Here is a 49,576-nt window from a genome sequence, read left to right on the forward strand (position 1 = left end):
GAGAAGTTTAGCTTCATTTTTTTCAATGCTGCTTTCACTTCTTGTAGTGCTTTAGAGGCTGGGCCACGGTTTAATTTATCTGATTTGGTCAGGAGTACATGTACGAACAATTTACGTGAATGTGCCCATTCCAACATCATGACGTCAAAGTGTTGTAGTGGATGACGGATATCCATCAACAGCACAAGACCTTGTAAACTTTCACGGTGTATCAGATAGTTTTCTAACTCTTTTTGCCACACGATTTTCATCGCTTCAGGTACAGCGGCATAGCCATAACCAGGCAAGTCGACCAAACGCTGATCAGGATTTCCTAGACTGAAAAAGTTGATCATTTGGGTACGACCCGGTTTTTTCGACGCACGAGCCAATTGTTTTTGATTAGTGAGCGCATTAATGGCACTCGACTTACCTGCATTAGAACGACCTGCAAAGGCAATTTCATAGCCGGTATCTTCAACGCAGAGGTTGAGTTTAGGCGCACTCATTAAGAACTCAGCTTTGCGTAGCCAGTTGAGCGAGCGCACAGCATATTCAGTAATCGCAGAGTCTACTTTTTTCTCATAAGTAATCTTTTGCTTCGGCGCATTGGCCGCTTTACTGTTTCGTGATTTTCCTCTGTGCTGATGCATAACCCAACTTCAATAACTGATTTAACGACATGCATTATAAAGGAAGTCGGGCAGGCAAGCGAATTTTGTCGCAGGCAAAGTGAAATTAGAGATTGATCATTTGAATTGGAGATTGTGTTGTAAATTTAGATGCGCTGCTTGGTTGCAAGACGTCAGCAAGTTTGTACTGATCGAGACTTTGATAAAACTGTTCTAAAGCTTGGTCTAAAATGCTTTTTAAACCACACTGACTGCGCAGTACGCAGGGTGGGTCATTGCATTCAACAATCTGGTGATTACCTTGCAAAATCCGTACGATTTGACCGAGCTGAGCGTCAAGTGCTTCAGGGTTTAGACGAATACCGCCACCTTTGCCGCGGCTGGTGATTAACCAGTTTTGTTTTGCCATAAAATGCACAATTTTCACCAAGTGATTACGCGAAACATGCAGGTCTTCTGCAATTTCAGCAATGTTATAAGGCACATCACGAGGGCGTGCGATATAGAGCAAAATGCGTAATGCATAATCGGTGAATTTATTGAGTTGCATGATAATACTGTGAGTCTGAGAGAAATAAATAAGGGCTAGTCTAGCATAACTAAACTAACCCTTTGTATTTCAGGTGAATAGCTTAGTTAGTGTTTTACACCACCAGTGCCGAAAGCTTCGCTGTGAATATTGCTAGCAGGAATACCACGAGCAATTAAAGCTTTCTGTTGTTCAGCCATAAATGGCATTGGACCGCAAAGGTAATAATCCGCATTGATCGGTAACAGTGCAGTATCCATGCTGCCTAAGTCTAGACGACCAGCAGCATCATAATCTTCACCTAACTTATCATTAGCATGAGGGAACTCATACGCTGTAAAGGTGCTAAGACGTGGGTATTTTGCTTCCAAATCCTGAATGTGTTTATGCATTGCATGCACTTGTTTGCTACGGCAGGCATGGATAAATGTTACAGGTTGTGGCATGTCTAAAGTCACCAACTGATTTAGCATCGCAATCATTGGTGTTAGACCTACACCACCACTGATAAAGACATTGCGTTTTTGTGAATCAATCAGGAAGAAATTACCTGTTGGTGCAGACACTTCGATTTCTGAACCGATCTCCAAGCCATGCAGTGTATTTGATACCCAACCTGGAACCAAGTCACCTTTCTGATCTTCACGTTTTACAGAGATACGTAAGTAGTTGTCTTGTGGGCTGGTCGACAGTGTATATTGACGTGGTTGTTTTAGACCCAGCTCATCGACCAATACACGTACAGAGATGTACTGACCTGCTTCATATTTTGGTAAATCACCACCATCAGAAGGCTCAAGGTAGAATGAGGTGATTTCATCACTTTCAGCCACTTTTTTCGCGATTTTGAAATTACGCCAACCTAACCAACTGCCTTTAGTTTGCTGATGTTGCTCATAAATCGCTTTTTCAGTGCTGATAAACAAGTCTGCCAATTGTCCATATGCTGCTGCCCAAGCTGCAATCAGTGGATCTTCCATTGAAATGCTTAATACTTCACTGATCGAGTGCAGCAAATTTTCGCCGACAATATTATAGTCTGGCGCTTGAATGTTAAGACTCACATGTTTATGCGCAATTAATTCTACAACTGGTAAAAGTACAGATGGGTCCTCAATATTTTCAGCATAAGCCAATACAGCACCCGCCAAGGCTTGTGCCTGAGCACCGCTGCGCTGATGTCCCATGTTAAAGGTTTCTTTGAGGTCAGGGTTATTGCCCAACATACGATTATAGAAGTAACCAGTCAGCGCGACACCATTTTCACGTAGAACAGGAACAGTAGCTTTTACTAGGTCAATTTGCTGCGGAGTCATAGCTGATCTCTCATGGCTGTTATTTATAAGATGTATTTAAAATACATTTTTAAATACATCCGCGCAATACATGTTTTAGTAAAAACCATAAAAAAATTATGGAATATAAAAAGATTCCATAAATTTGTACTTTTTAATTGGGCTTTTAGATTATTTCTTGCCGAAGATAGAACCTAAGAGGCCACGGATAATTTTCTGACCTGTCGACCCACCCAAGCTGCGTGCTGCACTTTTTGCAAAAGTTCCTACCGTGTCTTGAATCAGTTTTTCACGTTGTTTGGCTGAGCGCTCAGCTTCTTTTTGTTGTTCGCGTGTAAGGCGTTCTTGTTCACGCGCTTGCTGTTTAGCGAGTGCATCTGCTTCCTTGGCTTGTTGTTTGGCCAACGCTTCTTGTTCTTTGGCTTCTATTTTATCTTGTTCCGCTTGGACGGCTTGTTGTTGGCGCTCCGCCACTTTATTTTGTAAAAGTTCATAGGCACTTTCACGATCTGCTTCGGTGTCATACACACCTGCGACAACGCTATTTGCCATCAGAGCTTTGCGTTCTTCTACAGCAATTGGGCTAAATGAAGAGTAGGGTGGCATCACCCAAGCACGTTCAACAATTTGAGGTGTGCCTTGTTCATCTAGACAGCTAATCAGTGCTTCACCTACAGCCAGTTCCGTAATCACTTGATCGACTTTAAACGCAGGATTGGCTCGAAAAGTATCTGCTGCCGTCTTAACAGCTTTCTGATCTTTCGGGGTAAATGCACGTAGCGCATGCTGAACGCGGTTACCCAGTTGTCCTAAAACACTCTCAGGTAGGTCAAGTGGATTTTGCGTTACAAAGTAAATCCCGACGCCTTTAGAGCGAATTAGACGAACCACTTGTTCAATCTTTTCTTGTAAAGCAGGGCTGGCATTATCAAACAATAAATGCGCTTCATCAAAGAAGAACACCAGTTTGGGTTTATCCATATCTCCAACTTCGGGTAATTGTTCAAACAGTTCTGACAGCATCCAAAGTAAGAAAGTCGCATAGAGCTTAGGGGTATTCATTAACTTGTCGGCGGCGAGCAGGTTGATGTTGCCGCGACCTTGCGCATCCGTTTGAATGAAATCCATGATATTGAGTGCAGGCTCACCAAAGAACTTGTCACCGCCCTGATCTGCTAATGCGAGCAAATTACGTTGTATCGCACCTAAACTTGCAGGTGATAAATTGCCATATTCATTTTTAAATTCAGCTGCATGTTCACTGACGTAGCTAATCATGGCTTTTAAGTCTTTAAAGTCGATGAGCAATAAGCCCTGATCATCGGCAATACGAAAGACCGCAGATAACACGCCTTCTTGCGTGTCGTTTAAATTCAGAATTCGGGCAAGGAGAAGTGGACCAATTTCAGAAATGGTGGTGCGAATGGAATGTCCTTGTTCACCAAACAAATCCCAAAACACCACAGGGGAGGCAGCAAAAGGAATGCTCTCGATATTTAAACTTTTAATTCGTTCGTCAAACTTAGGATTGCTTTCACCTGCTTTGGCAAGGCTAGAAACATCCCCTTTGGCATCGGCTAAAAATACAGGTACACCCAGCCGAGAAAAACTTTCTGCCAACACCTTCAACGTCACCGTCTTACCAGTACCTGTGGCCCCAGCAATCAAACCATGGCGGTTTGCAAATTGTGAATGAAGCACCACATCTTGTGTGGTGTCTTGTGTTTTTTTGCCAATAATAATTGGTGTACCCATAGATGTTCCTGTATTTATTCGAGTTGCTGTTTATTTAAATGTTGTAGTGCGTTTTCTATATCTTGTATTAAATCTGCAGGATGTTCTAGTCCTATACAAAAGCGAACCAGTAAGCCGGCTTGAATATGTGAATGTTCGAGTACACGCATATCTTTTAAGTTATATAGCATGACTAAACTGACTGGGCCACCCCAGCTAAAACCAAGCTTAAAGAGTTTCAGCGCATCGCAAAAGCGGCGTACATCTTGCAAGCTATATTTTTCATTAAATACCACGCTGACCAAGCCGGCACTGTGTTGTTCTGTACAAATTTCTTTCCAATGCTGATGTCCTGCGGAAGCTTCATCAGCAGGATGTAAAACCTGTACAAAGGCTGGCTGCTGTTTTAGCCAATTTAATAAAGTTAAAGCACTTTGGGACTGGTGTTCATAGCGCAGGCGCATAGAAGCCAGACTGCGTTGTACTTGCGCGGCGTCATCACCAGAGATACAAATGCCTTGAATGGCATGCGCACGAAACAGTTTGTGATGAAGCTTTTTATCTCGTGTAATTACCGAGCCCATTAAAATATCGCCACCGCCACTTGGGTATTTGGTCAAGGCATGCACACTGATATCGACACCCAGATGCTCAGCACTAAAATCAAAAGCATTAAAGGCAAGTCCTGCGCCCCATGTATTGTCCAGTGCAGTGAGGATGTTTTGCGCTTGGGCTTTTTTGACCAAGCCGACTAAATTTGGAAACTCTAAAGTGACAGAACCTGCCGCTTCTAACCAGATAAGCTTGGCTTGCGCTGAAGGTGTGAATGAGTTGACATCAATCGGGTTATAAACCTTGACCACGATGCCATAGCGGGTTTCTAGATTGCGTAAATGTTCCATATTTGGGCCATAGATATTATCTGCGACCCAAACTTCATCCCCCTGACTTAAGAAACATGAATTGACCAAATTAATCGCAGATAAACCGCTTGGTGCGAGTAAGTGATACAAACCACCTTCAATCTGAGCAAGCTGATCCCCTAGAGTAAAGGTGGTAGGTGTGCCATGTGTGCCATAGCTATAGTCATAATCATCAGTCCAATGGCGATTAAATAGCGCATCTGTATTTTCGAAAATTATAGTGGATGCACGAAACAGGGGAGGTTGAACACTATTGATGTATTGCGGTGCCTTTCTTGGTGCATGAATGAGTTCAGTTTGAGGATTCTTTTTCACGTGGCGCTCTGAAATGATCAAAATAATAATGAATGTTCAAAAGAATACGACTAAAACGCATGGATTTACGATGCTTTTGTATAGAAAATTAAGTGAAAAGCAAAGTTGGCTTCATTCTTGCAAAACCGATATCAGAGCAACAACAATAGGTTTAGCGCATGAAGTCGCATTTAAAAGTACATTATTTTCAGCATATTGCTGGCGAAGGGTTCGGCAGTTGTTATGAATTTTTAAAACAGCATCAGGCCAAAATTACGGCCACAGAATTCTTTGCATTACCTGTCGATCAAACCTTGGATCTCGAGGCTTTGCCGCATGTTGAAGATGTCGATTTACTTATCATTATGGGTGGAACCATGAGCGTAAATGATGAGGCAAATTTCCCATGGTTAAAAATAGAAAAGCGTTGGCTGCGACGCTATTTAGCCCTCGGTAAACCCGCAATCGGGCTTTGCTTAGGTGGGCAATTGATTGCTAATGCTTTGGGTGGTGCGGTGAGTCGAAATGCACAACAAGAATTGGGTTGGACGACCATCCGTAAGGTCGCTAACGTACCGCATGACTGTTTCAAACTACCTGAAGAGTTTAAAGTCATGCAGTGGCATAGTGAAACATTTGAAATTCCCAAAGGAGCAGTATTACTGGCGGAAAATGATGCATGTCGTAATCAAATGTATCAAATCGGACAAAATGTTTTGGGCTTTCAATTTCATCCTGAAATTACTCCTGAAGTACTCGATTTATTTTTGGAAAATGATGAAGAAGTGGCATTTTTTTCAGGAACACATGTGCAGCCAGTACATGATCTACGGAAAAGCGCAAAAAACAAATTTATTGAGGGAAATCAAATACTAAACCAAGCAATAGAGTATGTATTAAGAAAAAATGCCTATTGATTAAAAGTTAAGCAATTGATCTTGCATAAAAAATGAAAAATATAAGAAAAACAGCAAAAGAGATTTGCTTATGCATTAAACAATAGCTATAATGGGCGACCCTTTGATGAAGGGGGTTAGCTACGAAAAAGTAGTTAACATCGTGACAGTCGCGGCATCGATCGTGACCTTAGTGATATTTCACTGCTCTTGACACTTGCCTCTTTTAAAAGTGGGGTGAGATGCGTCAAGGGTGATTCTTTATATATTTGGCTTGGAGTTAACTGGTATGTCTAACCAGAGAATTCGTATCCGTCTTAAGTCTTTTGATCACCGTCTAATTGATCAATCAGCTCAAGAAATCGTAGAAACAGCAAAACGTACTGGCGCACAAGTTTGTGGTCCAATCCCGATGCCTACACGTATCGAACGTTTTAACGTTTTAACATCACCACACGTTAACAAAGATGCGCGTGACCAATACGAGATCCGCACTTACAAACGTTTGATCGACATCGTTCAGCCTACAGATAAAACTGTTGATGCATTGATGAAGTTAGATCTTGCAGCTGGTGTTGATGTTCAGATCGCTTTGGGTTAAGGCTTTTGGTTAATTAACGCTCTAAGTTAATTAGGCCGCTTTTTTAGAGGTTTATGCACATGGCTATTGGTTTAGTCGGTCGCAAGTGCGGTATGACACGTATCTTTACAGATGCTGGTGTTTCTGTACCTGTAACAGTGATTGAGGTTGATCCTAACCGCATCACACAAATCAAAACGCTTGAAACTGATGGTTATCAAGCGATTCAAATCACTACTGGTGAACGTCGCGAATCTCGCGTAACTAACGCTCAGAAAGGTCACTTTGCGAAAGCTGGTGTAGCTGCTGGTCGTCTAGTTCAAGAATTTCGCGCTACAGAAGCTGATCTTGAAGGTCGTGAAGTTGGCGGAACTATCGGTGTAGATGTGTTTACAGTGGGTCAAATTGTTGACGTTACTGGTACATCTAAAGGTAAAGGTTTCCAAGGTGGTGTTAAGCGTTGGAACTTCCGTACTCAAGACGCTACACATGGTAACTCTGTATCTCACCGTGTTATCGGTTCTACAGGTCAAAACCAGACTCCTGGTCGCGTGTTCAAAGGCAAAAAAATGCCTGGTCATTTAGGTGCTGAACGTGTAACTACACAGGGTCTTGAAATCGTTGCTATCGACGCAGAACGTTCAGTTCTAGTTGTTAAAGGCGCGGTTCCTGGTGCTACTGGTGGCGACGTTACTGTTCGTCCTACTATCAAGGCCTGAGGGGAAATAACGTGAATTTAAATACTGTTTCCGGCTCTGCTGTTGAGTTATCTGAAGTTGCGTTTGGTCGTGATTTTAACGAAGCTCTTGTACACCAAGTTGTTACAGCTTACTTAGCTGGTGGTCGTCAAGGTTCTAAAGCGCAAAAATCACGTGCTGACGTTTCTGGCGGTGGTAAAAAACCTTTCCGTCAAAAAGGTACTGGCCGCGCTCGTGCTGGTTCTATTCGTAGCCCAATCTGGGTTGGCGGTGGTAAAACTTTTGCTGCTCGTCCACAAGACTGGTCTCAAAAAGTAAACCGTAAAATGTATCGCGGTGCTATGCAATGCATCCTGGCTGAGCTTGTTCGTCAAGATCGCCTTGTTTTAGTTGAAGAGATTGCTGTTGCAGCTCCAAAAACTAAAGAATTGCTTGCAAAACTTAACGACTTGAATGCACCTCGTGCATTAATCGTTACAGATGCTGTTGATGAGAACTTGTATCTTGCTGCTCGCAACATTCCACACGTTGATGTGGTTGATGCTGCTGCAATCGATCCTGTTAGCTTGATCGCGTTCGATAAAGTTGTTATGTCTGTTGCTGCTGCTAAGAAAATTGAGGTAGAACTCGGATGAACAACGAACGTATCTATCAAGTCCTACAAGGACCTGTATTCTCAGAAAAAGCACAAGTTTTAGGCGAAACTGCTGGTGTTCAAGTGTTCAAAGTTGCACTAGATGCAAACAAACTTGAGATCAAAAAAGCTGTTGAGCAACTATTTGGTGTTCAAGTTGTTAAAGTTAACACAACGATCACTAAAGGTAAGACTAAACGCTTTGGTAAAACATTAGGACGTCGTTCTGATGTTAAAAAAGCATACGTCACCCTGAAAGCTGGCCAAGATGTTGAAATGGCTGACTTGGGCGATACCGCTGAAAACGCAGCGGAATAAGGACGAAAATTATGCCGATTCAAAAATGTAAGCCAACGTCTCCAGGACGTCGCTTTGTAGAGAAAGTGGTTCATAACCACCTTCACAAAGGCGCGCCATATGCTCCGTTGGTTGAAGCTAAAAAACGTACTGGCGGTCGTAATAACAACGGTCACATTACAACTCGTCACGTTGGTGGTGGTCATAAACAGCACTACCGTATCGTAGACTTCAAACGTAACAAAGACAGCATCCCTGCTGTAGTTGAGCGTATTGAATACGATCCAAACCGTACAGCTCATATTGCTTTATTGAAATATGCTGACGGTGAACGTCGCTATATTATTGCACCTAAAGGCCTTCGCGCTGGTGATCAAGTTCAATCTGGTAACGATGCTCCAATCCGTCCAGGTAACTGCTTGCCACTTCGCAACATGCCTATCGGTTCTACTCTTCACAACATCGAGCTTAAAATCGGTAAAGGCGCACAATTAGTACGTTCTGCTGGTACATCTGCTCAATTGTTGGGTCGTGACGGTTCTTACGCTATCATTCGTCTTCGTTCAGGCGAAATGCGTAAAGTACACGTTGAATGCCGTGCTGTGTTAGGTGAAGTTTCTAACTCAGAAAGCAACCTTCGTTCACTTGGTAAAGCAGGTGCATCACGCTGGCGTGGCGTTCGTCCTACCGTACGTGGTATGGCGATGAACCCAGTAGACCATCCACATGGTGGTGGTGAAGGACGTAACAAAGGTATTCAACCTGTAAGTCCATGGGGTCAAAAAGCTAAAGGGTACAAAACACGTACCAACAAGCGTACGACTAAGATGATCATTCGCGACCGTCGCGTTAAGTAACAAGTAAAGGAATCTGACAATGCCTCGTTCTCTGAAAAAAGGCCCATTCGTCGATGCGCACTTGTTCGCTAAGGTTGAAGCGGCTATCGCGGCTAATAACCGTAAGCCGATCAAAACTTGGTCGCGTCGTTCGATGATCTTACCGGATTTTGTTGGTCTAACAATTTCTGTACACAATGGCCGTAACCATGTTCCAGTGATCGTATCTGAGCATATGGTTGGTCATAAATTAGGTGAATTCGCGCCAACTCGTACCTATCGTGGTCACGGTGTTGACAAGAAGTCTAAACGTTAATAGGTGCTATGATGGAAGTAACTGCTAAATTACGCGGTGCCGCTATCTCGGCACAAAAAGCACGTTTGGTTGCAGACCTAATTCGCGGCAAATCTGTTGCGCATGCTTTAAATATCTTAAACTTCAGCAACAAAAAAGCTGCAGTTTTAGTTAAAAAAGCATTGGAATCTGCGATTGCAAACGCTGAACACAATAACAGTTTAGATGTAGACGACCTTAAAGTTTCTACGATCTACGTTGATGAAGGCATGAGCCTGAAACGTATTTTGCCACGTGCTAAAGGCCGTGCAGATCGTATTACTAAGCGTACTTGTCACATTACCGTTAAGGTAGGGGTTTGATATGGGTCAGAAGGTTCATCCAATCGGTATCCGCCTAGGTGTTGTGAAACGTCATAACGCTAACTGGTATGCGAATCCGAAACAATATGCTGAATATTTGCTAAAAGATCTTCAAGTTCGTGAGTTTTTAACTAAAAAACTTAAGAATGCGATGGTAAGCAATATTCTTATCGAACGCCCTACAGGCGCAGCTAAAGTAACTATTAGCACTGCACGTCCTGGTATCGTGATCGGTAAAAAAGGCGAAGACATTGAGAAATTACAACGCGAATTAACAGCCATTATGGGTGTTCCTGCGCAAGTAAGTATCAACGAAATCGATCGCCCAGATTTAGACGCTCGTTTAGTTGCTGAAGCAATCGCTTCTCAATTAGAAAAACGTGTAATGTTCCGTCGTGCTATGAAGCGTGCGGTTCAAAACTCTATGCGTGCTGGTGCTAAAGGTATCAAAGTAGAAGTTTCAGGCCGTCTAGGTGGTGCTGAGATTGCTCGTACTGAATGGTATCGTGAAGGTCGTGTACCTCTTCATACTCTTCGTGCTGACATCGACTATGCTACTATGCGTGCTGAGACTACTTACGGTACGATCGGCGTTAAAGTGTGGATCTTCCGTGGTGAGATCTTGGGCGGCATGAAACAAGTCATGAACCCAGCTCCAGCTGAAGAACGTCCAGCTAAACGTGGCCGTGGTCGTGGTGAAGGTCAAGAGCGTCGTGGTCGTCGCAATGATCGTTCTGCTGAAAAAGGAGAATAATCCATGTTACAACCTAAACGTACTAAATTCCGTAAAGTGCAAAAAGGCCGTAACACTGGTCTAGCACATCGCGGTAGCTCAGTATCTTTTGGTACTATTGCACTTAAATCAGTTGAACGTGGTCAAATGACCGCACGTCAAATTGAAGCAGCGCGTCGTACAATCAGCCGTCGTATTAAACGTGGTGGTAAGATCTTTATCCGTGTTTTCCCAGACAAACCAATTACTGAAAAACCATTAGAAGTTCGTATGGGTAAAGGTAAAGGTTCTGTGGAATACTGGGTTTGCCAAATCAAACCAGGTAAAGTCTTGTACGAAATTGATGGTGTTAACGAAGAACTTGCTCGCGAAGCGTTTACGCTTGCTGCTGCAAAACTTCCGTTTAAAACCACTATCGTGACTCGGACGGTAATGTAATGAAAACTAATGATCTACGTGAAAAGTCGGTAGAAGAGTTGACAGCTTTGCTTGATGAGCAACAGCTTAACCAATTCCGTCTTCGTATGGCGAAAGCAACTGGTCAATTGGGTAAATCGCACGAAGTTGCGCTTACTCGTAAGACAATTGCTCGTATTAAGACCCTCCTTACCGAAAAACAGGGGAACGGACAATGAGTGAACAAACAGTTCGCACGTTAACCGGTAAAGTAGTTAGCGACAAGATGGACAAGTCTATCGTTGTTCTTATCGAACGCCGCGTTCAACACCCGTTGTATGGCAAATCAATACGCCGTTCAACTAAATTACACGCTCATGATGAAAACAATGTTGCTAAAGTTGGCGACGTAGTAAGCATCAAAGAAAGCCGCCCAATTTCTAAAACTAAGTCTTGGACTTTAGTTGAAGTTGTTGAAGCTGCTGCTGAGTAATTAAACGTTCTTGCATCATCGGTCAATTTCGAGTACTCTTTGAGCCTTTCGAAATTGCGACCGGTGATGCTCGGTTTTGGAGTAGGGCAATGATTCAAACCGAAAGTATGCTCGACGTAGCAGACAACAGTGGTGCTCGCCGCGTACAATGTATTAAAGTACTTGGTGGTTCACATCGTCGTTATGCTTCTGTTGGCGACATTATTAAAGTTACTGTAAAAGAAGCTATTCCACGCGCACGTGTTAAAAAAGGTGACGTGATGAATGCTGTAGTTGTACGTACAAAATTCGGCATCCGTCGTGCAGATGGTTCAGTTATTCGTTTCGACGATAACGCAGCTGTTATTTTGAACAACAACAAAGCGCCGATTGCAACTCGTATTTTCGGACCAGTGACTCGTGAACTTCGTACTGAACAGTTCATGAAAATTATTTCATTGGCTCCTGAAGTTCTATAAGAGGCACTCATGGCTAAGATTAAAAAGGGCGATCAAGTAATTGTGATCGCAGGTAAAGAAAAAGGCAAACAAGGTACTGTTTTGTCTGTTTCAAATGACCGTGTTAAGGTTGAAGGCCTTAACTTGGTAACGAAGCATCAAAAGCCTAACCGAGCTACTGGCGCTGAAGGCGGCATCGTAACTCAAGAAGCTGAGCTTCATATCTCTAACGTGGCAATTTTTAATGCTACAACCCAAAAGGCTGACCGTGTTGGTTACCAAGTGATTGAAGGCGTGAAAACTCGCGTATTCAAATCTAATGGTGAATCAGTGGCGGTAGCGAAGTAATAGGTTGACTAGGCAATGGCCAGACTTAAAACGCGTTACAACGACGAACTTAAGGCTCAATTAAAAGAAACATTGGGCGTTAAGAATGTGATGGATATTCCTCGCATTACAAAAATCACCATCAACATGGGTGTTGGTGCTGCATCAGCTGACAAGAAATTGTTAGATGGCGCTCTTTCTGATATGCAAGCAATTGCTGGTCAAAAACCAGTACTTACTTTAGCTCGTAAATCTATCGCTGGTTTCAAAATCCGTGATGGTTGGCCGATCGGCTGTAAAGTTACTTTACGCGGCGAACGTATGTACGAATTCTTAGACCGTTTGATCTCTATCGCGATCCCTCGTATCCGTGACTTCCGTGGTTTCTCTGCGAAATCATTCGATGGTCGTGGTAACTACTCAATGGGTCTTAAGGAACAAATCATGTTCCCTGAAATCGATTTTGATAAGATTGATCGTATTCGTGGTATGGACATTACCATCACTACGACTGCTCGCACCGATGACGAAGGCCGTGCGCTTATGCGTGCATTCGGCTTCCCGTTCAAATAAGAGGTCGATATGGCTAAGAAAGGTATGATTAATCGCGAATTGAAACGCGAAGCTACTGTTGCTAAATACGCTGCGAAACGTGCTGAATTAAAAGCAATTATCGCAAACGTAAATGCATCAGACGAAGAACGTTTCGAAGCGATGATGAAATTTCAAGCATTACCACGTAATGCGTCTCCAGTACGTCTACGTAACCGTTGTGGTTTAACTGGTCGTCCTCATGGTTACTTCCGTAAGTTCGGTTTAAGCCGTAACAAATTACGTGAAACAGTAATGCAAGGTGATGTACCGGGCGTTGTTAAGGCAAGCTGGTAAGGAGCACTATAAATGAGTATGCAAGATACCGTTGCCGACATGCTAACACGTGTTCGTAACGCACAAATGGCAAAGAAACAAACTGTTTCTATGCCAAACTCAAAGTTGAAAGTTGCGATTGCTAACGTACTTCAACAAGAAGGTTATATCGCTGATGTAGCTGTTGCTGACAATGAAGGCAAAGCAACTTTAACGATTACTTTAAAATATTTCGAAGGCAAACCAGTTATCGATACTGTGAAACGCGTAAGCCGTCCTGGTCTACGTCAATATCGCGGTAAAGATGCACTTCCTAGCGTTAAGCAAGGTTTAGGTATTGCAATTGTTTCTACAAGCAAAGGCATCATGACTGATCGCGCTGCACGTGCTGCAGGTATCGGTGGTGAAGTTATTGCTTTTGTTTCTTAATAGGTGATTCCTCATGTCTCGTGTGGCTAAAGCCCCAGTAACTGTACCTAACGGTGTTACAGTTACTCAGAACGGCCGGCAGGTCGAAGTGAAAGGCAGCAAAGGTACATTGTCTTTCAACCTGCATGCGCTGGTCGAGCTAAAACAGGAAGACGGTACTCTAGTTATTGCTCCTAAAGCTGAATCTAAAGATGCTTGGATGCAAGCTGGTACTGCTCGCGCTGTGCTTAACAACCTTGTAAAAGGTGTTAACGAAGGTTTCGAACGTAAGTTACAGCTTATCGGTGTTGGTTATAAAGCTGCGGTTAAAGGTAACATTGTTAACCTTAACCTTGGTTTCTCTCACCCGATCGACTACAACCTTCCTGAAGGTGTAACTGCAGAAACTCCTACTGCAACTGAAATTGTACTTAAATCAGCTGATAAAGCTAAATTAGGTCAAGTTGCTGCAGAAATCCGTGGTTACCGTCCGCCAGAGCCTTATAAAGGTAAAGGTGTTCGTTATTCTGACGAAGTTGTACTTCGTAAAGAAGCTAAGAAGAAATAAGGCGCGAGGTTCTTATGAACGAAAAGAAACAATCCCGTTTGCGTCGTGCGAAAAGCACACGCTTGCACATCCGTGCATTGGGTGCGACTCGTTTGTGTGTAAACCGCACTCCGCGTCACATCTATGCTCAAGTTATCTCTGCAGATGGTGGCAAAGTATTAGCGCAAGCTTCTACTTTAGACGTTACTCTACGTGCTGGTACTACTGGTAACGTTGAATCGGCTCAGAAAGTTGGTGCTTTAATTGCAGAACGTGCTAAAGCGGCTGGTGTAACTAAAGTTGCATTTGACCGTTCTGGTTTCAAATATCATGGTCGTATCAAAGCCTTGGCTGATGCTGCTCGTGAAAACGGCTTGGAGTTCTAATCATGGCTAAAGTTGAACAAAACGAAGGTCTTGTTGAAAAGCTGGTTGCCGTTGATCGTGTAGCCAAAGTTGTTAAGGGTGGTCGTATCTTCTCTTTCACAGCATTAACTGTTGTGGGTGATGGTAATGGTCGCGTAGGTTTTGGTCGTGGTAAAGCACGTGAAGTTCCAGCTGCTATTTCTAAAGCACTTGAAGCTGCTCGTCGCAACATGATTACTGTTGACCTTGTTGACGGTACTGTTCAGCACCCTATCAATGCTCGTCACGGTGCAAGCCGCGTTTACATGCAACCTGCTTCTGAAGGTACTGGTGTAATTGCTGGTGGCGCTATGCGTGCAGTTTTAGAAGCTGTAGGTGTACGTAACGTATTAACTAAGTGTTATGGTTCTACTAACGCTGCTAACGTAGTAAACGCAACTTTTAACGGTTTGCGTGATATGACTTCTCCTGAGAAAGTTGCTGCGAAACGTGGTTTATCAGTAGCACAAATTCAAGGGTAATCAATCATGAAAACGATTAAAGTTACCCAGACTAAATCTTCATCGCACCGCTTGAAAAATCACAAGCTTAGCCTTAAAGGTTTAGGTCTGCGTCGTATTGGTCATACAGTTGAAGTGCAAGATACGCCTTCTAACCGTGGTATGATCAACCAAGTTTACTATATGGTTAGTGTAGAGGAATAAGCCATGACTCTGCGTTTAAATACAATTGCACCTGCAGAAGGTGCTAAGCGTGACAACCTTCGTTTAGGCCGTGGTATCGGTTCTGGCGTTGGTAAGACTGGTGGCCGTGGTGTCAAAGGTCAAAACTCACGTAAGAGCGGTGGTACACGTCCTGGTTTCGAAGGTGGTCAAACTGCGTTATATCGTCGTTTACCTAAATTCGGTTTCACTAGCCAAATGGCTTTGAAAACTGCTGAAGTACGTTTATCAGAACTTGCTAAAGTTGAAGGCGACATCGTGTCTCTTGAGACTTTAAAAGCTGCTAACGTTGTACGTAAAGATATGTTACGTGCACGTATCGTACTTTCTGGTGAAATTACTCGTGCGTTCACTGTTCAAGGTGTTGCATTGACTAAAGGCGCTAAAGCTGCTGTTGAAGCTGCTGGCGGTAAAGTCGAGGAGTAATCCCCAGTGTCTATGACTCCTAGTTCGACAGGTCATGTTAACATGATGAAAGGCCAACCTTTTCATGTGAAATATCGTGAAATTATTCGCCGTATGATGTTCCTCATCGGGGCGTTGTTGGTTTTTCGACTGGGAGCACATATTCCAGTACCGGGCATTAACAATGCCGCACTAGAGAATCTGTTTAATGCAAACCAAGGTACGATCCTTGGTTTGTTTAACATGTTCTCAGGTGGTGCATTAGAGCGTATGTCAATTCTTGCTCTTGGGATTATGCCGTATATCTCTGCATCGATTATCGTGCAGTTAATGTCTACGGTTGTTCCTTCGCTGGAAGCTTTAAAGAAAGAAGGCGAACAAGGTAAGCGTAAGATCAATCAATATACGCGACAAGGCACATTGTTTCTTGCACTTGTGCAAGCCGTTGGGATGTGTGCAGGTCTGATTAGTCAAAATATTACTTTGACTAGTGGACTTGCTTTTTACGTTCCTGCTGTAACTTCTTTGGTTGCAGGTACAATGTTCCTGATGTGGTTAGGTGAGCAAATTACTGAGCGTGGAGTAGGGAATGGTATTTCCATGATTATCTTCGCAGGTATCGTTGCTGGTTTGCCGAACTTGGTTCTGCAATCTTTAACCTCAGTAGATAATGGCCAATCAAGTTTAATTGGTCTTGCAATCTTTGCATTGCTTTCTGTTGCAGTGTTAGCAGCAATTGTGTTTATTGAGAAGGCGCAGCGTCGTATTCCGGTAAACTATGCTCAAAAACAACAAGGTCGTCGTGTATTTACCGCTCAGCAAACGCATTTGCCATTAAAAATTAATATGGCAGGTGTGATTCCTGCAATTTTTGCGAGTTCATTGCTATTGTTCCCAGCGAGCTTAGGTCAATGGGTTGGCAGTGCAGATCCAAATGCTGGTGTGATTAAACGTGGCCTACAAGATTTGGCACTCGTATTGTCGCCGGGTCAACCGATGTATTTGGTGCTATTTGGTGCATTAATTATCTTCTTCTGTTACTTCTATACTGCGCTAGTATTTAGCCCGAAAGAAGTGTCAGAGAATTTAAAACGTAGTGGTGCTTATGTACCGGGTATTCGTCCTGGTGAGCAAACTGCACGCTATTTAGATCATATTTTGAATCGTTTGACTTTTATTGGCGCGGTTTATATCACAATCATCTGTTTAATGCCGATGATTCTACAAAGCTCATTTGGTATTCCATTTAGCTTAGGTGGTACGTCTTTACTGATCGTAGTGGTGGTGGTGATGGACTTTATGGCTCAGCTCCAAGCTCATCTCACATCGCATCAATATGACAATCAATCGTTAATGCGTAAAACGACTGCTCATCCGAAAGGATAAGCGCACTTAGAGGTTTCATTATGAAAGTTCAAGCTTCTGTAAAGAAAATTTGTGGTAGCTGTAAAGTTATCCGTCGTAATGGGGTTATTCGCGTAATTTGCAGCGCAGAACCTCGTCATAAGCAGCGTCAAGGTTAATCTGATCAAGACCTGTTGATTTCAGTAGGCTAATTAGGTTATTATCCGCCCCTCAAAGATTTTGTCGGGCGGTTGATTATCTTAACTGCCTTTTTGGAGAAAATTGAATGGCTCGTATTGCCGGTGTAAACATTCCGGATAACAAGCATGCTGTTATCTCTCTAACGTACATTTTTGGTATTGGTCGCCACACTGCAAAAGCTATCTTAGCTGCTGCTGGTATTGCACCAACAACTAAAATTCGTGAATTAGATGACGCTCAGCTTGATGCGATTCGTGCAGAAGTTACTAAGGTTCCTACCGAAGGTGATTTACGTCGCGAAATTTCCATGAACATTAAACGTTTAATGGATTTAGGCTGCTACCGCGGTCTTCGTCATCGTCGCAGCTTGCCTGTCCGTGGTCAACGCACCAAAACTAACGCACGTACCCGTAAAGGTCCGCGCAAACCTATTAAGAAATAAGATTTCTGGAAGCTAAAAGATGGCTAAAGATACTCGCACACGCAAGAAGGTCACTCGTACCGTCTCTGAAGGTGTTGCACACATTCACGCTTCTTTTAATAACACCATTGTGACTATTACCGATCGTCAAGGTAATGCACTGGCTTGGGCTACCTCTGGTGGACAAGGCTTCCGTGGATCACGTAAATCAACTCCGTTTGCTGCTCAGGTAGCTGCTGAAGTTGCTGGTAAAGCTGCTTTAGATTACGGTTTGAAAAACTTGGACGTCCTTGTAAAAGGTCCTGGTCCAGGTCGTGAATCTGCGGTTCGTGCTTTAGGTGCAGTGGGTTATAAAATTAACAGCATTACCGATGTGACGCCAATCCCGCACAACGGTTGCCGTCCACCTAAAAAACGTCGCGTGTAAGGAGAAACATTCATGGCTCGTTATATTGGTCCAAAATGCAAACTCTCTCGCCGCGAAGGGACAGACCTGCAATTAAAATCTGGCGTTAAACCATTTGACGTCAAAACAAAAAAAGCTGCTAAAGCACCTGGCCAACATGGTGGCGCTCGTGGCGGCAAACAATCTGAGTACTCACTACAATTACGTGAAAAACAAAAAGTACGTCGTATGTACGGTGTTTTAGAGCGTCAATTTAGTAACTACTACAAAGAAGCTGCTCGTGTTAAAGGCGCAACAGGTGAAAACTTGTTGAAACTTCTTGAAAGCCGTCTAGATAACGTTGTTTATCGCATGGGTTTTGGTTCTACACGTGCAGAAGCTCGTCAGCTTGTATCTCACCGTTCAATCACTTTAAATGGTCGTCGTGTTAACATCGCGTCTATCCAAGTTAAAGCTGGTGACGTTGTTGCAGTTCACGAAGGCGCTAAACAACAATTGCGTATCAAAAACGCAGTTGAGTTAGCGACTCAACGTGGCATTCCATCTTGGATTGAAATTGATCATTCTAAATTGGAAGGTACGTTCAAAGCTGCACCAGATCGCTCTGATTTACCTGCTGAAATCAACGAAAGCTTGATTGTAGAATTGTATTCTAAATAATCCTTGAGGTAGCAATAATGACGCGTACTGCAAATGAGTTTCTAACTCCGCAAGCGATTAAGGTCGAAGCGGCAAGCGGGACCTCGGCAAAAGTTATTCTAGAACCATTAGAGCGTGGCTTTGGTCATACTCTTGGTAATGCTTTACGTCGTATCCTTTTGTCTTCTTTACCTGGCGCAGCCGTGGTTGAAGTAGAGATTGAAGGTGTCGAGCACGAGTACAGTACTTTGGAAGGCTTGCAGCAGGACATCGTCGAGCTCTTGCTGAACCTAAAAGGATTGTCTATTAAGCTGTTCGATCAAAATGAAGCTTATCTGACATTGGAAAAACAAGGTCCTGGCGACGTTACAGCCGCTGACCTTCGTTTACCACACAATGTTGAAGTGGTTAACCCTGAACATTTGATCGGTACTTTAAGTGCTTCTGGCTCATTAAAAATGCGCCTGAAAGTTTCTCAAGGTCGTGGTTATGAGACTTCTGATTCACGCTTCCCTGAGGGTGAAACTCGCCCAGTGGGTCGTTTGCAATTAGATGCTTCTTACAGCCCAATCAAACGTGTGTCTTACACAGTGGAAAACGCTCGTGTAGAACAACGTACTGACCTTGATAAATTGATCATTGATCTTGAAACCAACGGTACTGTTGATCCTGAAGAAGCTATCCGCAAAGCGGCAACAATCTTGCAACAACAAATTGCAATTTTTGTTGATCTTCAGAAAGATCAAGCACCAGTTGCTCAAGAGCCTCGTGAAGAAGTTGATCCGATTTTGCTTCGTCCAGTAGATGATCTAGAGCTTACTGTTCGTTCTGCTAACTGTTTGAAAGCAGAAAATATTTACTACATTGGCGATCTTGTTCAACGTACTGAAGTTGAGTTGCTTAAAACTCCTAACTTAGGTAAAAAATCGTTGACTGAGATTAAAGATGTTCTGGCATCGAAAGGCTTGCAATTGGGCATGCGTTTAGAGAACTGGCCACCGGCTAGCCTCCGCATGGACGATCGCTTTGCTTATCGTAGCCGTTAATTAAGTAGGACTATCACCATGCGTCATCGTAATAGTGGTGTGAAATTAGGCCGTACAAGCAGTCATCGTAAAGCGATGTTCCAAAACATGGCTAATTCTTTGTTCGAACACGAGTTAATTAAAACTACTGTTCCTAAAGCAAAAGAATTGCGTCGTGTTGCTGAGCCTTTAATCACTTTAGCTAAAGTCGATTCTGTAGCAAACCGCCGTTTAGCGTTTGCTCGTACTCGTTCAGCTGCAACTGTTGGTAAATTATTTACCGTTCTTGGCCCTCGTTACAAAGAACGTAACGGCGGTTATCTACGTGTTCTTAAAGCGGGCTTCCGTGCAGGTGATGCTGCACCGATGGCTTACGTTGAGCTAGTAGATCGCGAAGTTAACTAATTTCGTGAAGAGCAGCGTACGTTGTTCTAAAAAAGGTCGGTTTTTAACCGACCTTTTTTAATGCCTGCAGTTTTGTGGTGGCTATATATTGTTAGACAATAATTCAATTTGTCCTTAAAAGATAAAAATAAATCGCCTTTTGCTTAAACTTGACATTGTGCATTGTCAAAAATGTGATTTAATAAATATAAATCTAAGATAGGTTAAAAGAACAACATGGAAAAACAAGTTGATATTCTCATTGTAGGTGCAGGGATCTCCGGTGTAGGTTTGGCTGCGCATCTTTCAAAAAAATGTCCAAATCGTTCATTTGAAATTATTGAACGTCGTGAAAGTTTCGGTGGTACATGGGATCTTTTTAAATATCCGGGTATTCGTTCTGATTCGGACATGTCAACTTTTGGCTTTAATTTTAAGCCGTGGAAAAAATCTAGTGTGCTTGCTGATGGGTCTTCGATTAAAGGCTACCTTTCTGAAGTGATTGACGAATATAAGATCAAAGAAAAAATTCATTTTCAACATCGTGTTGTGAGTGCAAATTACGACTCACTGACTCGTAAATGGTCTGTTGTTATTGAAGATGCGAAGAAGAAACAACAAACTTGGGTTGCAAATTTCGTCTTTGGCTGTACAGGTTATTATAATTATGACCAAGGGTTCCAACCTGAGTTTAAAGGGCAGGAAAAGTTCAAAGGTACCTTCATTCATCCACAACATTGGCCTGAAAATTTTAATTATGCAGGCAAAAAAGTGGTGATTATTGGCAGTGGAGCAACAGCGATTACCTTGGTACCAGCTATGGCAAAAGGCGGTGCAGGGCATGTGACCATGCTACAGCGTTCTCCAACTTATATTGCCTCAGTACCTTCTATTGACATCATTTATGACAAGATGCGTAAAGTATTACCTGAAGATGTTGCTTATAAACTTACCCGTGCACGGAATATCGGTGTACAGCGGGCTGTTTATGCTGTTGCACAAAAGCAACCTAAATTACTCCGTAAATTTTTATTAAAATCAATTGAGTTGCAGTTGAAAGGTAAAGTGGATATGAAGCACTTTACCCCAGATTACAATCCTTGGGATCAGCGCCTTTGTGTGGTGCCAGATGGTGATTTGTTTAAAATTTTACGCGAAGGCCGTGCATCTGTTGAAACCGATCAAATTGAAAGTTTTACTGAAAATGGCATTCAATTAAAATCAGGTAAACATTTAGAAGCGGACGTGGTGATTTCAGCTACAGGACTCAACATTCAAATTCTAGGCGGGATCAGTGCCACAATCGATGGACAGCCATTAAATACCTCTAAGCATATGTTGTACCGTGGCGTGATGGTCAGTGATGTACCAAATATGGCGATGATTATTGGCTATATTAATGCTTCATGGACTTTAAAAGTCGATATTGCTTCTGAATACATCTGTAAATTGATTAACTATATGGATCAAAATGGTTATAACCAAGTGATTCCACAAGGCGATGCGACCGAGTTGTTAGAAGACACAGTAATGGGAAGCTTGACTTCAGGTTATATTGCACGTGCGGCAGATGTGATGCCAAAACAGGGTAAACATGCACCGTGGAAAGTCAGCAATAACTATTTGGCAGATCGTAAAGAATTAAAGCATGCTTCATTTGAAGATGGAGTGCTGAAATTTGAAAAAAAGTCTGATCAAGTGGCTGCTAAACCCAGATTAGTTTCTTAAGTCTATTACATAAAAAAGGAGCATGATGCTTCTTTTTTTTACTTTAGATGTGTGACTTTAGGATTTTATTTGATGCGTATTATTTGTTGAAAAATATATCATGTTGAAAATAAGGAAATGTACACAGGGTTAATGTGAAGAATCAAGAACATTCAGAATTTATAAAATTAAATGATTATGAGCTATATACCAAAGCTTGGCAGCCTGAAACAGCAGATAAAGATGCAACTTTGGCCCCGATTATATTGATGCATGATTCACTGGGGAGTGTTGATTTGTGGCGTGATTTTCCTGCGCAATTGGCTGCTGAGTCTGGCAGAACGGTGATTGCCTATGATCGATTGGGTTTTGGCCGATCGTCAGCGAATCCTCATCTATTAAGTACAGATTTTGTCTATGCTGAAGCGCGGCAGGGCTTTAAGGCACTTCTTCAACATTATTCCATTCAACAGTTTATCGTGATGGGGCATAGTGTTGGCGGGGGAATGTCAGTCGTGATTGTCAGTGAATATACTGAACAATGTTATGGTCTGATTACCATAGCTGCGCAGTATGAAGTGGAAGAACTGACATTATCGGGTATACGTGAAGCCAAAACAGGTTTTGCGCAGCCGGGACAGCTTGAACGCTTGGCTAAATACCATGGGGATAAAGCCCAGTGGGTTTTGGATGCTTGGACGGAAACTTGGCTTTCACCAAGTTTCCGTCAATGGAACCTCGAAGATTATGTTGGAAAAGTACAGTGTCCAAGCTTGATCATCCATGGAGAACTGGATGAATACGGGACGACAGCACAAGCTCAGAAACTTTTTTCGGGTATAAAAGCTGATGCAGAGCTAGAGATTTTGGAAGGGCTTCATCACATGCCGCACAAAGAGCAACCCGCATTGGTCGCTGCACTCATCTGTGATTTTGTGAATGATTTAAGTTGATATCGAAAGAATGAAAAAAGCCCATCATCTGATGGGCTTATTTGTTATAAAGAGCGGGAAATCAGCTCTTTCATAATTTCATTGGTACCGGCATAAATACGATTGGCTCGATTGTCAATATAAGCCCGTGCAATTGGATATTCAAGCATATAGCCATAGCCACCATGCAACTGCAGACATTCATCCACGACTTTGGAGAACATCTCTGAAATTTTGTATTTAGCAGCTGCGGCTGCGTCAATACCGAGCTGTTCCACAAGTTGCAGCTCCATACAACGGTCTAGATAAGTTCGACAAAAATCGATTTCAGTGCGTAGCTCTGCCAATTTAAAACGGGTGTTTTGGAAACTAGATACGGTCTTGCCAAATGCCTTACGCTCTTTGGTGTATTGAACAGTGTGCGCAAAGGCTGCTTCTGCACCGGCTTGGCAAATAATCGCGACCAACATACGTTCCCAAGCCAATTCCTTCATCAGCATCATAAAGCCCATACCTTGCATGCCAAGTAAGTTGCTTTTAGGGACGCGGACATTGTCAAAGAACAGTTCACAGGTATCCTGACCTTTCATGCCAATTTTGTTTAAAGGTTTGCCTTTACTAAAACCGACGCGATCTGCCTCGACGATAATTAGCGATAAATTGGCTGAACCTTTTTCACTATTGCCTGTCTTGCAGACCACAATTGCCATGTCACATAAATAGCCATTGGTGATAAAGATTTTTGACCCATTAATAATATAGTCATCACCATCTTCTGTAGCGGTTGTGCGTACGGCTTGTAGGTCTGAACCTGTGCCCGGTTCGGTCATTGCAATGGCAGTCACGGTTTCGCCAGATGCCATTTTCGGCAGCCAATGCAACTTTTGTTCTTCATTGCCAAAGTTATGAATATAATTGGCCACGATGTCGGAGTGCAGTGAAAAGCCGGTAGAGGAGTCCATAGCATAGGCCTGCTCTTCAATCAGAATCATGCTATAGAGTCGGTCTACACCATAGCCGCCATAAGCTTCGGGCATGGTCGGGCAAAGTAAGCCCATGGCACCGGCTTTATTCCATAAGTCACGGTCAACGTGTTGCTGATTTTCGTATTTTTCGATATTAGGTATGACTTCTTTTTCATAAAATTTTCGTACTGTTTCACGAAATGCATCATGTTCTGCATTAAATAATTGACGTGGCAGCATGTTGTTGAGTGGGCGAATCGCTCCAGATTGCATTTTGAATATCCTATTCATTTTTATGGCTTTGTCTCAACTTATAAGATGCAGCGAGTGACTGCAATGTGCAGAACATTCAAAAGCAGGGAATGCGATGAAGTATTCGGTCAATCTGTGAAAACACTCCACTTCAATGGGGTGGATGAGTTACACTAGACGGGTTCAACGATTGGGGAAGACAATGACTGATGAAATCAGCTTAGAAGAGCGTAAAGTGATCTACCGTGCACGTCGTGGTTTAAAAGAGATTGATGTTTATTTTGATCCCTACGTCAAAAATTACTATTTACAAGCCGATGCAGCTGAAAAAGACATGTTTGCAGAACTCGTTGCTGCAGAAGATCCAGATTTGTTGGATTGGTTTATGGAAGTTAGTGAACCGCCACGTCCTGAATTAAAAACGTTTATTCAAAAATTAAAACATTACGTTCATGGATAATCGGCAATTCAAACTGAAACGCAGTTTTTTATCGCATGCGTTTCAGTTTTTTATTTTTGCGGTATTGATGACGCTGCTTTATCAGTTACTAACACCCATGCTTTGGGGGATATTTTTCCTCATTGGACTAGTGGTTTATGTTCTGTTTTTCCGTAAGCATTTACACGTCACCAGTCTAGATTATTTGGATGGAACTGATTGGTCTTTGCAACGACTCAACCGCCCGGTGCAACGCGTTCAAATAAGCCATATTTTGGATCATCAAATGTATATTGTGGTGTATTTTATGCATGCACGTGCAAAACCAGTGATTATTTGGCGCGATCAATTGTCATTGAAACAGTGGAAATCACTCAAAGTATTGGCCAAAATGATCTAATTGTTAGACAGCCTTTATTTTTAAAATTCAATAAAATGCAAATATTTCATTATCTTATATTGTGGGTAAAATAATCTTGTCTGACAGGATTGAAATTTATTGGCAAAATATTTAAATTGTCTGACAATTTTAAGCTGTGCGGTGATTCTCTGCCTATATATTAGCCTTACCAACAGCCGTTAAGGGAAATCATCATGATGATGCCAACTTGGATGTTTCTGGTAATAGCGATTGTGTTAGCAATTGTTATAGGACGACTGGGAACAGTGCTGAAGGAACAGTTAACTCAAAAATAAGCAGTCAAACGCTTTCACAGTTAATAAGTAGCATGTGCCGAACCGTCGCTATGCTACTTTTTTTTGCCTAAAATTTAGTCTTTGTAAAAAATCAGTCAATTGCATTCAGCGTGATTCATGGCACAGTGTGTCGTTCAAATTAGAGCAAATACTCTTTTATTCATTTTTTGCTTCTGATATGTTTGTCGTGATGGACATAAACACAATTATAGAGGACAGGAAAATGTCGAGCGTCCAAAAAATATGCCAGGGTGTGGCAGTTGTAGCAATAACAAGTACATTATTCGCGGGTTGTTCGCAGGTTGTAAAAACCGGTGCTAATGTTGCACTCGGATTTACAGAAAAACATATTGTGCCACCAATTTTAGCCATGGAAGATGCTGAAATGGTGTGTAATTCAGGTAATTCATTAACTCCAGCCATTATGGCCACCAAAGATATGGGCGCAGACCCAACACGTGTGGCTGTGTTGATGTATTCAGCAGCAGGGATTTGTGCAGAACAAAAAGCCTTGGATGCAGAGTTACGCTATTTACGTGCATCTAAAGCTAACCAAGTATCCGAAGCACAGGATGCTCGTGTTGAGCAAAAGCGTTGGGCGGCACTTGCTGCACAGCGTCAATATACCGGCTATCAATTATTTCAAGATCGTTTTGAAAAGAAGTATAAGAAAAGTCTAGGTGAAGGCTGTCCAAAAATGAACAGCGACATTGACCAAACAGTGTATATGTTGGGAATGTTAAGTGGCTTACAGGCCATGACCAATGATATTAACTCAGGTGGGGCGGTAAACGTTCCAAAAGACATTGCTGCGATTGTTGAACGCGGTATGGTATGTCTGAATAATGAAAAATTCTGGGGCGCACCAAATGCAACCCGCGCTGTGATCTGGACGTTATTGCCGGGTGCAGGTGATGGAAAACCTGATCCATACCAAACATTGAAACAATCTACGCAAATTGGTGAGCAAAAGGGTGTGAGACTGTCACATGCTTTATATGCGGTTGCTGCACAAGCCAGTGGCGATGATGCGAAAATCCGTGATGCCTTACGTACCTTTGCACAAGCGCGTAGCGATGAGAAACCTGTTAATCCACAATTTAAGCTCATCGATAGCATGGCTGAAACCATGGTGAAAGGGATTTCAGATCGTTATTGGACTGAACATACAGGCGTTCGTACGGCTGATGATGGTATGGAACATTTCTGGGATGAAAGTGCCAATAGTTCTGAACTCGATGATTTGTTTAGTGGTGATATTGAAACCAGTGGCACAGCTGCAAATTAATCTTTGCAATAGCGTTTAAAAGTGAGGTACAGGAGGAGCGAAAATGAAACTACAATTTTTAATACCGAAAATTGTCTTTCTTGCCGTATTCGTTTCGATCTGTGCCTCGCTACAGGTATTTAAAGATTATTTTATCTATTGGCAAGATGATTTATTTCATGACTTTTGGCGCTTATGGACTGCCCATTGGGTTCACGTCGGTTGGATTCATTTTGCTTTAAATATGTTGGCCTTTATCTGCTTACCGTTTATTTTTCCAAGAGTTTCAATATGGCACTTTGTTGCCATCTTATTGATTTTATCCCCTTTAATCAGTCTGAGTTTCTATTTTTTCCTTTCCGATATTGAAGCCTATGCCGGATTATCTGGTGTCTTGCATGGCGCCTATGTTGCGGTCGCTTGCGTACATTTAATGTATAAACGGGAGCGAAATTTTGCAGCCTTTGTTCTCTTGCTGATTTTGGCAAAATTGGTGTGGGAAAATACCATGGGGAATACCGGAACGGCAGAATTAATAGGAAGCCCCGTTTTAGTCGAAGCCCATTTATTGGGGGTGATTTGGGGCATTATCATCGCCTTGTTTTATCTTATTGGTAATTATTTCTGGGATCGCTAGCGCACTTTAGGTGATTGGGTTGACAAAAAAAAACGAAAAGAAAATACATATTGTCATTTTAATGTTTTGAATATTGATGCAAATTTAAACGTAATAATAAAACAGTTAGGTCAGGGAAAGGAACTTCTCGAGCCGATAAGGAAAAGGATGCTTGGCACCGCTAGGCTCCAAAATAAAAAATAGGAAGACTCATGCAAAATGATGCACAAAACAGATCCGGCATCGTCGGGCTGTTAAGGTATGTCTGGACAGAATGGATTTCGACTCTAGTCGTGTTGATCTTGCTTCTGCTTACATTGATTATCGGTACAGGGGAGATGATTCATGGTCAGCTTCTGCGTACTGGTGAGCGTTTGTATGGTAATGAAAGCATTGGGATGCAGTATTCATTTTTACGTGCAGAACCGACCAAGCCTGAATGTGACCGTAACCCGAATGTCGATGCGTTGGTGAAAACTCAAATGCAAGCCAATGCAGCAGATGAGTTTGCTGATTTTTTTGGTACGGCATCTGAGAATGACGTTCGTTCGTCTATTTTAGCGAGTGTGCAGCAGTGTGAAGAAAAGTATCAATTTTATGATAAAGCCATGCAACATATGGAGAAGCATCCGAGTATTCGCGCCTATCGTAATTTTGAAACAAGCTTCTTCGGTATCTTTAAATTTGGTACTGAAAATCGCGCCATTTTGTTGATTTTTATGGTGGTTATAGCTGCGATTAGTGCGACATTGAAAATTCATCATATTGGTCTACGCGGTCCTGCAACCAAGAAGGATTATCGTGTTTATAGCCTGATGATGAGCTTCGGTAATGGACTGTTAACCTACTCAAGTATCAGCCAATTCAATTCAGTGAAAAATTCGGGAGTTCCAATGACCACCGAAACTGAACTGATTTATTGGATGTGGATGACGCTGTTCTCAATCCTGACATTGATCAGTGTTTTGCAATTGTTTAGTCCGCCAAAAGATGCCAAAGAGGGCGGTAGTCTTAGTTTCGCGTTCCTAAGCGTGCCTTTATATGCGTATATGGCGTTGATTACAGGTATCGCCTTTATCTTCTTTATGGACTACCCGATGGGGCAAGGCATCTATTTAGGGCAATTGGTCGAGTTTTCAAGTATTTTCCTGAATCTAGCGTTATTCATTTGGGCGGGTATGTTGTTGAAGCAAACCCGTGTCGTAGATTTATTCTTGAATATTTTACGCCCATGGAACTTAGCTCCTGAGACTTTAACATGGCTGATTTTAATCGCAGCAGCATTGCCTACAGCCTATACTGGAGCATCGGGGATCTTTGTCATTGCGGCAGGCGCGATTATTTATAAGGAAGTGTGGAACGCTGGCGGACGCCGTCAATTTGCCTTGGCTGCAACAGCAATGTCCGGTTCGCTTGGGGTGGTTTTACGTCCATGCTTATTGATTGTGGTTGTTGCATCGCTAAATAAAGAAGTGACCACGGATCTGCTTTATCAATATGGTATTTATACGTTCTTGCTGACATCTACGATGTTTTTAATTGTGTCGTTATTTTTTGCAGAACATAAGTTCCGTATTGCTCAAGCCAATGTGGCAGCGCCGCAGTCAGGACGTGCCTTCTTAGCCGTTATTCCTTATATTGTGATTTTCGTGCTGATTTGGATGTTCTATAAATATTTATTGAATACAGATTTAAATGAATTTACTGCACCAGTCATGATGCCTGTTATTCTGCTGATGATCGTTTTAGTGGATAAATTACGTCATCAGCCAGCACCATTGTCAGCAGTTGGGCATTGGGATGAAACACTAACAGCAAATTATAGTGCGAATGCTGAACCTGCTTTAGCCGGCGCACAGGTTGCACATGCAGAATACCGTGAAGGATTACATGGTAATAGCACAGATGATGGGCAGGCTGCGAATCATACAGTGGCTCAATCCAGCTCTATGCAGATTCTACGTCAAGTTGGTTTTTGGAAGTCGATGCATATTTCGACCAGTGAAACCGTTGGACATATCGGTGCTTTGGTTATTTTGATGGCGCTTTCGGTAAGCGTTGGTGGATTGCTAGAGCGTACTGAAGTCATGAGTTTATTCCCAACTGATATCAGCAGTACTTTTTTGGTTATCACATTGATTGTCGGATTGATGGTCTTTGTGGGTATGATTATGGATCCGTTTGGCGCAGTCATTTTAATTTCTGCAACTATTGCTCCTGTAGCCTATCAATACGGTATTCATCCTGTGCATTTTTGGATGATTACACTCATTGGTTTTGAGCTAGGTTATGTTACGCCTCCAGTTGCATTGAACCACCTCTTGGCCCGACAGTCGATAGGGGATGCTGAAGTCAATGAAGCGGATGCTGAAGTTCGTCACTTGTCGTTTTATTACCGTTATGAACGTTGGATTTTGCCGCTGATTGTGCTGTTCCCTGCAATGTTGATTATTGCGTATCTGCCGTATTTCTTTAAGCTGTTTGGTTGGTATCAATAAATTAATTTTGAAGCATTAAAAAAGCACCTTCGGGTGCTTTTTTATTGAATAAGGGGCTGTGCATTTGATGGTAAATGGTTTGAATCTTTATGACTTTTTAAACTTATTTTGTAGGATTGGACTACAGAGCAAAATCGCTAAAAATATAAAAGCAAAGCCGAATAGGCTGTAAATGTCTGGCAGTTCCTGCCAAAGAACAAAGCCCCAAATACCTGCAAAAATAATCGTGATATAGTTCACGGGGCCAATTTGACCTGCGGGTGCGAGCTTATAGGCATTGGACATAAAAATTTGACTGATATTGGCCAAAAGTCCCGCTGTAATCAGAAAAGCTAACTCTTTTAAACTATAGGGACGCCAGAGCCAAAACATTGGGATCATGGAAATAAGTGTGCCAAAAAAGCAGAAATAAAACACAATGCGTTCAGGCGGTTCTGTTGCTGTAAGGGCACGGACAGTGACAAATGCCATGGCTGCCAAGAAGCTTGCGGTCAGTCCGATGAGTGATAACTGATTGAACATTCCTGCATCGGGCTTTGCGACGAAGAGGACGCCAATCAAACCAATGACTGCGGCAATGAGCATACTCAGGGTCATTTTTTCTTTTAAAAATAACCATGCAATTAAGGGGATGAAGATCGGCGAGGAATAGGTGAAGACCATGGCATTGGAGAGTTTTAAGTGTGCGATGGCATAAAAAAAGCCATACATTGCCACCAAGCCTACAATTGAACGCCATGTATGCATCCACAATTTTTCAGTTCTAAAAAATGTGCTGCCCTTTTGTAGGATCAAAGGTAGAAAGATCAATAAGCCAACCGCATTGCGAAAAAATACGATGGTGGCATTATCTACTGTGTGGGATGCGTAGCGTATACAAACCCCCATAATGGAAAAAAGCAGCGCTGATAGCATGAGAAAGCCAATTGCTTTGGGGATATTTTGTGGTGTAGTAGTGGACATAACAAAAAGGCTAGAAAATCTGATGATATTCTAGCCTATAAGTACGCATGGTGTAGCAGAAGTCGGTTATTTTGCTTGTTGTGCTAACTGTGCTTCGAGTAATTTAATTTGTTCTTCTTTCAGTTTAATCAGCTCATCTGCATCTGAATGTTGCTGTTTTAAGCTTTGCTCCTGATCATTCAATTGTTGTTGAATGTCATCTAATTTGGCAATTTCCTCTTTGGCTAAAGAGGCATTTTCAGGCACAGCTGCATCTAAAATGTCTTCTTCGACCAATTTAATGGTTTCAGTCTCTGCGGTAGGGACTGATGCTTCAGTCTCAGATTGGACAGGGGTTGCAACAGGCGGTTTAGCCGGTGCAGCGACCAGTTCTTCTTGAAGTGCAGATTTATCTGCTGTACTGCTGCTTAACCATTGGTATGCAAAAAAGATAGCAATCAATAACGTTAAGCCCCCAATGATTCCAACTAACAATTTTGGATTATGTCTTTGATCTTCTGTCATTGCTTGACCTTAATTTTTATTTAGGCTGACGTGGCTTAAATTGGATCACACCGATATCGTCTGGCACGGCAGGTTGTTCAGGTTGATCGACATGAGTCGGTCGATTTTCACTGTAACCACAATCAATGCATTCGATCCATTCGTCTTCGCCAGAGGTCAGCATGACAACCCGGTCCATCGCTTGGCATTTTGGACATTTTGCACCTGCAATGAAGCGTCGTTTAATGGTCATCATACTTACCTTGAATCTAACTAAGGTCCCTAGTTTAAGCGTTTTTAGATGCGTTCGTCCAACCTTGATGACGCAGCAAAGCATCTATTTTTGGCTCGCGTCCGCGGAAATTGATAAATGCGTCAAGTGCCGTATCTTTTCCGCCAACTGCTAGAATAAATTGTCTAAACGACTTGCCAGTCGAAGTATTAAAAATTCCTTCATTTTCGAATCGGTCGAAGGCATCACTTGCCAAAACCTCTGCCCATTTGTATGAATAATAACCAGCAGCGTAACCACCTGCAAAGATATGACTGAAACCATGTTGGAAACGGTTGTACGAAGTAGTGGGTGCAACTGCATATTTTTGACGAATATCATCTAAGGTTTGTTGGATGCCTGCAGCGTTCAAAGCAGGGTTGGCCTTATGGATATTTAAGTCAAACATGGCAAATTCAATTTGACGTAAAGTTTGCATCCCAGACTGGAAGAAACGTGCATCTTGCAGTGCTTTTAGCAGATCGGCTGGTAAAGTTTGTTTTGATTCGATATGTTCACTGAGTAAATCTAAACTTTCTTGATCCCAAGTCCAAAATTCCATGAATTGACTTGGTAGCTCTACTGCATCCCACGCCACGCCATGGGTACCAGCCACAGCAATATTATCGACTTCAGTGAGCATGTGATGTAAGCCATGACCAAATTCGTGGAACAACGTCGTTACTTCATCATGGGTAAGTAAAGCAGCTTGCTCACCGACAGGTGGGGTAAAGTTGCAGACCATGTAGCAAATTGGTTTTTGCAGACCATTTTCAGTTTGCATGCGTGAACGGAAGCCGCTCATCCATGCGCCGCCACGTTTACCGCTTCGTGCATACAGGTCAAAGTAAAAACCGCCAATCACGCTGCCTTGATCTTCAAGTTCAAAATAACGTGCATCAGGATGCCAAACAGGCGCTTCACGCTCGATTACATTGATGCCATAGAGACGATTTACAATGCTGAACAAGCCTTGAATAATTTTAGGTGCAGGGAAATAGGGCTTCAGGTCTTCTTGTGACAAATTAAACTGTTGAACTTTGAGTTTTTCTGAATAGAAAGTGGCATCCCACGGTTGTAACTCAGTGATACCGTCTTGCGCTGCAATGGCTTTCAGTTCAGCGATTTCTTTCTCTGCTGGTGCACGCGCATGTTCTGCCAGTTCAATCAGGAACTGATCTACAGTTGCTACATCGGGTGCCATTTTGCTTGCCAAGGACAATTCGGCGTAGTTGTTAAAACCAAGCAGGCTTGCCATTTCCTGACGTAGCTTCAAGATTTCTTCCATGACTGCTGTATTGTCAAATTCAGCAGAGTCTGCCTGATCAGAAGCACGTGTGGTATAGGCTTTATAGAGCGCTTCACGCACTTCGCGGTCTTCTGCATAGGTCATAATGGCAATATAAGACGGGAAGTCGAGTGTGGCTACAGCCTGTTCGAGTTCGCGTTGCTGACCATATTGTTTCAGAAGTTCAATACTGCCTTGAGGTAGTCCTTTGAGCTGCGCTTCAGTTAAAGGTTTGAAGTAGGCTTGGGTGGCATCCAATACGTGATTGGAAAAGTCTGATGATAATTGCGAAAGTCGAGCAGATATTTCTGCATAGCGTTTTTTCGCTTCGTCTTCTAAGGCTACACCTGAAAGTTTAAAATCTCGTAATGCAAGTTTAATTGCGCTTTGCTGTGCTGCAGGAAGGGTGTCAAATACACTGTTGTCATGTACATGCTGATACGTTTGATACAACGCTGTATGTTGACCTAGCTGCGTATAGTACTCACTCAGGCCAGGTAATAAAGATTGGTAGAGTTCACGAGTTTCAGCATTATTCATCACGGCATTCAGATGCGATAGCACGCCCCAAGCTTCACTCATATTATTTTCAAGGTCATCGACCTGTTCTAAAGTATTCAGTTGTTTTTGTACCGAATCTGGAACAACCGTCAGTTCATTTAGAAATTGTTGACCTTGTTGAATCGCATTTTGAATTTTTTCTTTGAGTTGATCTAAGGTAATTTGATCAAATTGAGGAACGGGCAAAGTTGCCTTTTCTAAAGTCATATTTTCTACTTCATATAAATCCTGAGTTATTTATAGATGTAGGGTTTGTTGCGGGTTAAATCAAGACTAAATCAGGAATTATTCATCTTCTGCAGAGGGCGCGAAGTCTTCACTGATCTTAAGAATCAAAAAAGAGCGCCGAAGCGCTCTTGATTTAAAGCTTAATCCGCAGATGATTTTGCATTGGATTTTTTCTTTTTCGGTTTAGATTTTTTCTTCACTTTATCTTTAGCCTTCGCTTCAGATTTGCTTGCAGATTTTTTAGCAGGCTTTTTACCGAATGAACTGGGCTTAGATTTCGACTTTTTGCGTCGTATGGGCTGTTCTCCATCTTCAGCAGCGTTGGTTTTACGTTCTGAAAAGACTTCTTCTTTGGCTGTAGGTTTTGCAACACGAGGGGCACGTGCGCGAATAGCGCGACCTGCATGGCTCAATTGTTGAATCAATTCAAAGTCGATTTTGCGCTCTTCTAGATTTACACCAGCAACTTTAATTTTCACTTCATCGCCGAGACTGAAAACTTGACCTCGAGATTGACCAATTAAGCTCTGACTTGGTTGGTCATAGACAAAGAAGTCATCACCCAATTGGCTGACGTGGATCATGCCATCAACATATAAGTCTTTGAGCGTTACAAACAGGCCAAATTCAGCAGTTGCACTGATGGTACCGACAAACTCTTCACCCAAATGCTGCTGCATGTAATGGCACTTCAACCATGTAGTGACAGAACGTGAAGCTTCATCTGCACGGCGCTCGGTCGCAGAGAAGTGTTCACCTGCATCATCCAGCGAAGCACCAGAAATTGGATAAGGTTTTTTCTTCAATTGTGCTTTGATGGCACGGTGAAGTAACAAGTCTGGATAACGACGGATTGGGGAGGTGAAATGCGTATACGCTTCATAAGCCAAGCCAAAGTGACCTGCATTGTTCGCGCCATAATAGGCTTGCATCATTGAGCGGAGTAAAACGGCATGAATGCTTGGAGCATCAATACGGTCTTTGGTGGCATCGATTACGGCTTGATAGTCAGCTTGAGTCGGCTGTTCAGGGAATGGCAGCCCCAATAACTTCACAAAATCACGAACCTTTTGAATACGTGAGAACTCAGGTGGTTCATGCACACGGTACAGCATCGGAATTTCATTTTTTAATGCATATTCTGCCGCTGCAACGTTTGCCAGCAACATACATTCTTCAATCAGTTTGTGTGCATCATTACGGCTACGCGGTAGTATTTCATTAATACCGCCAAGCTCGTCAAAGGTCATATAAGTTTCAACGGTTTCAAATTCCATCGCGTGGCGTTCAGCACGTAAGCCTTTCAACACTTGATACAATTGGAATAAGGTATTGACCGATTTACGTACATCACGGTCTTCAGGAATGGCTTGACTATTACCTTCAAAATATTCGGCAACTTGGGTATAGGTCAAACGAGCTTTTGAATGCATCACACCCGGATAGAATTCAAACTTGGTAACACGACCCGCGCGAGATAAGTTTAAATCACAAACCATACATAAGCGGTCTAGGTGTGGGTTCAAAGAACATAAACCATTCGACAGCGCTTCAGGCAACATCGGCAATACAAAATGAGGGAAGTACACCGATGTACCGCGCTCTTGAGCTTCGTCATCGAGTGGTTTACCCGGACGTACATAATGGCTGACATCGGCAATTGCCACCACAACACGATAACCACCACCTGGACGTTTTTCCGCATACACGGCATCATCGAAGTCGCGGGCATCTTCGCCATCAATGGTGACAAGCGCTAAATCACGTAAATCGACACGACCTTCACGGTCTTGTTCTGAGGGTTCTTTAAAGCTGTCAGCTTCTTGTTGTACCGCTTCAGGGAATTCGTAAGGTAAACCAAACTCTAAAATGGTTTGCGGAATAATAATTTCAGTGTCTGCTTTATCAGCCATCGACTGAACAATATGGCCTGTCGCAAATTCTTCTTTGGTTGGGTAGCTGTCAATCGCAATACGCACAGAGTCGCCGAGTTTGACTTTGGCATGCTCGATTAATTCTTTTTCTAAAGTAATCGGTTGGTGTGCATTGGGATTTGCCGGCTGAATAAAATATTCACCTTCATATTCAGACACTTTACCAATAATTTCTTTGACACGATGCTGTAGAACTTCAGTAATAAAGCCCCATGCCTTGCCTTTACGGTCTACCGATGTTTGGCGGACTTTAACACGGTCACCATTAAACACCTGACGCAACTCACGTTCAGGAAGTAAAAGGTCATCTTCACCGCTAATATTGGCTGTGCCTAAACCTTTTGAGTTGATATAAACCGTTGCTTCATGAGTCGGTTGCTCAGCTGCAAGCTGGAACTTAAATCCATCTTTCATCAACTGACCATCTCGAACCATCGCAATCAGACGATGACTCAGTGCATCAATACTTTTTTGATCGGCAATTTCAAAATGTTCTACAAGATCGGCATGCGACATTGCAGTTTTCAGTTGTTCAATCGTCTCTTGAATCAGAGTACGGCTTGGAATTGGATTGTCATAACGTTCGGCTTCAGCTTTTGCTTCAGGGTCGACCCAGTTTTTCATATGTATTTGGCTTCAAATCAGAAGATTAGGATTAGCATAAGTCATGCAAGCAGATACTGCACGCAATTGATTGCAATAAAGTGTTTTATGCCGATATTTTATAATGTTTAAAGCTGAAAAGTAGGGGATAGCAGCGCGTGCTGAACTAATTTTGCACTAATTTTTTGAAAATCGTTTAAAAAATATCTAATTGAGTAAAAAAATGAAAAAAATATAACGACTGTGCTTGCAGTCGTATCATGATCTTTGTATTATGGCGGCACGTTACGGTGAGATGGGTGAGTGGCTGAAACCACATCCCTGCTAAGGATGCATACGGGCAACTGTATCGAGGGTTCGAATCCCTCTCTCACCGCCACGATTTACTTATGTCGCGCTCATAGCTCAGCTGGATAGAGCACTTGGCTACGAACTAAGGGGTCGGGAGTTCGAATCTCTCTGAGCGCACCAATAAGTAAATCTGAAAACGTAGTCTTTTAAGACGACACAAGTTACGCGCTCATAGCTCAGCTGGATAGAGCACTTGGCTACGAACTAAGGGGTCGGGAGTTCGAATCTCTCTGAGCGCACCAACTTGAACAAATTACCGCACATGTTGCGGTTTTTTTGTGCTTGTGATTTATCGCTTTGATGCAGCCTGTCTTTTGTCTTTTGTCTTTTGTCTTTTGTCTTTTGTCTTTTGTCTTTTGTCTCTTACTTAGATTGTATAAAGCGTTCTATTTTATAAGACGATCCATCAGTAAATTTGATTTTGCTTTCTTTGGTAGATAAAACCTTATTTCAGATGTTCATGGTGATGCAATTTTTTAAATCTAAGGCAAGGAAAAGTTGACTCATTTAAAGCCGTGATTCAATGATGGCGATATACTTGTTATCTATCTTGAGCATTTATAAGTGAGTACAGCTAACTTTAGATTCCAAACTTGTGATGCAAAAGCCCTTTAAAAAGTAAATTTGGCTGATTTTTAGCGTGTTTAAAGGGCAATTGTTTATTTGCTGTGCGTTTGGTTAAATTTATATGAAAAAGCTCTTAACAAAAAATAAAAATCACGTATAATGAGCCTCATCAAGACGTCGCGCTCATAGCTCAGCTGGATAGAGCACTTGGCTACGAACTAAGGGGTCGGGAGTTCGAATCTCTCTGAGCGCACCAACTTGATCAAGATTGAAAAACCGCACATGTTGCGGTTTTTTTGTGTCTGAAATATAGCTAAAAACAATAAATTCAGTTCATCAATCAAGGTTCTAACTTAGCTTTTGTTTAACTTTGAGTGCAAAGACCGTATTTCCGCCTAAAGCCGGTAACATGTAGTGATACGGCATACTGCGCATAGCACGAAGTAAAAACGGTGCTTTGTCATCAATCTTCACCGCACTGGTCAATTGTAATAACGACCCTTGTTGTAAGGGGCGAATATGCATTGCACCTCGGACAAACTTTAAGTCCCCACCTGTTGCGGTATATTGATTTTGCAGTAAGTCGGGATAGTTAAAACGCATCTTAAAATCAAAGGGAATATTGATCACACCTAAACCCACCGAAATTTTATAGTCGGCATCCATGAGGTGCGGATTAATTTTCTGCACTTGCATATGTTTGACTTGTCTTGGAAATAAGTGCTTGAACGAAGACACATTAATCCAGCGCTGTAAGCTCGAAGGCTCTTGTGCATAATATTGAAAACTGGTGCTAAAGCGCATCAATTCATAATTTTGCCCAAAGGGAACGCGCTGCGCTGTCAAAATAAAGGACACAGGTTCTTTCGAGCTTTGACTTAATTGGGTGATTTTGTCGAGTTGAGAGGCATTCAATTTGAGTTCAGGCAATTGATTTGCAGCGAGAGTTTCACTACTAAAGGCTTTAAATCGGCGCTGTAATGATTCGAGTAAAAAACCATTGGTTCCCGCAGGAATCCCTAATTTGGCATCGGGTAAGGCATTTAATATTTTGCTAAACAAAAAACCTTTGGGCTGATTTAAATCGCCCCATTGGGTCACACTAATCAAGGTGTGTTGTGCATCAATCTCAAACCATTCAATTTTCCCTGCACCAAAGGACACTGGTGCTTCTAGAATCAAACTATTAATGCTGTTGTGCTGAATTTGGTGCTGCATCACCACGGTTTCTTTAAAGTTTAAAACCGGAATAGGTGTCGGGATATGGATGCGGTATTTAACTTGGCTGGTTGAACCTTGCTGTTGCAAAACCTCAGCAGATTTTAGCGTGGGAAATAAGCCGGCGTAGTTTGGATAATTACTGAGTAATCTGGCGACATTTTTACTGTTGGTTGGGACAACCACCGCGGCACTTTGAAATTTACCAACGACTTTTTGTCCTGCTTTCATCGTGGGTAGACTAATTTGCTGTGAAGGATGTGCAAAAATCACGATGTGATCACCGGCAAGATTTGCCAAGGCTTTGGCATTGCCATTAAATAAGTCCAAACTACTAGGGATCTGGGGTTGCCATTGAACGAATTTGGCCCAACTGGTCGATATGCTCAGTCCACTCAGAAACACCAGCACCATGATTATTTTTGTTATCTGCATGTCACATCCTGCGTATGCAATCTTTTATTTGTTGCTGTTTTTAACGTATTTCTAGAGGGAAGGGAAGTAGTGATGTGTTACAACCGACCATTAAAAAGCATGAAGCAAGTTTGAATTGTGGTGTAGTATTTAGCGCAATTCATTTTTAAATATTCATACGCTTATGTCTGAAAATCTACCTGCATTATCGCTGCGCTATTTTTTAAATCTAGAAGAATCACAGGATGGTTTTGCACTAGCTACTTTTGGCAAAAAGCAATTTACGCGTTTTTTAACGCCAGCCATTAGCCTTGGGATTATCATCTGGGGTTTTTACTTAGGTGTAAATGGTGTCGGTGCCTACTATGTTGGGCTGGGTGCTTTCTTTTTACTTCTTCAAGGTATCATGCGTTATTGGTTTTTACCGATGATGTTTAAACGCCAGTTTGTAAAATACCAATTAGGAAAAAGTGAACAAGGTATTGATTTATTTCAAGACTATGCAGAAATTCATGCCAATGGTCGTAAGAATATCTTCCATTATGCTGAAGTGGCCAATTTTGCTGAAGGCAAATTGACCTATATGCTTGAGCTGAAAAATAAAACCGTGATTATTGTGCCGAAAAGTGCATTTAAAGATACTGCGGACCAAGCGATTTTTAGCAATACTTTTCAGCACTAAGACAATCTATTCATAACAAAAGAGGGAGTAGTATGCAGTCACGTCCATCTAAAATTGTTTGCGTCGGTCGTAGTTATGCAGATCATGCCAAAGAATTAGGCAATGCAATTCCTGACCGTCCTGTGCTTTTTATGAAGCCGCCAAGTGCATTAACCGCATTAGAGCAAGGCATCTCATGGAATCCTGCATGGGGCAGTTGCCACTATGAATGCGAATTAAGTTTACGTATTGATCGTCCTTTATCGGCTGAAACTGATCCTCTCAAAGCCTTAGAAGCAGTTGGAGCTGTGACTTTGGGCCTAGATCTGACTTTGCGTGATCTACAAGATGACTTAAAGAAAAAAGGTCAGCCGTGGGAACGTGCCAAAGCTTATGATGGTTCTTGCATCCTTGCGGATTGGGTCGATGTCCAAGAGGTGGTTCAAGATTGGAAAGATGTACATTATACCTTGCATGTCAATGATGAACTGCGTCAGAACGGTGATACCGCATTGCTGATTTTTGATGTGGGTACATTACTGGCCGATATTAGCCAAGTATTTAGTCTTGAAGTGGGTGATGTGGTCATGACGGGTACGCCTGCGGGTGTTGCGGCACTACAGTCAGGTGAGCAGTTGAAAATGACCCTGAAAGGCAAAAATCAGGATTTTGTTTGGACAACTTTTGTCAAATAATCTGTGAACGACATACAAAAAGGCTGCTTAATGCAGCCTTTTTTGATTGATCTATTCAGTGCTGCTTGATTGCGGTGGCTCATTCGGTTGTAAAGGGCCGGTGTCTTTCCATGTTTCATAGGTCTCGGCCATATGCTGTGAGTCGGTGTCTCCCAATGCACCTGCTTTGGCATACCATTGTCGCGCTTTTTCACCATCACGAATGTCATAATGATAATAATGTGCCATTTTCATCGCGGAGTCGGCATCTTGCCCTTGTTCTGCAGCATAGCTTAAATATTCGGCAGCTTTGTCGGGTGTAGACGAAGGATGTTCAGAAAAATAGTGTTGATTTCCCAAGATTTTGATCGCCTCGACATTCTTTTGTTTGGCGGCTTTTTCATACCAAATTTGCGCTTGGTGTTTATCTTGAATTAAGCCTTTTCCAGTGTCATACATCCACCCAACGGTATATTCAGCAGCAGGATCATGAGTCTTTTTTGCAAGGTCTAGCACCCAGTGTGCAAGGAAAATATTGCCATCTTGCTGCATCTTTCGAATCACTTGATCTGCATGCGGGTTTCCTTGGTAGGCTTGAGTCATCAACCATGCGAATGCGTCCGTAGTGCCTTGATCCGCAGCAGCTTTGTACCAATGTACACTTTGTTCGATATTTTGTTCTGTGCCCGTTCCACTGAGGTATAAATCACCCACTTTCATTTGTGCAGTCGCATCGCCCGTTTGAGCGGTTTTGAGTGCAGAATTAAATTCACGCTGTTCTTTGGAACTACAAGCCGTTAAAAATACGGCAGATAAACACAGCGCTAAAATGGTTTTTTTATTCATTCGAAAGGGAGTCATTATCATTCTTTGTGGATTTTTTGATCTTAGCGGATTGTTGAATCACTTTATAGAGACCCTTATAGCTAAATTTAAACAAATTTAGGGCTTTAAGGCAGATTTTCTAAACTGATCTGGGGTGCAAAGCATCCATTTTTTAAACATATTTATAAACGCCGAGGCATTGGCATAACCAAGTTCTAAAGCAATATTTTCGACGGTTTGACCTGCGTTGAGCATCGACATGGCTTTCATGACTTTGAGGCGTTGTCGCCATTCATGCAGCGACATCCCAAGTTCTTTTTGACAATAACGTGCCAGAGTACGTTCCGTCATGTTTATCCGCTGTGCCAATTGCTCAAGCGCGCTCTGATCCGCAGGATGTTGATGTAAATAATCAAGCAGTTGTTTGAGGGCAGGGTGTTCCGAATGCGGTAAATAGCTACTGACCAATTTGGCTTGATGCAGTTGATCTAAGATCACATGGAGTAAGCGTTGATATTCGGCGGTATTTTCCAAGAGGTCGGCTTGTTGGTGCAACAGACGCAAATGGCTGAAGATCGCGGGGACTAAGGGCGAGCTGAGTAAAATCCCTGGTTGTTTCGGTAAGTGAGTACATAGCGATTCATGTACATATAAGGTTCCATGTGAAACCGCAGTACGATTTAAACCACTGTGTTCTAAATGTGGAGGAAGCCAAATGCCATAAGGCGGTGGAGTAATATAGTCTATCTGATTGATGTTCACTTCCATTACGCCATTAAAGGCATAGACAAACTCGCCCCAAGCATGCCCATGAACGGGATAAACAGACAGTGCAGGATCGTCACGAAAACTGATCCACAGCGCTGCTTGAATTTCATCGTTAGTGGTAAGTTGCTGGAACTGCGTATGATCTACACGAGCTTTATGACGCATGAGAAATTTTGCCTGAATAAGAAGATCACTTGTCTATTTTGAAGTATATATTTTATTTCTGACAGTTCTATAGTGTTGCTTGTCGTATTGCCGAGTAAATAGTGTGGAACAGCGTAAGGCGCTAGATGCAAAAGCTTCTGGTCTGATGATTATTTTGTGCATGATTTTAGGGATTCAACAGGTCATTTTGAAATTGGCCGCGGTTGATATTGCACCGATCATGCAAATTGCCATTCGATCAGGTCTGGCTGCGCTGTTGGTCTTTCCACTGATTCGTCTCAAGCCGGGAACACATTTATATACACGCGAATACTTGCTACCGGGTATCTGGTTGGCGTTTTTATTTTCAGCTGAATTTATTTTAGTGGCAGAATCCCTGCGCTATACCTCTGCATCACATACTGTTGTCTTGCTCTATACCGCACCGATATTCGTGGCATTAGGTTTACATTGGAAGTTGCCTGAAGAAAAGCTTACAGCGATCCAGTGGGTCGGTATTTTTATTGCCTTTTCAGGTATTGTCCTGTCGTTTATGGGACGTGAAAGTAGCACTACAGTCAACACTCAAGCCCTGTTGGGTGATGCGATGGCATTACTTGCAGGGGTGATGTGGGCCTTGACCACCATTTCATTAAGACTCACCAAACTCTCTAATGCACCTCCGACTCAGACCTTGTTTTATCAGTTAGTTGGTGGTTGTGTGTTTTTATTACCTGTGGCGTGGCTGACAGGACAAATGACTATACATTGGACCGTATTGTCCATCAGCAGCATGATTTTTCATGTGCTCATTATTTCATTTTTCAGCCTGATGTTGTGGTTTTGGCTGTTAAGTAAATATCTGGCCAATGGTCTGGGCGTATTTTCATTCCTTACCCCAATCTTTGGTCTGGTCTTTGGCGTATTGATCTTAAATGAAACGATTGAACTGAACTTTATCTTGGGGACGGCCTTAGTAATGGTCGGGGTGATGACGGTAACCTTGCATCGATGGTTAGCTAAATTGATGGGACGTCAGCGCACAGCGACCTAAGATCATGTATAAATAAAAAAGGAGAGCTACGGCTCTCCTTTTTTTATTTACGCTTATTTTTCTTCAAAAATAGTCGCAAGTGGAATCGAGAGTTTGGCCGCGAGATAATCATCCGATTCGACCAGTTGCGGCCCAATTTTTTCCATCCAAACATCATCTGGATCGACGCGACCTAAATCTTGCCGTTTAGGGAGCGGATAGGGCAGCTTACTGTAAAAACTCCAAAAGTCCACTTGGGTTAAATTACGAACTAAAACATAATGATCATCATCTGTACGTTTAATCAGGTGTTGCTCTTCAAACAATAAAATATAGCTTGGCAGGCGGCCGATTTCATCACGCCCTAAAACCTCAAGCGCTTCTTTTTCTGTCACGCTCTGACCGAGTTTTTGCTTTTTATAAAATAATTCAAGCAAATCCATCAACATAATAACAGGATGACGTTTTTGGTCGTTGCCCGAATTGAAAGCGGTCAGTGCATAACTAATTTCTACCCCAATCAGTACGATATTCCATGAAAGGAATATCCAAAGCAGGAAAATTGGCACTGCAGCAAAAGCACCGTAAACGATTTGATAACTGGTGAAATTTGACATGACAAAACCAAAGAGGTTTTTGAGTAATTCAAATACCACGGCACTAAAGACACCCGCGATCAGCGCCGCCTTAATCGGCACACTGCGGTTGGGAATCGTCCAATACAGAATGAAAAAACCTAAAATGGTCAATGAAAAAGACAAGATCCACAGCAGAAAAGCCCCATCCAGTTCATAGCCGGCAAAATTATTGCTGAGGACATTCATAGAGGCCAAGGTAGATGACACAACAAATGCGCTACCCAGTAAGATTGGGCCTAATGAGATAATAGTCCAATAGCGCATAAAGCCAATAATGCCGCCACGTGTCTCACGCACCCGCCAAATTCGGTTAAATACTGTCTCAATGCTGGTCAGCATCATAACTGTGGTAATGAATAAAAACAGTACACCAATAACAGTCAGGTTACTGGATTTATCGGTGAATGCATTCAGTGCTTTATCAAAAGCAATTGTCGTTTTCGGTAGAAAATTACTATAAATCAATTGTTGAAGCTGTTGACGAGCAGGTTCTAAAGCTTTAATTGAGGAGATGATGACCAAGAATACGGTCAACATGGGTACCACTGCAAACAAGGTGGTATAGGTTAATGATCCTGCTTGTTCACGGCAGCGATCGGCTTCAAAACGTCGAATGACAAATAAAACAAACTGAAACCATTTCTTGTCGTAAAAGGGAAGTTTTTTTAAAAATGCTTCGATCATGCTTTCAAGTCTCGAGTTATTTTAGTCATGTTTATGCAATTTTCATCACTTAGCTTAACCAAAAAATAGGAAAAATACCGTATAGTTTTCTTTTTTCATTGAATTTATAAAAATGACGCAAGCTTATGTACTAGTGCTGTATTACAGCAAATATGGTTCAACACGTGAGATGGCACATTTGATTGCCAATGGGATTGAAGCTTCTGGGATGGCGGTAAAAATACGTACCGTTCCAAATTTATCTACCGTGGTAACTGACGTGCAGCCCAGTATTCCTGCCGAAGGCGATATTTACTGTAGCTTAGATGACTTAGCGCATTGTTCAGGTCTAGCTCTAGGCTCACCGACCCGTTTTGGTAATATGGCGTCGGAAATGAAATATTTCTGGGATCAAACCACAGCGCTTTGGCTCAATGGCGCATTACATGGCAAACCTGCCTGTGTGTTTACCAGTTCAGGTTCAATGCATGGGGGACAGGAAAGTACTTTGCTGACCATGCTGCCGCCTTTGTTTCATCACGGAATGATGGTTATGGGTTTAAGTAATGCCCATCCGGCATTATCAAATACCAAAACGGGTGGTACACCTTATGGTGCAAGCCATGTCAGTGGTCCACGCCATGATCAGTCATTGAGTCAAGATGAGCGTAACTTGTGTGAAGAGCTGGGTAAACGCCTAGGCGAAGTCGTCAAAAAGTTGATTTGATACTTACTTGCTCTAGGAAGTTGCGCTAACTTTGTAGCGAACGGGCAAGAAAAGGCTTAAATATTGCACTTTTCTTGCTTTATTTACGTGTGACGTCTTTTTATTTATGACGTTGTATACCGACCAAAATATAAAAAAATCTGTCGAACTATTCCTGAAATATTAAAAATAAATGATATTAACAATATATTGAAAGTTTTTAAATACAGCCTGCTCAGTGATGGTTTCGAGTCGAATATTGCTCTCTCTTTGGGCGCGTTATTTTTATTTTTTGATTACATGATTTGTATTTAAATTTCTTCTTTGGGGTGTGTGATGTCTATTGTTAATTTTCGAATGACTTTCCTGTGTTCCGTATTGGCTGCATCTTCCTTGTGTACGGCAATGCCAGTTTATACAGTATGGATTTCCCGCAAAAGAAAAAGTCGAAGAAAAAGAATTTTTAGCGAAACAAGATCAAGTTAAAGTGGACTCAAAATCTTTAACTGATGTTTCAAAATAATTGATTCGCCATGGTTTTCGAATAGCATTTCAATAGACTAGAAATACATATTAGAAAAACAATAACCTATTAAAAAAGAGCGCTGAAGCGCTCTTTTTTTATATCCAAATTAGTCTTGATCCGAAGTCTTTGCAGCGTCTTCAGGCTGTTGCTCAACTTCAAAGCGCTGTTTGCAATCTAAACATTGGTAGTCGAGAAAAATATTTTGATCGACGATCACGCCGGCTTTTTTACCAAAACGGTGTCCGAGAAAACCGCCTGTAATACCGACGCTAATTGCACCAACAAAAGTCCCGATGGTTCCGCCCATAATCACGCCAAGTGGGCCAGCAGTCACGCCACCAATCGCAGCACCAATAGATGCGCCAGATGCCGCACCACCGACAGTCCCTGCAGCAGTTCCAGCACCACTGAGTAAGACCCCACCAATTTTTTGTAAGTTTTGTTCATGGTTACGCTTTTCAATATGGGTTGATCCACATTTTGGACATTTAACTGTCGGTTCCATGTTTTGATCTTCTGTATTCATAACTTTCCATAGCCTTAAAAAATAAAATGGCCGAATTTATGGTGCAGCATAATGTAATTTGACAGATGAGTAGTTGACCCATTCGATCAAATGTGACGATTTTCCTGAATTTTATCGAGTTTTGCACACCGATGTTTTGTCTGCTTGTAACTAAGGCGTTAAAAAGTGCGCTCTATGTCACCTTAATGGCAAATTTTTAGCAAAAAAAAGAACACCTGATGTGTTCTTTTTTCTTTTGAACGTAAACTAGTCACGAACAAATTCAACTGTACCATTCGCCAGCGATTTCACACGTGCCAATGATTCAACGCGATAACCTTTTTCAAGCAAAATATCACGACCAGGTTGGAATGATTTTTCAATCACGATACCGATACCCAACACTTCAGCACTTGCTTGATGAATAAGATCTGCAAGACCTAAAGCCGCTTGACCATTGGCCAAGAAGTCATCAATCACTAAAACTTTATCTTCAGCATTGATGTGCTTTTTAGAAATCGCGATCGTGCTTTCAGTTTGTTTGGTAAAAGAAAACACTTTTGAGCGATACAAATCATCTTTTAAGGTCAAAGATTGATATTTACGTGCAAAAATCACAGGAACACCAAGTTCAAGACCAGCCATTACTGCAGGTGCAATACCTGATGCTTCAATCGTAATGATTTTTGTGATGCCAGCATCTTTAAAAAGACGGGCAAATTCTTGACCAATTTGCTGCATCATCACAGGGTCAATTTGGTGGTTCAGGAAAGAATCGACTTTCAGAACTTCTTCAGAGAGAACGATACCTTCAGCTAAGATTTTCTGTTCCAGAGCGTGCACGGGAGAATCCTCGAGGGGGGCAGGTGCTTTTTAAAGCAAAAGCGTATTTTAAAAAGCACCGTGAAAAATGCAAGCGAAATTGATCAAATCAATTAATTTGTTGCACCTTTATAGCCCGTTAACAATAAACCGTAAGAGGTTTTATTGTCTTGGTGAGAAACTTTGACAGGTAGGTAATCTAGTTTTGGTGCTAACCAGAAGGTGGTTTGACGGCCAGGTTTGTCATGGCGCATCACGACTTTCACGGTGTCAAAAGTCCCGTAAGTGGTTTTCACTTTTTCAGTGCCTTGTTTCACGAACTTACGAGCTTCAACCTCTTTGGCATCGGCAATGTAGTAATTCGATTTCAAACCACCATTTTTTAAATCTTCACGAATTTGCAATTCAGCATTGAGTTCATCTAACACACCTGATTTCCACGCAAATGAACGCGCTTTATCATCTTTTTTGGTATTAATGGTTTTTGCGCCAGCATTAAAATTAATATTCATGGTGTTGTTGTGCACCAAAATTTTGCTGCTGCGGCTAAAGCTGTTCGAGTGAATTTGGCTGCCATTTAAACTAAAACGACTGGTTTCAGTTGCAGAGGCCATCGCACCAGCTTTTGCTGCGAAAACATACGTCCAGTTATTCCCAGATTGTTTTAGGGTACGTGTTGCAGAACCCAAGTTTTTGCCGTTGTAGTTAAACTGGTAGTTGGCTTGGAATGGACTCATGGCAAATGACTGACTTGAGAAACCAGTCAAAAGCAGTGTAGTCGATACCCCAGCAACAAGACCTAAATTTTTCAAAACTGAATGTGCCATAAGTATGGTTTTCCTATTCAATAGAAGTGCGGTGGGCTAAACCACCTGATATATTTATTATGCGGCTGGATTGTGGAGAATCACGTCACAAATCCGTGCCTAATGTATATATTGTGTAGCGTTTTTATAGGTTCAAGATGCCTAAGTACAGGATAAGTCTAGCTTTCCTTTTGCTTTATAGGCGTGACTTCATCGTCTTTTAAATTTGAATCATCCCAGTCTTCCATCCGTTCTTGCGACATTTTGGTGAACAATGCGGTTAAATTAACATTACCAATCACCACCAATTCGGCCTCACGTAAAACAGCATGGTTGACATGGACTTTGCCCAGTGTGTCGATAATCGATCGACTTTTACCGAGCCAGCGATTCAGGTCTAAATACAGTAAATCATCTTTAACTTTGATCACATTGAGCTTTTCCAAAATCATACCCAATGGATCTTGGTTGAGTACTTTTTGATAGAACCATAACGCCATGCGCACGCCCATCTTATACAGAACATTTGGATACTTTGCTTCAATCACTTGTGTATCACTAATTTGTTCAAATACGATCAATTGGGTTTGTTTGTTGAGTTCCATCTGTACCAGTTTTAAATCAACAGAGAGTGTTATGATCAGCCCGTTATAATCCAATGTGGCATACAGTCGAAGCCAGTCATCATGCAGGTCAGCATGCAAGTCTTTGAGCATTTTCACATTATCGGTGACAAAGCGCTGAAATGTCGCATTTAAAAACACTTGAGACATTGGGAATTCACGCTCATCTTCAATAAATCCTTCAGCTTTTTGGTACACTTGGCGTATACGTTTAGCGATATTGGAAACTAGCGTTTGCATAAGAAGTGCATCCTGACAAATTATGTTTTTTGACGATGTTTATCTTGTCGATTTCTATAAAAACACAAGGTTTTGATCTTGCAGTTTAGCAAAATAAATTGCACCATTTTCATGATTTTAATTGTGCATTATCTATGTGTTGATGGATTTCTCGTTTTCATCAAAAAATGAATACGAGTTTTATTTTATACTGTTTTAAGCAGTTTGGGGAATGCGGCAAATAGTCGGTTTAATGTGATGCTGAAAAAAATAACGTTCATGCCCTTGATGAAAGAGTGGTGGAAAGATCCCATATTTGCAACTGCGTTGGTGTTTGCTGCTGTGTTGCATTTGGCATTTTTAACCATGCAATTTACCATGCCCCAAGAGGCTGACTATAACACCAAAGAAATTGCAGTTTCTTTACGTTCTACGACGGAAAAAATTGAACATGCAGACTTTTTAGCACAAGCCGATCAGCAGGGCTCTGGGACATTCCGTGAGTCACATCGTATGTCGAGTGACATGCCTGCACCGATGATCGAACAAAAAGCCGGTGAGCAAAAAAGTGAAGCTTTAGAACAACTGCAACAAAAGAAAGAGCTCAGTTTTGAAGATAAAGTGTTGATGACAACTTTGAGTTGGCAAAAACAAGCGGAAGAAAACAGTCGCAAAAAAGCTGTTGAGGAGTTGAATAGTCAGTTTCAGGCCAAGGCTGCGATGGTGGCGAGTATCGAAGCTCAATATTTACAACGTCAGCAAAACTTTAGCCGTCAGCAAAAAATTAAAACCATAGATGGTATTCAAGCCAAGCAAGATGTTTCTGCGGCCTATATGGAAAAGTTTCGTGAAAAAGTCGAGTTTTACGGTAACCGTTACTATCCTGAAGCGGCAAAACAGCAGCAGCTACGAGGTGAAGTACGCTTAATGGTTATTTTGAACAGTAATGGCGGGATTCGTGCCATTCGTTTGATCGAAAGTTCAGGTTCAAGCTTATTGGACGAAGCTGCAAAAACCTCTGTGCGTAAGGCGGCACCTTTTGGTTTGTTTGATGCCAAAATGAAAGACATCTCAGAACTTCGTATTGTGCGGACTTGGCGCTTCGATCCTGCAGAAGCAGAGTTTGAGGTTCGTTAAAATTCAGTTGTGATAGCGTCGCAAAACTTCGCAGATTTCGACGCTAAAACTTGCATACCATTGGTTTTTCCCCAATTGCTGCGCCACCAGATGTTGTGCATCTTGCTGCCAAGCTCGAATGTCTTCTAAGGTATTCCAGTAGGAAAGGGCGATTTCATGCTCAGCCTCTGTTAGCGCTTCAAAATGTTGACAGTTAAAGTGTGTCAAGGCTTTGTCTCTAAGCTGCTGTGCAGTCGAAAAATACAGCTCATCAAGCGTACGAATGCGTGCTTTAAAAATAACGACATATTGCATATCTTTCCTTCCTTGGTTTTTATAATGTTAAAAAAGCGAGCCGTAGCTCACTGCTGTCCCACAATTTTTCACAAGAGGAAGCTCATTTGAGCTTCCTCTTGTTTTATGGGTATTTTATCGGGTGAAAATAAAGCTTTTAAAGTTCTTCTTTCAAACAAATTCACTTGAATTATTC

General features: G+C 42.1%; 61 protein-coding genes and 4 tRNA genes (1 of these 65 running past the window's edge). 45 read left to right on the forward strand and 20 right to left on the reverse strand.

The window, feature by feature from the left end:
- The 5 genes from yihA to FTV03_RS00580 form a co-directional block, all read right to left on the reverse strand.
- Nucleotides 1-632 carry the 5' portion of a ribosome biogenesis GTP-binding protein YihA/YsxC gene (gene yihA, locus FTV03_RS00560; RefSeq protein ID WP_180039474.1) on the reverse strand. 229 nt of this gene lie to the left of the window's left edge, so only the first 632 of its 861 coding nucleotides appear in the window; the start codon lies at nt 630-632; the stop codon falls past the left edge of the window.
- Between the two features lie 85 nt (nt 633-717).
- Nucleotides 718-1,161, reverse strand: coding sequence for an Rrf2 family transcriptional regulator (locus FTV03_RS00565; RefSeq protein ID WP_078189285.1), 444 nt, complete (start codon nt 1,159-1,161; stop codon nt 718-720).
- A gap of 86 nt (nt 1,162-1,247) precedes the next feature.
- On the reverse strand, nt 1,248-2,456 hold the full coding sequence (hmpA, locus tag FTV03_RS00570) for an NO-inducible flavohemoprotein (protein ID WP_078192460.1): 1,209 nt from the start codon (nt 2,454-2,456) through the stop codon (nt 1,248-1,250).
- A gap of 150 nt (nt 2,457-2,606) precedes the next feature.
- Nucleotides 2,607-4,190: a helicase HerA-like domain-containing protein gene (locus tag FTV03_RS00575; RefSeq protein WP_180039476.1), complete on the reverse strand. Its 1,584-nt coding sequence runs from the start codon at nt 4,188-4,190 to the stop codon at nt 2,607-2,609.
- Nucleotides 4,191-4,204: 14 nt separating this feature from the next.
- A complete protein-coding gene (locus tag FTV03_RS00580; protein WP_180039478.1) occupies nt 4,205-5,407 on the reverse strand; it encodes a PLP-dependent transferase in 1,203 nt (400 codons plus the stop codon).
- Nucleotides 5,408-5,565: 158 nt separating this feature from the next.
- On the opposite strand from FTV03_RS00580, the gene FTV03_RS00585 reads away from it, so the two are divergent.
- The 31 genes from FTV03_RS00585 to FTV03_RS00735 all read left to right on the forward strand — a co-directional run bounded on the left by FTV03_RS00585 (nt 5,566) and on the right by FTV03_RS00735 (nt 22,764).
- On the forward strand, nt 5,566-6,303 hold the full coding sequence (locus FTV03_RS00585) for a type 1 glutamine amidotransferase (protein WP_180039480.1): 738 nt from the start codon (nt 5,566-5,568) through the stop codon (nt 6,301-6,303).
- A gap of 268 nt (nt 6,304-6,571) precedes the next feature.
- On the forward strand, nt 6,572-6,883 hold the full coding sequence (rpsJ, locus tag FTV03_RS00590; protein ID WP_000070912.1) for a 30S ribosomal protein S10: 312 nt from the start codon (nt 6,572-6,574) through the stop codon (nt 6,881-6,883).
- A gap of 59 nt (nt 6,884-6,942) precedes the next feature.
- Nucleotides 6,943-7,581: a 50S ribosomal protein L3 gene (rplC, locus tag FTV03_RS00595; RefSeq protein WP_078189280.1), complete on the forward strand. Its 639-nt coding sequence runs from the start codon at nt 6,943-6,945 to the stop codon at nt 7,579-7,581.
- Nucleotides 7,582-7,592: 11 nt separating this feature from the next.
- Entirely contained in the window at nt 7,593-8,195 is a 603-nt protein-coding gene (rplD, locus tag FTV03_RS00600; RefSeq protein ID WP_078189279.1) for a 50S ribosomal protein L4, read from the forward strand.
- Nucleotides 8,192-8,512, forward strand: a complete 321-nt coding sequence (gene rplW, locus FTV03_RS00605; protein WP_005012992.1) for a 50S ribosomal protein L23 — start codon at nt 8,192-8,194, stop codon at nt 8,510-8,512. The genes rplD and rplW overlap by 4 nt, the downstream gene beginning before the upstream one ends.
- 11 nt (nt 8,513-8,523) lie before the next feature.
- Nucleotides 8,524-9,348, forward strand: coding sequence for a 50S ribosomal protein L2 (gene rplB, locus FTV03_RS00610; RefSeq protein ID WP_078189278.1), 825 nt, complete (start codon nt 8,524-8,526; stop codon nt 9,346-9,348).
- Between the two features lie 19 nt (nt 9,349-9,367).
- Nucleotides 9,368-9,643 carry a 30S ribosomal protein S19 gene (gene rpsS / locus FTV03_RS00615; RefSeq protein ID WP_004281508.1) on the forward strand — a complete coding sequence of 92 codons (276 nt, stop codon included), beginning with the start codon at nt 9,368-9,370 and terminating at the stop codon, nt 9,641-9,643.
- Nucleotides 9,644-9,654: 11 nt separating this feature from the next.
- Complete coding sequence (gene rplV, locus FTV03_RS00620) at nt 9,655-9,984, forward strand: 50S ribosomal protein L22 (RefSeq protein ID WP_035265103.1); 330 nt, start codon at nt 9,655-9,657, stop codon at nt 9,982-9,984.
- 1 nt (nt 9,985) lies between these two features.
- A complete protein-coding gene (rpsC, locus tag FTV03_RS00625) occupies nt 9,986-10,738 on the forward strand; it encodes a 30S ribosomal protein S3 (RefSeq protein ID WP_078189277.1) in 753 nt (250 codons plus the stop codon).
- A gap of 3 nt (nt 10,739-10,741) precedes the next feature.
- Nucleotides 10,742-11,155, forward strand: coding sequence for a 50S ribosomal protein L16 (gene rplP, locus FTV03_RS00630; RefSeq protein WP_068909575.1), 414 nt, complete (start codon nt 10,742-10,744; stop codon nt 11,153-11,155).
- Nucleotides 11,155-11,352 (forward strand): 50S ribosomal protein L29, encoded by a 198-nt coding sequence (rpmC, locus tag FTV03_RS00635; protein ID WP_005012982.1) that lies wholly within the window; start codon nt 11,155-11,157, stop codon nt 11,350-11,352. Before rplP ends, rpmC begins: the two co-directional genes overlap by 1 nt.
- Complete coding sequence (gene rpsQ, locus FTV03_RS00640; RefSeq protein ID WP_078189275.1) at nt 11,349-11,606, forward strand: 30S ribosomal protein S17; 258 nt, start codon at nt 11,349-11,351, stop codon at nt 11,604-11,606. Before rpmC ends, rpsQ begins: the two co-directional genes overlap by 4 nt.
- Before the next feature lie 89 nt (nt 11,607-11,695).
- Complete coding sequence (gene rplN / locus FTV03_RS00645; protein WP_005012978.1) at nt 11,696-12,064, forward strand: 50S ribosomal protein L14; 369 nt, start codon at nt 11,696-11,698, stop codon at nt 12,062-12,064.
- Nucleotides 12,065-12,073: 9 nt separating this feature from the next.
- Nucleotides 12,074-12,391 carry a 50S ribosomal protein L24 gene (gene rplX, locus FTV03_RS00650; RefSeq protein ID WP_078189274.1) on the forward strand — a complete coding sequence of 106 codons (318 nt, stop codon included), beginning with the start codon at nt 12,074-12,076 and terminating at the stop codon, nt 12,389-12,391.
- A gap of 15 nt (nt 12,392-12,406) precedes the next feature.
- Complete coding sequence (rplE, locus tag FTV03_RS00655; protein WP_067762907.1) at nt 12,407-12,943, forward strand: 50S ribosomal protein L5; 537 nt, start codon at nt 12,407-12,409, stop codon at nt 12,941-12,943.
- A gap of 9 nt (nt 12,944-12,952) precedes the next feature.
- A complete protein-coding gene (rpsN, locus tag FTV03_RS00660; protein WP_067762906.1) occupies nt 12,953-13,258 on the forward strand; it encodes a 30S ribosomal protein S14 in 306 nt (101 codons plus the stop codon).
- A gap of 12 nt (nt 13,259-13,270) precedes the next feature.
- Nucleotides 13,271-13,666: a 30S ribosomal protein S8 gene (gene rpsH / locus FTV03_RS00665; protein WP_078189273.1), complete on the forward strand. Its 396-nt coding sequence runs from the start codon at nt 13,271-13,273 to the stop codon at nt 13,664-13,666.
- Between the two features lie 13 nt (nt 13,667-13,679).
- Nucleotides 13,680-14,213, forward strand: coding sequence for a 50S ribosomal protein L6 (gene rplF / locus FTV03_RS00670; protein WP_078189272.1), 534 nt, complete (start codon nt 13,680-13,682; stop codon nt 14,211-14,213).
- 14 nt (nt 14,214-14,227) lie between these two features.
- Complete coding sequence (gene rplR, locus FTV03_RS00675; RefSeq protein WP_180039482.1) at nt 14,228-14,578, forward strand: 50S ribosomal protein L18; 351 nt, start codon at nt 14,228-14,230, stop codon at nt 14,576-14,578.
- A 2-nt stretch (nt 14,579-14,580) separates the two neighbouring features.
- Nucleotides 14,581-15,078, forward strand: coding sequence for a 30S ribosomal protein S5 (gene rpsE / locus FTV03_RS00680; RefSeq protein WP_067762902.1), 498 nt, complete (start codon nt 14,581-14,583; stop codon nt 15,076-15,078).
- Nucleotides 15,079-15,084: 6 nt separating this feature from the next.
- Complete coding sequence (gene rpmD / locus FTV03_RS00685; RefSeq protein ID WP_005012961.1) at nt 15,085-15,261, forward strand: 50S ribosomal protein L30; 177 nt, start codon at nt 15,085-15,087, stop codon at nt 15,259-15,261.
- 3 nt (nt 15,262-15,264) lie between these two features.
- On the forward strand, nt 15,265-15,705 hold the full coding sequence (rplO, locus tag FTV03_RS00690; protein ID WP_078189271.1) for a 50S ribosomal protein L15: 441 nt from the start codon (nt 15,265-15,267) through the stop codon (nt 15,703-15,705).
- 45 nt (nt 15,706-15,750) lie between these two features.
- The gene (gene secY, locus FTV03_RS00695) at nt 15,751-17,070 is read left to right on the forward strand and encodes a preprotein translocase subunit SecY (RefSeq protein ID WP_171263746.1); all 1,320 of its coding nucleotides are present in this window, start codon (nt 15,751-15,753) and stop codon (nt 17,068-17,070) included.
- A 20-nt stretch (nt 17,071-17,090) separates the two neighbouring features.
- Nucleotides 17,091-17,207: a 50S ribosomal protein L36 gene (rpmJ, locus tag FTV03_RS00700; protein ID WP_000867907.1), complete on the forward strand. Its 117-nt coding sequence runs from the start codon at nt 17,091-17,093 to the stop codon at nt 17,205-17,207.
- A gap of 107 nt (nt 17,208-17,314) precedes the next feature.
- Nucleotides 17,315-17,671 carry a 30S ribosomal protein S13 gene (gene rpsM, locus FTV03_RS00705; RefSeq protein WP_078189269.1) on the forward strand — a complete coding sequence of 119 codons (357 nt, stop codon included), beginning with the start codon at nt 17,315-17,317 and terminating at the stop codon, nt 17,669-17,671.
- 19 nt (nt 17,672-17,690) lie between these two features.
- The gene (gene rpsK / locus FTV03_RS00710) at nt 17,691-18,077 is read left to right on the forward strand and encodes a 30S ribosomal protein S11 (protein WP_001040166.1); all 387 of its coding nucleotides are present in this window, start codon (nt 17,691-17,693) and stop codon (nt 18,075-18,077) included.
- Nucleotides 18,078-18,089: 12 nt separating this feature from the next.
- On the forward strand, nt 18,090-18,716 hold the full coding sequence (gene rpsD / locus FTV03_RS00715; RefSeq protein ID WP_078192454.1) for a 30S ribosomal protein S4: 627 nt from the start codon (nt 18,090-18,092) through the stop codon (nt 18,714-18,716).
- Nucleotides 18,717-18,733: 17 nt separating this feature from the next.
- The gene (locus tag FTV03_RS00720; RefSeq protein ID WP_004650465.1) at nt 18,734-19,741 is read left to right on the forward strand and encodes a DNA-directed RNA polymerase subunit alpha; all 1,008 of its coding nucleotides are present in this window, start codon (nt 18,734-18,736) and stop codon (nt 19,739-19,741) included.
- An 18-nt stretch (nt 19,742-19,759) separates the two neighbouring features.
- Nucleotides 19,760-20,125 carry a 50S ribosomal protein L17 gene (gene rplQ / locus FTV03_RS00725; RefSeq protein WP_005012953.1) on the forward strand — a complete coding sequence of 122 codons (366 nt, stop codon included), beginning with the start codon at nt 19,760-19,762 and terminating at the stop codon, nt 20,123-20,125.
- A gap of 216 nt (nt 20,126-20,341) precedes the next feature.
- Nucleotides 20,342-21,832: an NAD(P)/FAD-dependent oxidoreductase gene (locus FTV03_RS00730; protein WP_180039484.1), complete on the forward strand. Its 1,491-nt coding sequence runs from the start codon at nt 20,342-20,344 to the stop codon at nt 21,830-21,832.
- Between the two features lie 134 nt (nt 21,833-21,966).
- Complete coding sequence (locus FTV03_RS00735) at nt 21,967-22,764, forward strand: alpha/beta fold hydrolase (RefSeq protein ID WP_368856481.1); 798 nt, start codon at nt 21,967-21,969, stop codon at nt 22,762-22,764.
- A gap of 44 nt (nt 22,765-22,808) precedes the next feature.
- On the opposite strand, the gene FTV03_RS00740 is transcribed toward FTV03_RS00735, so the two are convergent.
- Nucleotides 22,809-23,981: an acyl-CoA dehydrogenase family protein gene (locus FTV03_RS00740; protein ID WP_180003460.1), complete on the reverse strand. Its 1,173-nt coding sequence runs from the start codon at nt 23,979-23,981 to the stop codon at nt 22,809-22,811.
- 181 nt (nt 23,982-24,162) lie between these two features.
- On the opposite strand from FTV03_RS00740, the gene FTV03_RS00745 reads away from it, so the two are divergent.
- The 5 genes from FTV03_RS00745 to FTV03_RS00765 all read left to right on the forward strand — a co-directional run bounded on the left by FTV03_RS00745 (nt 24,163) and on the right by FTV03_RS00765 (nt 29,476).
- Nucleotides 24,163-24,420, forward strand: coding sequence for a succinate dehydrogenase assembly factor 2 (locus FTV03_RS00745; RefSeq protein WP_078189264.1), 258 nt, complete (start codon nt 24,163-24,165; stop codon nt 24,418-24,420).
- Nucleotides 24,413-24,799 (forward strand): hypothetical protein, encoded by a 387-nt coding sequence (locus FTV03_RS00750; protein ID WP_078189263.1) that lies wholly within the window; start codon nt 24,413-24,415, stop codon nt 24,797-24,799. The genes FTV03_RS00745 and FTV03_RS00750 overlap by 8 nt, the downstream gene beginning before the upstream one ends.
- 519 nt (nt 24,800-25,318) lie before the next feature.
- Entirely contained in the window at nt 25,319-26,383 is a 1,065-nt protein-coding gene (locus FTV03_RS00755) for a hypothetical protein (protein ID WP_180021620.1), read from the forward strand.
- Nucleotides 26,384-26,426: 43 nt separating this feature from the next.
- Nucleotides 26,427-26,999, forward strand: coding sequence for a rhombosortase (gene rrtA / locus FTV03_RS00760; protein ID WP_180039486.1), 573 nt, complete (start codon nt 26,427-26,429; stop codon nt 26,997-26,999).
- Nucleotides 27,000-27,190: 191 nt separating this feature from the next.
- The gene (locus FTV03_RS00765; RefSeq protein ID WP_180003463.1) at nt 27,191-29,476 is read left to right on the forward strand and encodes a TRAP transporter large permease subunit; all 2,286 of its coding nucleotides are present in this window, start codon (nt 27,191-27,193) and stop codon (nt 29,474-29,476) included.
- Between the two features lie 87 nt (nt 29,477-29,563).
- Here FTV03_RS00765 and FTV03_RS00770 read toward each other — a convergent pair whose 3' ends face one another.
- The 5 genes from FTV03_RS00770 to rnr form a co-directional block, all read right to left on the reverse strand.
- Entirely contained in the window at nt 29,564-30,439 is an 876-nt protein-coding gene (locus tag FTV03_RS00770; RefSeq protein ID WP_180039488.1) for a DMT family transporter, read from the reverse strand.
- Between the two features lie 66 nt (nt 30,440-30,505).
- Nucleotides 30,506-30,943: a hypothetical protein gene (locus FTV03_RS00775; RefSeq protein WP_180010531.1), complete on the reverse strand. Its 438-nt coding sequence runs from the start codon at nt 30,941-30,943 to the stop codon at nt 30,506-30,508.
- 16 nt (nt 30,944-30,959) lie between these two features.
- Nucleotides 30,960-31,169 carry a YheV family putative zinc ribbon protein gene (locus tag FTV03_RS00780; RefSeq protein ID WP_171256675.1) on the reverse strand — a complete coding sequence of 70 codons (210 nt, stop codon included), beginning with the start codon at nt 31,167-31,169 and terminating at the stop codon, nt 30,960-30,962.
- Nucleotides 31,170-31,209: 40 nt separating this feature from the next.
- Nucleotides 31,210-33,249 carry a M3 family metallopeptidase gene (locus FTV03_RS00785; protein WP_180039489.1) on the reverse strand — a complete coding sequence of 680 codons (2,040 nt, stop codon included), beginning with the start codon at nt 33,247-33,249 and terminating at the stop codon, nt 31,210-31,212.
- Nucleotides 33,250-33,410: 161 nt separating this feature from the next.
- The gene (gene rnr / locus FTV03_RS00790; protein ID WP_180039491.1) at nt 33,411-35,828 is read right to left on the reverse strand and encodes a ribonuclease R; all 2,418 of its coding nucleotides are present in this window, start codon (nt 35,826-35,828) and stop codon (nt 33,411-33,413) included.
- 268 nt (nt 35,829-36,096) lie between these two features.
- Between rnr and FTV03_RS00795 the strand changes: the two genes are divergently transcribed.
- The 4 genes from FTV03_RS00795 (at nt 36,097) to FTV03_RS00810 (ending at nt 36,981) form a co-directional block, all read left to right on the forward strand.
- A tRNA-Ser gene (locus tag FTV03_RS00795) sits at nt 36,097-36,186 on the forward strand.
- A 15-nt stretch (nt 36,187-36,201) separates the two neighbouring features.
- Nucleotides 36,202-36,278 (forward strand) — tRNA-Arg (locus tag FTV03_RS00800).
- A 45-nt stretch (nt 36,279-36,323) separates the two neighbouring features.
- Nucleotides 36,324-36,400: transfer RNA gene (locus FTV03_RS00805), tRNA-Arg, on the forward strand.
- 504 nt (nt 36,401-36,904) lie between these two features.
- Nucleotides 36,905-36,981: transfer RNA gene (locus FTV03_RS00810), tRNA-Arg, on the forward strand.
- Between the two features lie 92 nt (nt 36,982-37,073).
- Here FTV03_RS00810 and FTV03_RS00815 read toward each other — a convergent pair.
- Nucleotides 37,074-38,378, reverse strand: a complete 1,305-nt coding sequence (locus tag FTV03_RS00815) for an SRPBCC family protein (protein ID WP_180039493.1) — start codon at nt 38,376-38,378, stop codon at nt 37,074-37,076.
- A 163-nt stretch (nt 38,379-38,541) separates the two neighbouring features.
- Between FTV03_RS00815 and FTV03_RS00820 the strand changes: the two genes are divergently transcribed.
- Nucleotides 38,542-39,039, forward strand: a complete 498-nt coding sequence (locus tag FTV03_RS00820) for a YcxB family protein (RefSeq protein ID WP_180008423.1) — start codon at nt 38,542-38,544, stop codon at nt 39,037-39,039.
- A 32-nt stretch (nt 39,040-39,071) separates the two neighbouring features.
- Entirely contained in the window at nt 39,072-39,713 is a 642-nt protein-coding gene (locus FTV03_RS00825) for a fumarylacetoacetate hydrolase family protein (RefSeq protein ID WP_180039495.1), read from the forward strand.
- A 51-nt stretch (nt 39,714-39,764) separates the two neighbouring features.
- Here FTV03_RS00825 and FTV03_RS00830 read toward each other — a convergent pair whose 3' ends face one another.
- Both FTV03_RS00830 and FTV03_RS00835 read right to left on the reverse strand, forming a co-directional pair.
- Nucleotides 39,765-40,538, reverse strand: coding sequence for a tetratricopeptide repeat protein (locus FTV03_RS00830; RefSeq protein WP_180039497.1), 774 nt, complete (start codon nt 40,536-40,538; stop codon nt 39,765-39,767).
- A gap of 96 nt (nt 40,539-40,634) precedes the next feature.
- Entirely contained in the window at nt 40,635-41,450 is an 816-nt protein-coding gene (locus FTV03_RS00835) for a helix-turn-helix domain-containing protein (protein WP_180039499.1), read from the reverse strand.
- 103 nt (nt 41,451-41,553) lie between these two features.
- Between FTV03_RS00835 and FTV03_RS00840 the strand changes: the two genes are divergently transcribed.
- Nucleotides 41,554-42,483 (forward strand): DMT family transporter, encoded by a 930-nt coding sequence (locus FTV03_RS00840; RefSeq protein WP_180039500.1) that lies wholly within the window; start codon nt 41,554-41,556, stop codon nt 42,481-42,483.
- Between the two features lie 53 nt (nt 42,484-42,536).
- Here the strand turns inward: FTV03_RS00840 and FTV03_RS00845 are convergent, their stop codons facing one another.
- Complete coding sequence (locus tag FTV03_RS00845) at nt 42,537-43,784, reverse strand: YihY family inner membrane protein (protein ID WP_078192438.1); 1,248 nt, start codon at nt 43,782-43,784, stop codon at nt 42,537-42,539.
- A 112-nt stretch (nt 43,785-43,896) separates the two neighbouring features.
- Here FTV03_RS00845 and wrbA point away from each other — a divergent pair, with 112 nt between their 5' ends.
- Nucleotides 43,897-44,490 (forward strand): NAD(P)H:quinone oxidoreductase, encoded by a 594-nt coding sequence (gene wrbA / locus FTV03_RS00850; RefSeq protein WP_180010538.1) that lies wholly within the window; start codon nt 43,897-43,899, stop codon nt 44,488-44,490.
- Nucleotides 44,491-45,101: 611 nt separating this feature from the next.
- On the opposite strand, the gene FTV03_RS00855 is transcribed toward wrbA, so the two are convergent.
- The 4 genes from FTV03_RS00855 to FTV03_RS00870 all read right to left on the reverse strand — a co-directional run bounded on the left by FTV03_RS00855 (nt 45,102) and on the right by FTV03_RS00870 (nt 47,991).
- Nucleotides 45,102-45,500, reverse strand: a complete 399-nt coding sequence (locus tag FTV03_RS00855; RefSeq protein ID WP_143221573.1) for a hypothetical protein — start codon at nt 45,498-45,500, stop codon at nt 45,102-45,104.
- 267 nt (nt 45,501-45,767) lie between these two features.
- The gene (locus tag FTV03_RS00860; RefSeq protein WP_078189246.1) at nt 45,768-46,343 is read right to left on the reverse strand and encodes a xanthine phosphoribosyltransferase; all 576 of its coding nucleotides are present in this window, start codon (nt 46,341-46,343) and stop codon (nt 45,768-45,770) included.
- A gap of 92 nt (nt 46,344-46,435) precedes the next feature.
- Nucleotides 46,436-47,149, reverse strand: coding sequence for a DUF3108 domain-containing protein (locus tag FTV03_RS00865; protein ID WP_078192434.1), 714 nt, complete (start codon nt 47,147-47,149; stop codon nt 46,436-46,438).
- A gap of 158 nt (nt 47,150-47,307) precedes the next feature.
- Nucleotides 47,308-47,991, reverse strand: coding sequence for a hypothetical protein (locus tag FTV03_RS00870; protein WP_111885941.1), 684 nt, complete (start codon nt 47,989-47,991; stop codon nt 47,308-47,310).
- Between the two features lie 258 nt (nt 47,992-48,249).
- On the opposite strand from FTV03_RS00870, the gene FTV03_RS00875 reads away from it, so the two are divergent.
- Nucleotides 48,250-49,107, forward strand: coding sequence for an energy transducer TonB (locus FTV03_RS00875; RefSeq protein WP_218950591.1), 858 nt, complete (start codon nt 48,250-48,252; stop codon nt 49,105-49,107).
- A gap of 3 nt (nt 49,108-49,110) precedes the next feature.
- Here the strand turns inward: FTV03_RS00875 and FTV03_RS00880 are convergent, their stop codons facing one another.
- The gene (locus tag FTV03_RS00880; RefSeq protein ID WP_180026041.1) at nt 49,111-49,401 is read right to left on the reverse strand and encodes an antibiotic biosynthesis monooxygenase; all 291 of its coding nucleotides are present in this window, start codon (nt 49,399-49,401) and stop codon (nt 49,111-49,113) included.
- Between the last annotated feature and the right edge of the window lie 175 nt (nt 49,402-49,576).

The sequence above is a fragment of the Acinetobacter sp. YH12218 genome, from assembly GCF_013417925.1.
GTDB lineage: Bacteria > Pseudomonadota > Gammaproteobacteria > Pseudomonadales > Moraxellaceae > Acinetobacter > Acinetobacter amyesii.

Bases quoted from the DNA above. Each gene is read 5' to 3' on its own strand.
- FTV03_RS00565 (WP_078189285.1), bottom strand. From the start codon at position 1,161: ATGCAACTCAATAAATTCACCGATTATGCATTACGCATTTTGCTCTAT.
- hmpA (WP_078192460.1), bottom strand. From the start codon at position 2,456: ATGACTCCGCAGCAAATTGACCTAGTAAAAGCTACTGTTCCTGTTCTA.
- FTV03_RS00575 (WP_180039476.1), bottom strand. From the start codon at position 4,190: ATGGGTACACCAATTATTATTGGCAAAAAAACACAAGACACCACACAA.
- FTV03_RS00585 (WP_180039480.1), top strand. From the start codon at position 5,566: ATGAAGTCGCATTTAAAAGTACATTATTTTCAGCATATTGCTGGCGAA.
- rpsJ (WP_000070912.1), top strand. From the start codon at position 6,572: ATGTCTAACCAGAGAATTCGTATCCGTCTTAAGTCTTTTGATCACCGT.
- rplC (WP_078189280.1), top strand. From the start codon at position 6,943: ATGGCTATTGGTTTAGTCGGTCGCAAGTGCGGTATGACACGTATCTTT.
- rplW (WP_005012992.1), top strand. From the start codon at position 8,192: ATGAACAACGAACGTATCTATCAAGTCCTACAAGGACCTGTATTCTCA.
- rplB (WP_078189278.1), top strand. From the start codon at position 8,524: ATGCCGATTCAAAAATGTAAGCCAACGTCTCCAGGACGTCGCTTTGTA.
- rpsS (WP_004281508.1), top strand. From the start codon at position 9,368: ATGCCTCGTTCTCTGAAAAAAGGCCCATTCGTCGATGCGCACTTGTTC.
- rplV (WP_035265103.1), top strand. From the start codon at position 9,655: ATGGAAGTAACTGCTAAATTACGCGGTGCCGCTATCTCGGCACAAAAA.
- rpsC (WP_078189277.1), top strand. From the start codon at position 9,986: ATGGGTCAGAAGGTTCATCCAATCGGTATCCGCCTAGGTGTTGTGAAA.
- rplP (WP_068909575.1), top strand. From the start codon at position 10,742: ATGTTACAACCTAAACGTACTAAATTCCGTAAAGTGCAAAAAGGCCGT.
- rpmC (WP_005012982.1), top strand. From the start codon at position 11,155: ATGAAAACTAATGATCTACGTGAAAAGTCGGTAGAAGAGTTGACAGCT.
- rpsQ (WP_078189275.1), top strand. From the start codon at position 11,349: ATGAGTGAACAAACAGTTCGCACGTTAACCGGTAAAGTAGTTAGCGAC.
- rplN (WP_005012978.1), top strand. From the start codon at position 11,696: ATGATTCAAACCGAAAGTATGCTCGACGTAGCAGACAACAGTGGTGCT.
- rplX (WP_078189274.1), top strand. From the start codon at position 12,074: ATGGCTAAGATTAAAAAGGGCGATCAAGTAATTGTGATCGCAGGTAAA.
- rplE (WP_067762907.1), top strand. From the start codon at position 12,407: ATGGCCAGACTTAAAACGCGTTACAACGACGAACTTAAGGCTCAATTA.
- rpsN (WP_067762906.1), top strand. From the start codon at position 12,953: ATGGCTAAGAAAGGTATGATTAATCGCGAATTGAAACGCGAAGCTACT.
- rpsH (WP_078189273.1), top strand. From the start codon at position 13,271: ATGAGTATGCAAGATACCGTTGCCGACATGCTAACACGTGTTCGTAAC.
- rplF (WP_078189272.1), top strand. From the start codon at position 13,680: ATGTCTCGTGTGGCTAAAGCCCCAGTAACTGTACCTAACGGTGTTACA.
- rplR (WP_180039482.1), top strand. From the start codon at position 14,228: ATGAACGAAAAGAAACAATCCCGTTTGCGTCGTGCGAAAAGCACACGC.
- rpsE (WP_067762902.1), top strand. From the start codon at position 14,581: ATGGCTAAAGTTGAACAAAACGAAGGTCTTGTTGAAAAGCTGGTTGCC.
- rpmD (WP_005012961.1), top strand. From the start codon at position 15,085: ATGAAAACGATTAAAGTTACCCAGACTAAATCTTCATCGCACCGCTTG.
- rplO (WP_078189271.1), top strand. From the start codon at position 15,265: ATGACTCTGCGTTTAAATACAATTGCACCTGCAGAAGGTGCTAAGCGT.
- secY (WP_171263746.1), top strand. From the start codon at position 15,751: ATGAAAGGCCAACCTTTTCATGTGAAATATCGTGAAATTATTCGCCGT.
- rpmJ (WP_000867907.1), top strand. From the start codon at position 17,091: ATGAAAGTTCAAGCTTCTGTAAAGAAAATTTGTGGTAGCTGTAAAGTT.
- rpsM (WP_078189269.1), top strand. From the start codon at position 17,315: ATGGCTCGTATTGCCGGTGTAAACATTCCGGATAACAAGCATGCTGTT.
- rpsK (WP_001040166.1), top strand. From the start codon at position 17,691: ATGGCTAAAGATACTCGCACACGCAAGAAGGTCACTCGTACCGTCTCT.
- rpsD (WP_078192454.1), top strand. From the start codon at position 18,090: ATGGCTCGTTATATTGGTCCAAAATGCAAACTCTCTCGCCGCGAAGGG.
- FTV03_RS00720 (WP_004650465.1), top strand. From the start codon at position 18,734: ATGACGCGTACTGCAAATGAGTTTCTAACTCCGCAAGCGATTAAGGTC.
- rplQ (WP_005012953.1), top strand. From the start codon at position 19,760: ATGCGTCATCGTAATAGTGGTGTGAAATTAGGCCGTACAAGCAGTCAT.
- FTV03_RS00730 (WP_180039484.1), top strand. From the start codon at position 20,342: ATGGAAAAACAAGTTGATATTCTCATTGTAGGTGCAGGGATCTCCGGT.
- FTV03_RS00740 (WP_180003460.1), bottom strand. From the start codon at position 23,981: ATGCAATCTGGAGCGATTCGCCCACTCAACAACATGCTGCCACGTCAA.
- FTV03_RS00745 (WP_078189264.1), top strand. From the start codon at position 24,163: ATGACTGATGAAATCAGCTTAGAAGAGCGTAAAGTGATCTACCGTGCA.
- FTV03_RS00750 (WP_078189263.1), top strand. From the start codon at position 24,413: ATGGATAATCGGCAATTCAAACTGAAACGCAGTTTTTTATCGCATGCG.
- FTV03_RS00755 (WP_180021620.1), top strand. From the start codon at position 25,319: ATGTCGAGCGTCCAAAAAATATGCCAGGGTGTGGCAGTTGTAGCAATA.
- rrtA (WP_180039486.1), top strand. From the start codon at position 26,427: ATGAAACTACAATTTTTAATACCGAAAATTGTCTTTCTTGCCGTATTC.
- FTV03_RS00765 (WP_180003463.1), top strand. From the start codon at position 27,191: ATGCAAAATGATGCACAAAACAGATCCGGCATCGTCGGGCTGTTAAGG.
- FTV03_RS00770 (WP_180039488.1), bottom strand. From the start codon at position 30,439: ATGTCCACTACTACACCACAAAATATCCCCAAAGCAATTGGCTTTCTC.
- FTV03_RS00775 (WP_180010531.1), bottom strand. From the start codon at position 30,943: ATGACAGAAGATCAAAGACATAATCCAAAATTGTTAGTTGGAATCATT.
- FTV03_RS00785 (WP_180039489.1), bottom strand. From the start codon at position 33,249: ATGACTTTAGAAAAGGCAACTTTGCCCGTTCCTCAATTTGATCAAATT.
- rnr (WP_180039491.1), bottom strand. From the start codon at position 35,828: ATGAAAAACTGGGTCGACCCTGAAGCAAAAGCTGAAGCCGAACGTTAT.
- FTV03_RS00815 (WP_180039493.1), bottom strand. From the start codon at position 38,378: ATGCAGATAACAAAAATAATCATGGTGCTGGTGTTTCTGAGTGGACTG.
- FTV03_RS00820 (WP_180008423.1), top strand. From the start codon at position 38,542: ATGTCTGAAAATCTACCTGCATTATCGCTGCGCTATTTTTTAAATCTA.
- FTV03_RS00825 (WP_180039495.1), top strand. From the start codon at position 39,072: ATGCAGTCACGTCCATCTAAAATTGTTTGCGTCGGTCGTAGTTATGCA.
- FTV03_RS00830 (WP_180039497.1), bottom strand. From the start codon at position 40,538: ATGAATAAAAAAACCATTTTAGCGCTGTGTTTATCTGCCGTATTTTTA.
- FTV03_RS00835 (WP_180039499.1), bottom strand. From the start codon at position 41,450: ATGCGTCATAAAGCTCGTGTAGATCATACGCAGTTCCAGCAACTTACC.
- FTV03_RS00845 (WP_078192438.1), bottom strand. From the start codon at position 43,784: ATGATCGAAGCATTTTTAAAAAAACTTCCCTTTTACGACAAGAAATGG.
- wrbA (WP_180010538.1), top strand. From the start codon at position 43,897: ATGACGCAAGCTTATGTACTAGTGCTGTATTACAGCAAATATGGTTCA.
- FTV03_RS00855 (WP_143221573.1), bottom strand. From the start codon at position 45,500: ATGGAACCGACAGTTAAATGTCCAAAATGTGGATCAACCCATATTGAA.
- FTV03_RS00865 (WP_078192434.1), bottom strand. From the start codon at position 47,149: ATGGCACATTCAGTTTTGAAAAATTTAGGTCTTGTTGCTGGGGTATCG.
- FTV03_RS00870 (WP_111885941.1), bottom strand. From the start codon at position 47,991: ATGCAAACGCTAGTTTCCAATATCGCTAAACGTATACGCCAAGTGTAC.
- FTV03_RS00875 (WP_218950591.1), top strand. From the start codon at position 48,250: ATGCCCTTGATGAAAGAGTGGTGGAAAGATCCCATATTTGCAACTGCG.
- FTV03_RS00880 (WP_180026041.1), bottom strand. From the start codon at position 49,401: ATGCAATATGTCGTTATTTTTAAAGCACGCATTCGTACGCTTGATGAG.